Here is a 57388-nt window from a genome sequence, read left to right on the forward strand (position 1 = left end):
GTGCTGCGCGGGTAGCTGCAGCTGAGCGGCACGCCGGGCTTCTTGCGCAGGGCACGCACCTTTTCCACCTTTTTGGCCGCCGCGTCGAGCCGGGCCGTGAGCTTGTCGACCTCCGCGCGCGAATCGGCCCGGGTGTAGCGCTTTTCGATGTAGAGCACAAAGCCGTGGAAGTAGCCCTGGCACTGCGCGGGGCTGTTGCAGCCGGTTTGCTCCACCAGGTTCCAGGTCAGGGCTTCGTCTTGCAGAATGCCCGGCAGGCGGGCCTCCAGGTTGCGCAGGCGCTGTAGGTTCAGCTCACGCTGACTGAAGGCCGGGTCGAAGCGGTAGGCCGAGTACACCAGGTCGACGCGCACCAGCTGCCGCTCGCGCAGGCGCAGGGCCGCCAGCTCGGGCGCCGAAAACGTGGAAGGCAGCGTGAGCACCTGGTAGCCGCTGTCGGGGTAGTAGCGCGGCACGCGGTAGGCGTTGAGCCCGTCGTAGAGCGCCTGCAGCGCCCGGTCGCTCGGGGGCGCCTGGGCACGGGCACCGGCGGCGCAGGCCAAACAGAGCAACAGCAGGAGAAGAAAGAGGCGCACGGGCAAACGGCGGGCTGAGAGCGGCGAAGAAACATATTCAACGCGCCCCGGCTACGCTGGCGTATGCGTAAAAGCCGCGTTGTGGGTTGAGGCTCAGCCCGAAAAAAAGCCGCGGCGGCGGAAGCTGCCGGAGCTTCCGCCGCCGCGGCGGGGGGGAGGTGGCCAGTACGGGCTACTTCAGCCGGGCCTTGCCTTTGTAGTGCACGTCGCTGGCACCCGAGCGGCGCGCGGTCAGCTCCCCGTCCACGTACACGAAGGCGTCGCTGGCGCCGGAGGCCTGCACGTCGGCCTGCTGGCTCTGCAAGGCGTAGGCGCGGTAGTCGCTGGCGCCGCTGACCTGCACCTGCTGGCGCTCCACGCGGCCCGTGAGGCGAATGTCGCTGGCCCCGGAGGCGCTGGCGGTAAGGGTCTTGGCGGTGAGCTGCAGGGTCACGTCGCTGGCCCCCGACGCGCGGATGGAAAAGTCGTCGGCCGTGAAGCTGCCGGTGCTCTTCAGCTCGCTGGCCCCCGTCACGGTCACGCCCGTCAGGCGCGGGCAGGTCACGTACACGAAGATGCGCAGGTTCTGGTTGGAGGGCCAGTGCACTTTGTGGCCGCCGTCGCGGTAGATTTTCAGCGTGCCGCCGGCCACGTCCGTGTGGATGCGCGCCAGCACGGCCGGATCGGCCTGCACCGCTACCGCGGCCACGGGGCCCGGCTGCACCACCACCGTGACGGTGCCACTGGCCTCGATGCGTTCGAAAGGTGCCTCCACGGGCCGCGTCTGGGCGTTTTGGGCATCCTGGGCCCAGGCAGATGCGGCAGAAAAACCCGTGAGGGCCAGCACGGCCAGGGTGGTGCGGAGGGTTGAAGTCGTGTTCATAGCTTGCGGGAAAGGGTTCAGTGGGGCTGGATGTGGCGGTAGATGCGGCCGCCCGCCAAGCCGTTGCCCCAGTCGCAAACTTTTTCGGCATTCCCGCTACTGGGGGCGGGCCTACACGTGGCGCTGGTCGTCGAGCCAGCGCAGCATTACGTTCATAAACTCAAAGTTCAGCTCGGGATTTGCCATCTGGTCCATGCGCATGGCCTCGGGCAGGTCACGGGCGTGGTTGAAGTGGTGGTCCACATCGGGCAGCAGCACGAAGGAGGCGCTGCCGGGGTGCACCTGGTTGACAGCGTCGGCAATAATCTGGTGGTCGAGGGAGTAGGAAATGTAGTCGGAGGCGCCGCGCAGGGCCAGCACGGGCGCGTGCACCCGCTGCCAGGCGGCGGGCAGGTTCAGGTCCTGCCACTGCTGCATGTAGGTGTAGTGCTGCGGGAAGCGGAGCAGCGGGCGGGCCGCCGGGTAGCGGGCCAGCACCTGCTCGGGCGTCTGCTTTTCGGTGAGCAGCAGGTGCAAGGCGGCCGCGTAGAGCTGCATGGTCTTGTTGAGCGAGTCGTAGGGCACGCCCCGCAGCTGGCTCTGGTTGCGGGTGTTTTCCAGCAGGTACTCGATGAAGGTGCGGCTGACGGTGCCGAACACCACGATGCCGCGCAGGTTTTCGCCCTGGGCCACCAGCGGCGCCATTACCCCGCCGATGCTGAAGCCGGTGATGAACACGTTCTGCTGGTCCACGAAGTCGAGCCGGCGAATGGCGGCCAGCCCGGCCTTGTAGCCGCCGGCCTCGCTCAGCAGGTCCGATTCCAGGCACGGCGTGCCCTGACTGTCGCCCATGCCAGTTTTATCGATGCGCATGGTGGCGTAGCCGTGGCGCGAAAGCGAGTCGATGATGCGGCGGGTGGGCTCCTGGGTGGCCAGCGGGTTGTCGAGCGAAAAGCAGCCCACGCCTTGGATGAAGAGCACCATGGGCACCTTGCCCGGCCGGCCGCGCGGCCGCGTGACGATGGTACGCAGCCGGTTCGGGCCGTGCGTGACGGCGCCGTACTGCACGTCGTAGAGGGGGCTTTGCTCCTGGGGCAGGGGCATGAAGGTGACCTTCTTGCGCAGCTGCCGGCCGTCGCGCAGCAGCACGAACGTGGCCTTGTCGCCCGCGCGGTACTGCCGGAGCAGGCTTACGAATGGGGCCGCGTCCGGCCCGAGCACGGTGCCGTCGACCTGCCGCACCACGTCGCCGGCCTGCAGCCCGGCCGCCTCCGCCGACGACTGCGGCCGCACGCCCTGCACCAGGATGCCGTTGCGGTCGGGCAGCCGGTAGCGCTGCTGCAGCTCGGCGTCGATGCCGCGCAGCTCGATGCCGACGAAGGGACGCCGCGCCAAGTTCTGGGCGGCGGCACGAAGCGGGAAGAAGGTGGGTAAGCTGAGCAGTAAGAGCAGCAGCAGAGGGCGCACGCTTGTGTTCATAGGTCAGAAAGGCAGGGAGCAGAAAACCAGGAAGCCGGGGGCCGGCCTGGAAACATGGCAAAAGATGCATATAGCCCGGCGGCGTTGCATCGGGGCCGCGCTGGCGAAGCTCGGCGCTGCGTCGTAGGTTGCGCCGGCTTCTCCGTTGCCCCGGCTCCTATGAAACGTCTTCCCTGCTTCGGCGCGGCCCTACTGGCCGGTCTGCTGCCCCTCACCGGCCAGGCCCAGGCGCCCCGGCTCACGCCCGTGCAGTACCGCCAGGACGTGGAGTTCCTCTGGCAAACCGTGCGCGCCAACTACGCCTACCTCGACCAGAAGCAGACCGACTGGGCCTGCGTGCGCGCCCGCTACGCCGCGCAGGCCGATACGCTCCGCTCGCGCCGCGCCCTGGTGAGCCTGCTCGAAGCCATGCTCCGCGAGCTGTACGACCACCACGCCGCCCTCAACACCAACCGCCCCGACTCGCCCCGGCAGGTGCCCTCCGGCGCCGACCTCTACGCGGAATGGGTGGCCGGCCGGGCCCTCGTGCGCGACGTGCGCCCCGGCTTCGGCGCCGAGCTGGTCGGCATCGGGCCGGGCACCGAAATCGTGGCCGTCGACGGCGTGCCGGTGGCCGAAGCCATCCGGCCCTTCCTCGGCGCCTGCCTGCGCCCGCCCGCCGACGACGCGGCCCGCACCTACGCCCTGAACGTGCTGCTGGCCGGCCGCCACCACACGGGGCGCCGCCTGCAGGTGCGCACCGCCGCCACCGAGACCGAGGTGCGCCCCGACGAGCCCCGCGCCTTGCTGGAGCACATCCGCTACCCGGCCCGCCTCGAAAGCCGCCGCTACGGCTCCACGGGCTACATCCGCCTGCACAATTCCTTGGGCGACAACGCCCTCATTCCGGCTTTCGACAGCGCCTTGACCGCCCTGCTCGACACCCGCGGCCTCATCCTGGACCTGCGCGATACGCCCGGCGGCGGCAACAGCACCGTGGCGCGGGCCATCCTCGGGCGCTTCATCACCCGCGAGCAGCCCTATCAGCAGCACGAGCTGGTGGCCGAGGAACGCGCCTTCGGCGTGAAGCGCCGTTGGACGGAACTGGTGGCGCCGCGCCCGCGGCCCTACACCCGCCCCGTGGTGGTGCTGGCCGGGCGCTGGACGGGCAGCATGGGCGAAGGGCTTACCATTGCCTTCGACGCCATGCGGCGGGCCACGGTGGTGGGTACCCCGCTGGCCCGGCTCGCCGGGGCCATCTACAGCTACCGGCTGCCGCACTCGGGCATCGGGTTCAGCATTCCGGCCGAGAAGCTGTACCACCTCGACGGCACCCCGCGCGAAAACTACCGGCCCCGGGTGTTGGTGGAGCCGGCCGCCGCCCCGACGGATGCCGCCCTGGCCAAAGCCCTGCGCCTGCTGCGCTGAGGCGTGCGCGTGGCCGGCTGGCCGTGGGGCGGCGGGCCGGCAGATCGACCATAACCCCGCCGCGGCCCGGTGCGTTAGGCACTAGCTCACAACCAACGCTTTGGAGTTATGTCCGACAAACCCACGCTCTTTCCGCCCCAGCACCAGGACCAGCAGCCGGGCCTGGAAAGCGAAATGACGCCGCAGCCCGAGTACATCCGCCCGGGCTATAAGGGCGCCGACAAGCTGCTCGACAAAGTGGCCCTCATCACCGGCGGCGACTCCGGCATCGGGCGGGCCGTGGCCGTGCACTTCGCCCGCGAGGGCGCCGACGTGGCCATCAGCTACCTGCCCGTGGAGCAGCAAGACGCTGAAAAAGTGCGCGAGTTGGTGGTGGGCGCCGGCCGCCGCTGCCTGCTGCTGCCCGGCGACCTGCGCGACCCCGCCTTCTGCCAGCACATCGTGGAGCGCACGGTGCAGGAGCTCGGCAAGCTCAACATCGTGGTCAACAACGCCGCCGAGCAGCACTTCCACAAAGACCTGACGGAACTGCCCGACGAGGAGCTGGAATCGGTGTTTCAGGTCAACATCCTGGCTCAGTTTCGGGTGACGCGCGCGGCCCTGCCCCACCTGCAGGAGGGCGACAGCATCATCAACACGTCGTCGGTCAACGCCTTCCGCGGCAACGAGAACCTGCTCGATTACAGCTCCACGAAGGGTGCCATCACGGCCTTTACCCGCTCGCTGGCCCTGCAACTGGGCTCCAAGGGCATCCGCGTGAACTCCGTGGCGCCCGGCCCGATCTGGACGCCGTTTATTCCGAGCACGGCCGGCGCCCTGCAAACGGCCACTTTCGGCCGCGACACCACCATGGGCCGTGCCGGCCAGCCCTCCGAGGTAGCGCCGGCCTTCGTGTTTCTGGCCTCGGAAGACGGCTCGTACTTCACCGGGCAGACGCTGCACCCCAACGGCGGCTCGGTGGTGAATGCCTAAAGTTCGGCGCTTCCACCCCGGCGCGGCGGCATCCAATAGCAGGATGTTGCCGCGCCGCGTGGCGTCAGGGCCGGGGCGGCAGCAGCTCGTAGCGCTGCCACTGGCCCACCAAGCCGATCGGCCGGAAACCGTTGTGCGTCAGCACCCGCTGCGACGCCTGGTTGTAGTCGGCCGTGTCGGCCACGATGCGGCGCAGCTGCAGCGTGCCGAAGCCGAACGCGCACATCGCCCCCACGGCTTCGGTCATCAGCCCCCGGCCGCGGTGCGCGGGGTGCAGCACGTAGCCGATTTCGCCGCTCCGCCCGGCAAAGCCGCGGTAGAAGCCGCAGGTACCCACCGGCTCGTCGGTTGCGGCCAGGGCTACGGCCCAGTGCAGCAACTGGCCGGCGCGGTAATCCTGCTCGATGCGGGCCAGCATGCGCTCGGCCTCGGCCTGTGAGCCGGCCGGCTGCCCGTGGTAGTAGGTGATGGGCCACACGGTGGGCAGGTCGGCCGTGGTGAGGGCGCGCAGGCGCAGCGTGGGCGTGAGCAGCTCGGGTAAAGTCTGGAAGACCTGCGGGGGAAGTGACATGGGCGTAAGGTGGCAACGTTGCCGACAACGATTGCGCAAATAAAGGGCGCGGGAGCGGGCCGTTACGGCAAGGTATTCGGTAATATCAACCTGATACCGACCGCTCGCATTTCCACCCCTCATGTCCCTGGGATTCCCGTTTTCCGTTGCCGGCCTGGCGCTGCTGGGCTTTTCTGCTTTTACCACCCCCGCCACCGACCCGCCGCTGGCGTTTCCCGGCGCCGAGGGCGCGGGCCGCTTCACCAGCGGCGGCCGCGGCACGGCCGCCGCGCCCACCACGGTGTTTGAAGTCACCAGCCTCGCCGACGACGGCCAGCCCGGCACCCTGCGCCACGCCCTCACCCAACAGGCGCCGGCGCGCACCGTGGTCTTCCGCGTGTCGGGCACCATTCACCTGACCTCGGCGCTGAGCATCAGCCAGCCCAACACCACCATTGCCGGGCAGACCGCGCCCGGCGACGGCATCTGCCTGGCCGACTACCCTGTGAGCGTGAAAGCCGACAACGTCATCGTGCGCTTCCTGCGCTTCCGCATGGGCGACCGGCACCAGAACCAGGGCTTTGTGGAGGGGGCCGGCGGCGACGACGCGTTTGGCGGGGGCTTCGGCAAAAAGCATATCCTCATCGACCACTGCTCCATGAGCTGGAGCTCCGACGAGGTGTGCTCCGTGTACAACGGCGACTCGACCACCGTGCAGTGGTGCCTGATGAGCGAACCGCTGAACTACTCCTACCACTTCGAGAAGGGCGACAAGGACTTCGAACACCACGGCTACGGCGGCATCTGGGGCGGGCAGCGCGCCTCGTTTCACCACAACCTGGTGGCCCACTGCAACTCCCGCACCCCGCGCTTCAACGGCAGCCGCCACGCCAAGGTGGCGGGCTGGGAAAACACCGACCTGCGCAACAACGTGTTCTACAACTGGGGCGAAAACAACGTGTACGGCGGCGAGGGCGGCAACTACAACGTGGTCAGCAACTACTACAAGTACGGCCCGAGCACCAAGGCCTCGGTGCGCTTCCGCGTACTGAACCCCTACAAATCCGAAACGCTGCCCTACGGCCGCTACTACGTGGCCGGCAACTACGTGGACGGCTCCCCCGAGCGCACCGCCGACAACTGGCTGGGCGTGGACATGCAGGGCGGCGCCGACCGCGCCCAGGCCCGCGCCGCGCAGCCCTTTGCCATCGGGGGCGTGGTCACGCAGTCGGCCGCGGAAGCCTACGAAGCCGTGCTGCGCGGGGCCGGGGCCGTCCGTCCGCGCCGCGACACGCTGGATGAGCGCATCGTGCGCAACGTGCGCCAGCGCACGGGCCGCATCATTGATGTGCAGGGCGGCTACCCGCACGGCACGCCCTACACCACCTCGCAGAAGGCCTGGCCGGTGCTGAAGGCCGCCCCCGCCCCCGCCGACTCGGACCACGACGGCATGCCCGACCAGTGGGAAAAAAAGCACGGCCTGAACGCCGCGGATGCCACGGACCGCGGCAAGGCCGGCACCAACGGCTATACCATGCTGGAAATCTACCTCAACGAGCTGGCGGCCGGTCAGTAAGCAGGCAAAGGGAAGCGAGGCAACGGCCCTCGGTGCGAGCCGCCCACAAAGCCGCCGCCCCGGGTGGCGTTGGGGGGTGAAGCCGGCTGGAAGAGCATCGGGCGCGGGGCCCAGGTAACCTCGTCGGCAGCGCCCGCGTACCAACGCCCAACATAGCCGAGCGGCTATGCTGCAATTCTCCTTCCGACCCTCAATTCCCATGAAACGCACCTTCCTGTTGCTTGCCGGTGCCGCCAGCCTCGCGCTGACCACCGCCTGCAACCAAGATAAACCCGCCGCCGTGGACGCGGCCACTACCCCCGCCGCCGATACGGCCGTGGTCGTCGACGATGACGCCGACATGACCGTGTATCAGGACCAGGCCAACCGCACGGCCGACCAGGTAGCCGCCGACCTCGGCCTGGCCAACGACACGGCCCGCGTGCGCCGCCTGCGCACCACCTACTACACCCGCGCCCAGCGCTACGGTGACCTCGACGCGCAGTACGAAGCCGACACCACCGGCCGCTACACCGCCAGCCGCCAGATCAACACCGACACCGACACGGAGGTGCGCACCATCGTGAACGACGACGCGAAGTACCGCACCTACGAAACCAACCGCAGCCGCTACTACGGCGACGGCACCAGCACGACTACTACGACGACCACCACGACCACGGAAACCGCCGCGGCTCGTCCGGCCCGCCGCCGCAGCCCGCGCATCGTGAAGTATGAGAACAATGGCGGCGAGGTCAAAATCGTGTACGCCAACGGCACGACGGTGAAAATCGATAAGGACGGTGACCGGAAGGTGGAGTACGCCGACGGCACCAAGGTGAAGCGTGACGCCGACGACGGCCAGGTGAAAGTGAAAGACTAGCCCCACGCGCCGGGAGCTGGCGGACGGTTTACGCCGCCCGCTCGCGCGTGGCCACAACGCTAAAAAGCCACCGGTTCCGGGCAAATGCCCGGAACCGGTGGCTTTTTGCTTCTCGTCCCTGATGGATTTTAGTCCACGGCCCCGGGCGATGGGTGAGCCGCGCCGTCAGCGGGCCGCAGGCGGCTCACTAGCGCGTAGAGCACCAGCCCCAGCCAGGCCATCAGCCCGAAGGCCCAGCGCAGGCCGGCCGCCTCGGCCACGAAGCCCACTACCGGTGGCACCACCAGAAAGCCGAAGTAGCCCACCGTGGACACGGCCGCAATGGCCGCGCCGCTGCTCAGCGCGCTGGTGCGCCCGGCCATGCCAAACACCAGCGGCACCACGCAGGCCACGCCCAGCCCCACCAGCGCAAAGCCCAGGCCCGCCACCAAGGGCTGCGGCACGGCGGCGGCCAGCAGCAGGCCCGCCGTCATGAGCAGGCCACTGCCGCGCAGCAGCGGGCGCCCCCCGTAGCGGCTCACCAGCGCGTCGCCGAGAAAGCGCCCGGCCGTCATGGCCACCATGTACACCACGAAACCCACCGTGCCCACCTGCGCCTGCGCGGCCTTGGCAAAGTAGATGGCGCTCCAGTCGTACATCGTGCCTTCGCAGGCCATGGAGGCAAAGGCCATGATGCCGAACGGCAGCAGCGACTTATCGGGCCAGGCAAAGGCCGGGCGGCCCGGCTCCCGGGGCGTGGCCGGCAACGAAAGGCTGCCGGGAAAAAACGCCAATGCGAGTCCGGTCAGGGCCACCGCCACGGCCAGAAAATGGTAGTTCGGGCCCACGCCCGCCGCCACCAAGCCCGCGCCCAGGGCCGCCGCCCCAAACCCGGCCACGCTCCACACGCCGTGAAAGGTGGCCAGGATGGAGCGCGGGTACAGCGCCTGCACGCCCACCGACTGCGCGTTCATGGAGATGTTGAGCAGGTTGCGCGAGGAGCCGAAGCAGAACAGCAGCGCCACCAGCTGCCAGGTATGGGCCGCGAAGCCCAGCAGGGCCAGGGCCACGTTGTAGAGCACCGCCCCCAGCAGCATAATCTGCCGGCTGCTGAAGCGCTGCAACAGCAGCCCCGTAACGGGCAAGGTCAGCATCAGCCCCGCCGGCAGGGCCAGCAGCACCGAGCCCAATGCGGCCTCGCTAAGCCCCAGCTGCTGCTGAATGGTGGGAATGCGCGAGGCCCAGGTAGAAAACCCAAAGCCCGACACCAGAAAATACAGCGTAACAGCCACCCGCGCCCGCGTGGCCGCGGCCTGCTCCTTCGTCATATAGCCTTGCAAAACTGCCCGCAAAGGTAGGCCGCAGCCATTCCGCCGGCGCCGGCTCACTCTCGGTAATGGTCAGGCGTTGGGCCGCCGCGCTACTTCACGCCGTAGCGGCGCAGATCCGCTTCGATGCGCTCGTTCCAGCGCTGCTGGGCGGCCTCGTTCAGGCCGTTGTCGGTTTCCGCGTCGTATTGCTCCTGCAACTGGTTCATCTCGCGCCACGACTGCAGAAACTGGTACTGCATGCGCGCGTCATAGTTGGCCAGCGAGAGGCTGTCCGGCGTCACTTTGCGCCGGAAGCGCTCGGCCACCACCTGCACCAGGTCGAAGTGGCGCTGCTCGTGGTTGAGGGTATACGCCGTGCGGGCCGAAGGCAGCACCCAGGAGGAGGTGCGCACCACGAACACCTTGGTTTGCAGGCGCAGGTGCAGTACGCCGGCCTTCGTCTGGGCCTGTGCCGTGTAGGCGAAGCTCGGAAAGACCGAGGCCGCAAAGCGCCCCGCCGGCCGGGGCACGGCCAGGAAGTCGTCGAGGGAAAGCGGATGGGCCGGCGAGTAATACAGCGTATCCGCGTCGGGCACGAAGGGCAAGCTGCCCGTGTGCACCTGCAGGCGGGTAGCCAGTTTGGCGTTGACGGCCGCTTCGCGGTTCATCCACACGTTCAGGTACTTCAGGGCTTCCACCAGTGCCTGCTGCAGCACGGGGCCGGCCAGCGCAAACGAGCCGTTGAGCGGCCGCATATAGCGCGCCGCGCCAGTATAAGTCGTCAGCGGAATCGTCTGCCCCTCGCGCTGCCACTCGAAGGCCAGGGAAAGGGCCAGCTGCCCGTTGGCCCAGCCCGGCGCGCCGTTGGTTTCCCGGATGCGGCACTCGCGCAGCCGGATGGTGAGCGGGCGCAGGCGCGCGTTGTGCGGCACGCTTTGGGCCATAAACTGGCGGATGCTCGCCAGAGCGCCGCCCGTCAGGTCCACGGCCTGCAGGATCGTGCCGGGCTGGGCGGGCTGAGCCGGGCGGGCCAGCATCTGCGCCACGGCGCGGCGCTCGGGGCGCTCGTCGAGCACGGCGGCCACGTAGAACTCCGTGGGCGTAATGGCCGCGGGCACCGGCTGCAGCACCAGGGTAGGGGAAGGCGTTGCGGGGCGGGGCGTCTGGGCCGGCACCGGCCAGGCCGCGAGCAGCAGGCTCAGGCCGAGCAGCAGGCGCGGCCGCCCGGTGGTGGACTTCAGAAAGGCGATAAGCGAGGACAACAGCAAAGCAAAAACCGTGAGGCGGCCCAGGGCTAACGCGGCCGGCTACCGCGCAAGTTCAGCCCGCGCTTCGGGCGCGGCAACCGGCGGCCGCGGCTGGCAACGTTCCCGACATCGTTTGCGCAAATAAATCCTTGCCGCCGCCCGGTTTCGGCGGCCCGCAGGCGCTAGTATTAGTTTGTATTCAAGCGCTTTGGGCAGCGGGGCGAAGCTGCGGCGGCTGCCCGGCCCGGCGCGTCCTTCCGCCTCTTCTATTTCCCGTATGACCCCAACTTTTACGCTGCTTCGCGCGGCCGCTGCGGCGGCCCTGCTGCTACTGGCCCCCACCGTGCTGCCGGCCCAGCAGGTGGCCTTTCCGGGGGCCGAAGGCGCCGGCAAGTTTACCACCGGCGGCCGCGGCCGGGCCGCGGCGCCCACCATCGTGTTTGAAGTCACCTCGCTGTCGGATGCTCCCGGGGCGGCCACCACGCCGGGCACCCTGCGCTACGCCCTGACGCAGACGGCGGCCTCGCGCACCATCGTGTTTCGGGTGTGCGGCACCATTCGCCTCACCTCGCGGCTGAGCATCAACAAGCCCAACACCACCATTGCCGGCCAGACGGCGCCCGGCGAAGGCATCTGCCTGGCCGACCACCCGGTGAGCATCTCGGCGAATAACCTGATCATCCGCTTCCTGCGCTTCCGCCTCGGCGACCGGTTTCAGAACCTGGGCATGGTCAACGGCTCGGGCGACGGCGACTGCCTCAGCGGCACTGGCTACAAAAACATCGTCGTGGACCACTGCTCCATGAGCTGGTCCAACGACGAAGCTTTCACCGTGTACAGCGGCGACAGCACCACCCTGCAGTGGAACCTGATCAGCGAGCCGCTGAATTACTCCTACCACTTCGAAACCGGCGACACCGACTACCAGCGGCACGGCTACGGCGGCATCTGGGGCGGCGCGCACGCCTCCTTTCACCACAACCTGTTTGCCCACTGCCTCAGCCGCACGCCGCGCTTCAACGGCAGCCGCTACATCAACCAGGTGAACTGGGAAAACTGCGACTTCCGCAACAACGTGCTCTACAACTGGGGCTCCAACAACGTGTACGGCGGCGAAGGGGCCAACTACAACGTGGTGGGCAACTACTACAAGTACGGCCCGAGCACGAGCACCAGCGTCCGGTTTCGCATCCTGAACCCCTACAAGCAGGCCTCGGCGCCCGCGCTGCCCTACGGCAAGTACTACTTCACCGGCAACTACGTGGACGGCAGCCCCGCCGTCACCAACCGCAACTGGCTGGGCGCGGTGATGAACGGCGGCTCGGCGGCCGATACGGCCCAGGCCCGCGCCACCACGCCCTTCCCGCTGATTCCCATCCCAACGCAGTCGGCCCAGGATGCTTACAACGCCGTGCTGCAGGGAGTGGGCTGCGTGCTGCCTGCCCGCGACACGCTGGATCAGCGCATCATCAACAACGTGCGCCAGCGCACAGGCCGCATTATTGATGTGCAGGGCGGCTACCCGCACGGCACGCCCTACAGCACCTCGCAGAGCGCCTGGCCGGTGCTCACCTGCGGCCCCGCCCCCCTCGACACGGACCACGACGGCATGCCCGACCAGTGGGAAACCCAGAACGGCCTGAATCCTAACGATGCCGCCGACCGCAGCCGCGTGGGCCAGGGTGGCTACACCATGCTCGAAAACTACCTCAACGGCCTTACCACGGCCGTGCTGAGCACCAAAGGCCGCGCTGCCGTTGCCGAGGCCCTGGTGGCGTACCCCAACCCCGCGGCCGACCAGCTCACGCTGCGCCACCCGCTGGCCGGCCGCACCGCCCGCGTCACGGTATACAACTTCAGCGGGCAGGTGGTGGCCCGCTACACCAGCGCCGCCGGCACCGCCGAAACGCACCTGCCGCTGGCTGGCCTGCCCGCCGGCAACTACCTGCTCCTCTTCGCCGACGAGCACGCCCGCCTGACCACCAAAATCGTCAAGCAATAAGCAACTCCTGCCGCAAGCGCAACGGCGGCGTTCGGCTCATTGGCCGGGCGCCGCCGTTGCGCTTGCGGCCGGTTGCAACGCGACGTAGCGCCACGCCACCGCAGGCCGTCCGGCAGGTTCTGCTGAAACCACGAGCCTCGGAAGGAAGCAGAACTGAGAGTCCGTTGCCAGGCGTCGCCCGGACCGCGACGACGCCCCACTGATTGACACAACAATGGCTGCTAGGAAGCAAAAAAACGCGCCGCCGGACCGAAGTCCGGCGGCGCGGTGCCTGGGGCTAAAAGGCCGCCGGGTTACTGCTTCACAATGCGCGAGGTGAGACGCTGCTGCCCATCGGAGTACTCCACCAGGTAGATGCCCTGGGGCAGCCCGCTCAGGGGCAGCACCGTGGCGCTGGTGTTCGGCTGGGTGGCAAAGTGGGCTACGCGGCTGCCGGTAGCCGAGTACACGGCCACGCTGCCGGCCGCTTTGGTGGCCGGGTGCTGCAGCTGCAACTCGTTCTGCACCGGGTTCGGGAAAGCCGTGAGCGGCTTGATGGCGGCCAGCGGACGGCCGGCCGTTACCACGGCTTGGCGGCTCTTCACGATGACGTCCTTCACCAGTGCAAAGCGCGAGTTAGTGCCCGTGCTACTGCAGCTGAAGTACAGGCGCACGGTCAGCGTCTGGCCGGCCGTGAGCGTCACGCCGTTGGCACCGTTGAGAGCGAAGCGGTAGTTGTTGTTGTTGACGGTATTACCCGGGATGCGCAGCAGCGACACCGGCGTCAGGAAGCCGCCGGTGTTGGTGGCCGGCAGGGTGCCGGCCGGGCCTTTGCCCCCGGTCACGTCAGTGGAGTCCGACACGAAACCGCTCCGCGAATACACCACGGCCATGTTCGTGTTGCTGTCCGTGGTCAGGAAGCCCGCCGTCACCAGCACCGAGTCGGCGCGCACGGTTTGGCCCGCAGCTGCCGTGACGGTGAATTGCTCGTAGTAAACGCGCTTTAGCGTGCCGCCGGGGCCGCCGGCTGCCGTGCCCCAGCCCGCGCCCGGAGCTTGCGGAGCAATGGCCTGGCCGTAGAGGGCCGAGTACGGCCGGGCTGCTGCCAGCGCAGAGCCATCCGACACTACCAGGCGCCTGAGCGTGGGCGTGCTGGCCGTGACACCGGCCGAGCGCACGGCGGCGCTGTCCTGGGCGCTGGCTTTCAGGGGCCAGTGCTGGTATACTTGGGTTTGGGCTTGGGCCTGTCCGGCCAGTGCCAGACCAAATACAAGAGCCGTGGCTTGGGCAGCCGAATGCGCCGGCAAGAGGTTAGCCAGATTGGTGAGTAATGTTTTTTTCATAAAAAAGGGAGTGGGAATGACGGGCTGGCGCGGCGAAAGCGAAAAATGCGCAGTTGACGGTGCACGCCGATCTAATTTTCCTAAATCCCCGGCAGAAGCAGTGCCCGGACGCCTGGTTTATTTGCGCAAACGATGTCGGGAACGTTGCCGGCGCCGCCGCGGGCCCATTGTCGAGGGGGGCAGCGCTTCGTAAGCGGCTGTTTAAGAGACGCTGCTCAGCCAAGCGTCGGCCTCGGCTCGCTGCTGAAACCGGCCGAAGACCAGCCCGGACAGGGTGTTGCTCACGACACCCGGCGTCGAGAGCCGGTGCGCGGGTACCAGCCTCCCCCACAATGGCGCAGTAGCGCACCCCGGCCAGGGGTACGTAGCGGGCCGAGCGAAAACACGCTGCCGGCGGTGTTGCGCAAGAACAGGGTTTCCCGGTCAGGCACCAGGCAAAGGCGCCGCGCCTGGGCGTGCGGTGAAGAGGATAGGAAAAGGCCGATGAGGGCACTCGGGACGAAGCATCTATGGCCGCCAAGCCCGGTGCTGGCGCGCCTTATCGGATGGTGACATTGCACCAACGTTGGCAGACGACCGCCCCTGTTTCGCCCCCGCATTTCAAGCTAGCTGCCACCGCCCTTCGTGGCACTCCGCGTCAGGGCTGCCGCTGAGCCGGCGTGAATTAGCCGATATTATTTATAAGTGGCGAATCTTGCTGCTGATTGTCAATGATTTACTTTTTGAATGTCGGGGTAATGCACAGCTTGTGGAAAACTTGTGCAAAACTTTCAGCGGCCGGAACCAGCCTTAAGCCGGGCGCTGCCGCTCCATATGCAGCCAGCGCACCTGGTTGTGCGTGACCTCGCGGGCTAGCCGGAAGCCGGCCTTTTCGTAGGTGCGCACGGCCCGGGTATTGGAGGCCGCCGGCACGATGGTGCACAACTCCACGCCGAGTTGAGAGAAGAGGTATTCGACCAGGGTATTGAGCGCGTCGGTGCCGTAGCCACGGCTGGTATCGGGGCTCTGGGCAATCCAGATGTCCAGCTCCGCGGAGTTGTCGAGCGGGTCGATGCTGTCGTAGTTCACCTGCCCGATCAGCCGGTCGCCCACCATGATGCCAAACGACTGGCCCAGCGCGGGGTCGGAGCCATCGAAGTAGTGCGGCTGGTAATCGGTGAACAGCTCTTCCCAGGTGGGCAGGCCCGGCCCGTTGTCGACGCCGAAGATGAAGGGCGTTGCGTCGGAGCGCACGGCCCACTGGTAAAACAGGTCTTTGTCGGCTGGGGTAAGCGGGCGTAAGGTCACGAGGGTGCCCTGAAGCAGCTGAGGAGTACTGGCCATGCGCGGAATAGCGGTGCAGAAGCGTAAGCCTGCGTAAGATACGCGCCCGGCGGGCGGCAAGCGCGCCGAAGCGCGTCCTTTTCCGCGTAACTTAGGCCAAGGCCCGCGCGTTGGGCTCTTTGTGCTTATGTCTGCCCCCGTCCCTTCCGGTCCGCCGGCCGCCGCCCTCGCCGAGACCCTGCCCACCCTGTTCGCCCACCAGCAAGCCCGCAGCGCCGCCCTGCGCCGCGAAGATGCCCCGGCACGGGCCGCCCGCCTGCAGCGCCTGCACGACTGGATCGGGCGCAACCGGGAAGCCATTCAGCAGGCCCTGCACCAGGATTTTCGCAAGCCCGCCACCGAAACCGACGTGACGGAAGTGTACGCCACGCAGGCCGAAATCCGCCACGCGCTCCAGCACCTGAAGCGCTGGATGGCCCCGCGCCGCGTGGGCACGCCGCTGGCCCTGCTCGGCACGCGCTCCTGGGTGCAGTACGAGCCCAAGGGCGTGGCCCTGATCATGGCGCCCTGGAACTACCCCTTTTACCTGGCCGTGGGGCCGCTGGTCTCGGCGCTGGCGGCCGGCAACTGCTGCGTGCTCAAGCCCTCCGAGATGACGCCGGGCGTGTCGGCGCTGCTGGCGCGCATGGTCGGGGAGCTGTTTGAGCCCGCCGAGGTGTGCGTGGTGGAAGGCGACCGGGACGTGGCCACCGCCCTGATGCGCCTGCCCTTCGACCACATTTTCTTCACCGGCTCGCCGCAGGTGGGCAAGGTGGTGATGCGCGCCGCCGCCGAGCACCTGACGAGCGTCACGCTGGAGCTGGGCGGCAAGAGCCCGGCCGTGGTGGACGCCTCGGCCAACCTGCGCGACGCGGCCGAGAAAATCGTGTGGGGCAAGTGCGTCAACGCCGGCCAGACCTGCGTGGCCCCCGATTACCTGCTGGTGCACGAAAGCGTGCAGCCGGCCCTGATCCAGGAAATCCGCGGGGTGCTCAGCCGCTTTTACGACGCCGACGGCGCCGGCGTAGCGGCCTCCGACTCGTTTGCGCGCATCGTCAACGGCCACCACTTCCAGCGCCTGGCCGGGCTGCTGGAGGACGCGCAACGCCGCGGTGCCACCGTGGCCCTGGGCGGCGGCGTCGACCAAAGCCAGTGCTTTATCGAGCCGACCGTGCTGACCGACGTGCCCCCGGACAGCGGCCTGATGCAGGAGGAAATCTTCGGGCCGCTGCTGCCCCTGGTCACGTTCCGCACGCTCATGGAAGCGGCCGATTTCATCAACGCCCGGCCCCGGCCCCTGGCCTTGTACCTGTTTGCCCGCAGTGCCGAGGCCCAGCGCTACCTGCTCGGGCACGTGCCCGCTGGCGGGGCCTGCCTGAACGACACCATCGTGCACCTGGGCCACCCCGAGCTGCCCTTCGGCGGAGCCGGCAACAGCGGCATCGGCCGGGCGCACGGGCACTACGGCTTCCTGGCCTTCTCCAACGAGAAAGCCGTGCTGCGCCAGCGCGTGGGCCGCACCGGCATCAAGCTGTTTTACCCGCCCTACACCCCCAAGGTGCGCCGCATGGTAGATACATTGCTGCGCTACCTGGGCTGAAACGGCGTCGCCCCGGCAGAGGCTCCAGGCGCTGGCCGCACCCGAAGCCCTTGCCGGGGCGACGCACCATGGAAAGAACGTTAGCGCGGGCCGGAGCCGGTTTTCTGCGGCTCGGCCGGGGCTTCTACGGCCGGCGTGGCCGTTTCGGTGGGGGCGGCAGCCGGCGTGGCTGTGGGCGTTGTGGGCTCGGTGGCCGCCGGTTCAGGCGTGGGCGTGGGGTCGGCGGGCTGAGCAGCCGGCTCGGCCGGGGTGGGCTCCACGGAAGCTGGCTCCGGCGTTACGGCCGGGGTGGCAGCGGGGGCCGGCACCGGCGGGGCCGTGGGCACCACGGCCGGGCGCGGCTTGCTTTCCTTGGCGGCTTTCTTTTTCAGCTTGTGGCGGCTGTTACCGATGTTGAGCAGCGAAAACTCCACGTAGGCGCTGGCGCCGTACGGGTCGCTGGAGTCGAACAGGGCCGACAGGTCGTTGGAGCCGATCAGCAGCGGGCCCATGCGCACCGACATGCCGGTGGCAAACGTGCGGTAGTTGTTCAGCAGCGCAAATGAGGGTGCCAGCTCCAACCACTTCGTTTCCAGGCGCGGCGTGAGCGTGGCCGTGGAGAAAGTGCGCATGCCCGCGGCGTACGGGCCCGTCATGCCCTGGTTGACGGCGGCGTTTAGGTACAGCTTGCCCAGCAGGCGGTAGTCCACATCCAGGTGCAGGGCCGTGGGCAATTTGGCCTTCAGGGTGTTGTCGCGCCCGTAGCGGATGGTGCGCAGAATCCGGTTGATGCGGGTGTCGAAGTTGTCGATGTCAAGGCCTTCCACGTCGGATTCGCTCACGCTCAGGTTGGCCGTCTGGATGTCGGCGTAGTTTACCGCGTTCTGGTAGCGCACCGCCCCCATGTCCGTCACCGCCGCCGACACCCGGAAGCGGTACTTGTTGCGGGAGTGGTCTACTTGGTCGCGGCCCTTCTTGTCGATGTAGTGAAACTTGTCGTGCGTCGGCCGGAACTCGTACACCACGCCCAGGTCGAGGCCCCAGCCGCTACCGGGCGCGTTGCCGGGCTTCAGCCAGTCCAGCGCCTTCTGGGCGTCGAAGTTGTCGAACGCGTCGGGGTTGGAATAGCCGAAGCCGCCCTTCAGGCGCTTGATGCGCAGGGTAGAGTCGCCGGTGGCAGCCGTGCGCGTCACCACCTCGTAGTCGAGGGCCTGCATCTGCAGGTACGCCGAGCCGAACCCGCTCAGGCGGCGCACCGTCACGCCGGCCTTCAGGAAGTGCCGCTCCTTGTCGAGCACCACCCGGCCGTAGCCCAGGTTCCACTCCGAGGTGGCGTTCATGTTCAGGTTGAACGTCTGGTTGCGCACGTCGGCGCGCTGCTCGAAGCCGTCGACGGCGTTGCGGATAAAGTCCGGCGACGCCTGGTTGGCCTGCACCGCCACGCGCACCCGGCTGCTCACGGCCAGGGTATTGCGCGCGTTCAGGCGCAGCAGCAGGCCCGGGCCGCGCACCGTCAGGCCGGCGCCGCCCAGCCGGGCGTCGTCGCCGGCGCGCAGGCTCAGGTAGCGCTGGCTCAGGTCCAGCGAGGCGCCCGTGTTGCGCGGCGACCAGGGCCCCACGTAGCGGTAGGCGTTGTTGGTGGCGTACGCATCGAAGCCAATGAGCTGCAGCTGGAACGTGTAGCGGTTGTCGGCCAGGGTGGCCGGGTTCCAGGTCATGCCGCTCAAGCCGGCGTAGTTGCTGTGCGCCGGGCTAAACGCGTTTTGAGCTACGGCGGCGCAAGGCAATAGCAAGCCTAAGCCCGCCGTGAGCAGGCGAGGGGAGAAGTGTTTCATGCAGTAGGTGGTGCAAAAGGCGCGAAAAGCGAGAAAAAGCGAGGTGAGCAGCGCAAGCGAATTAGAATAAGCCAATAATTCGTTGCAATAATCTGCAAATCTAGGGCTGAATGCAGGGCTCCACAATACCCATTTCCAGGTATTTTCCCACCACTATGTTCCCATCGGCAGCTTGCACCCCAAGCGGGAAAAGCACGAAATAAAATACTCGGCATGCCGAGTTTATGAGCCGGAACACTTATCTTTTCTCACCACTGAATGGCGGCCGTTTATTCCCGGCCCGCCGCCTCACCCATGAACTTCACGGCCTCCCAACAACACACCCTGCTTGCCCTTGCCGATGCGTTCATCCCGGCCTTGCCCGAAACAGCGTCTGCCCAGGAGTTTTGGCAGCGCGCGGGCTCGGCCGGAGTCCGGCTGGAGCTGCTGGCCGCTGCCGTGGCCGCCCAGCCGGCCGTCGCGCAGCAGCAGTTCAGGCAGCTGCTGGCCCTGCTCGACAGCCGCCTGCTGGGGCTGAGCTGGGGCGGGCCGTTGCGGCCGTTCGGGCAACTCACGGCGGCGGAGCGCGAGCGGCTGCTGCAGCGCTGGGCTCAGAGTCCGCTGCCGCCGCTGCGGCAGGGCTTTCAGGCCCTGCGCAAGCTGCTGACGTTTTTGTACTACGCCGATTCGGCGGCCACCACGCCCAACGCTGCCTGGAGCGCGGCCGGCTACCCCGGCCCGCTGGCCCTCACCGACGGCTTGGTGGACACCCCGCGGCCGTTGCCAACGCTCCGCCCCGACCACGACGTGCACTACACCTGCGAGGTGTTGGTCATCGGCAGCGGCGCCGGAGGTGGGGTGGTGGCCGGCGAGCTGGCCGCGGCCGGCCATGATGTGCTGGTGCTCGACAAGGGGCCCTACTGCCACGGCTGCGACTTCACCCAGCACGAGGCCGACATGATCGGCAAGCTCTACGACGCGCGCGGCACGCTGGGCACCACCGACGGCGGCGTGACGCTGCTGGCGGGCTCCTGCCTGGGCGGCGGCACCACCGTCAACTGGGCCGGCTCGTTTCGCACCCCCAATTACGTGCTGGAAGAGTGGGCCCGCGACCACGCCGTGCCGCACTTCACGCAGCCCGCGTTTCAGGCCAGCCTGCAGGCCGTGACGGAAGCCCTGCACGTGAACACCGACTACGCCCGCCACAATGGGCAAAACCAGGCCCTGCTCGATGGCTCCCAGCGCCTTGGCCAGCCCACGCGCCTGATTCCGCGCAACGAGCTGGGTCTTGACGACTCCGACGCGCACTTCCGGGGGCTGGGCTTCAGCACCTTCGGCGACCGGTACGGCATCAAGCAGGGTACGCTGAACACCTACCTGAAAACCGCCGCGGCCCACGGTGCCCGCCTGCTGCCCGACACGCGCGTGGAACGCCTGACCCAGGCCGCCGGCCGCGTAATTGGCGCCGAGGCCTGGCACACCGCCGCCGACGGTCGCACCGTGCGCGTGACGGTGCAGGCCCGGCGCGTGGTGGTGGCCGGTGGCGCCATCCAGACGCCGGCCCTGCTGCTGCGCAGCGGCCTGCGCCACCCGCACCTGGGCCAGCACCTGCACCTGCACCCCACGGTGGCCGTCACGGGCATTTACCCGTGGCCCATCGAGCCCTGGTTTGGGCCCAGCATGTCGGTGGTCAACGACAGCTGCACCCGGCTGAACGGCTCCAACTTCGGCGCCAAAATCGAGACGCCGCCGGCGCACCTGGGGCTGATGGCCATGACGCTGCCCTGGACCTCAGGGGCCACGCATAAGCGCCTGATGCAGCAGGCCGCGCACCTGGGCTCCTTCATCGTGCTGACGCGCGACCGGGACGGGGGCCGCGTGCGCACCGACCGGCAGGGCCAACCCCTGATCAGCTACCGCCTCAGCGACTTCGACCGCCGCAGCATGCTCACCACCGTGCGCGCGGCCGCTGAGATTCACGCCGCCGCCGGCGCCCACACCGTGTTGCTGCCCCACGGCACGCTGCCCACGCTGCAGGTGCACGACGGCCGCATCCAGAACCCCGCGGTGCTCGACGGCTTGCCCCGACTCGACTGGTCACCGAACCGTTTCGGGCTGTACAGCGCCCACCAGATGAGTACCTGCCGCATGGGCGGGCGCCGCGCCGACCACCCCACCAGCCCCAGCGGCGAAGCCTACGAACTGCGCGGCCTGTACGTAGCCGACGGCTCGGCTTTTCCGGCCTGCAGCGGCGTCAATCCCATGCTGACCATCATGGCGCTGGCTCACCACACGGCCCAGCACCTGAAAGCCGACCTGGCCGAAACCGCTGACCACCGCCCCTTCCAGGCGGCGCCGCCGGCTGCTACCGCAATCCGTTAAGGGAGCCAGTGCGGCCGGCTTGAGCACCAAAGCTGCTTCGGGGCCGCGCGCTTTTCTGCATTTTTACGGCCCTTATGCCCCTGACTGCCGCGCCTGCCCTCCCCGAGTACCGCACCGATACCCTCATCATTGGCGCCGGCCAGGCGGGACTGGCCGCGGCGTATTACCTGCAGCGGGCGGCGGTGCCCTGCATCATACTGGATCAGGCCGCGGTCCTGGGGCAGCAGTGGGCCACGCGCTACGACTCCCTGCGGCTGTTTTCGCCGGCCTGGGCCAGCGGGCTGCCAGGCCTGCCGTGGCCCGGCTCCCGCCTGCGCTACCCCACCAAGGATGAAGCCGCGGCTTACCTGACCCGCTACGCCGCGCATTTCGACTTCGACGTGCACCTAAACCAGCGCGTGGTGCAACTGAGCGCCATCGGCCACAACGGCTTTGAGGCCATTACCCAGGCTGGCACGCGCTACGTGGCCCGGCGCGTGGTGGTGTGCACCGGCGGCTACGTGGCGCCCCGCGTGCCCGGCTGGGCGGGCGCCTTGGCGCCGTCGGTGCAGCAAGTACACAGCAGCGCCTACCGCAACCCGGCGCAACTGCCCGGCAAGGGCGCCGTGGCCGTGGTGGGCAGCGGCAACTCGGCCGTGCAGATTGCCGCCGACCTGGCCGCTACCGGCCGGCCGGTGTATGTGGCCTTCGACGCCCGCACCAAGGCTGTGCCGAATAATACGGCCACCTGGATAAGTCTCAAGGGGTTGGGCTTGCTTCGCGCCTCGCGCCACGGCGTGGTAGGCGGCTGGATGCACCGTCAGCCCGAACCCGTGGTAGCCGATGCCCTGCACGCGCTCCGGCGTTACCCCAATGTGCACTTTATTGGCCGAGGCCGGCAGGCCAATGGCTTGGTTGTGGAGGGTGAAGCGGACCGCACGCCGCCCCTGGAGGCCGTGGTATGGGCCACGGGCTTCGGGCCCGATTATCAGTGGATTGGCTTACCGGTATTAGGTGCCGATGGCTACCCCCAACACCACCGCGGCCTCAGCCCCCAGCCGGGGCTGGCGTTTCTCGGGCTGCCTTGGCTTGACAGTCGTGGTTCGGCCCTGATGGGCGGCGTGGCGCGCGACGCCCGACGCGTCATAAACCAGCTTTTGAAGCTCGGGAGTGCGGTTGAACGAAAAAAAGGAAACTAGTACTGGCCCCAGACGGTTAAACTACGTACTTTGGCATATAGGCTTTCACTTTTTTTGCACTCTTCCATGACGCTGAATTCGCTCGCCGAACAACTGGCCGCGCTGCTGAACCGCCTTCTGGGTGGCCGCAAACCTCAGCTCCAGCCCGTCCCCGTTCGCGCCCGCCGCTAGCGGCGGGATGTTTGTTTGCATCCTCCGCCCTCCCGGTTTACCGGGAGGGCTTTTTTGCGCCCTTTGGGAGGCGGCAATTGGTGCCAAAAGCAGCGCGGGCGGCCTCCCGTTCAGGAAGCCGCCCGCACCACGAGGGGAAGCGCAGCAAGCTAGCGGATGACCAGCTTACGCATAACGCTGTTGTTGTCCGCGTCGATTTTGACGTAGTACAGGCCACTGGCAAAACGACCCAGGTCGAGCGTGCGCGTGAAGCGGTTGTCAAGCTCGGTGATGGTTTCGCGGTATACCACGGTGCCGATTACGTTCAGCACGCGCAGCTCGGTTTTGCGGCCTTCGAAGCCGGTAACGGAGATATGAACCACACCCGAGCTCGGGTTGGGGTACACCAAGATGTTTTTCTCGTCGGTGCCGGCTGCGGCCGCGCGCGGGGCAATCTGATGCGGAGCGGCAGCTGCCACCGGTAGACTGCTCTGCAGACAGCACACGCTAAATGCAGTCACCAGGACACCATAAAGTAGCTGTTTGGACATAAGGAAGGGTAAGCTGTTAGGGCGTCGGAAGGGGAATGGGCAAGGCGGACGCCGCGCCGGAGCGCAAATCATCCACAAAAGTAACGGCTTATTTTGAAATAAGTTATCAAAATATAGGGCTTGTCTGGTAGCTTTCCGATACTCGTATACCAATAAACCCCGATTTTGCGTTTTCGCTGCTTCACCTGTTCCGCCGTTGGCTTCCTCCTCCCGTCCCGATTGTGATATTCTCATTGTAGGCGGCGGTCTGGCCGGCTTGGCGGCGGCCTTGGATCTATCCGGTCGGGGCTGGGCCGTGACGGTGGTGGAGCGCCGCCACTACCCATTTCACCGGGTCTGCGGCGAGTACGTATCCAATGAGGTGCTGCCGTACCTGCGGCGGCTCGGGGCCGACCCGGCCGCGCTGGGCCCGGCCCGCATCACGCAGTTTTTGCTGTCGGCCCCGGGTGGGCGCACGCTCACGGCCCCGCTCGATCTGGGTGGTTTCGGCGTGAGCCGCTACGCCCTCGACGAATTTCTCTACGAGCGGGCCAGGGCGCGGGGCGTGCGGTTTCGGCTGGGCGAAACCGTGGCCGACGTGGAGCTGGAAGCCGATCCCAACCAGTTTCGGGTGCGGCTGATGGGCGCTGAGCGGATTACGGCCCGCGTGGTGCTGGGCGCCTACGGCAAGCGCGCCTCCCTGGACCGGCAGCTCGACCGCCCTTTTTTCCGGCAACGCTCGCCCTACGTCGGCGTCAAGTACCACCTGCGGCTGGACTTCCCACCCGACCTGATTGCCCTGCACAACTTCACCGACGGCTACGCGGGCCTTTCGGCCGTGGAGGCCGGCCGCTACTGCTTCTGCTACCTCACCACCCGCGAGCAGTTGCGGCGCTACGGCAGCATTCCGGCGCTGGAGGCGGAGGGGCTGGCGCAGAATCCGCACCTGCGGCGGGTGCTGGCAGAGGCGGAGCGGCTGTACGAGGCGCCCGAGGTCATCAACGAAATTTCCTTTGCCCCCAAAACCTGCGTGGAGCGCCACATGCTCATGTGCGGCGACGCGGCCGGGCTCATCACGCCCCTGTGCGGCAACGGCATGGCCATGGCCATCCACGGCGCGGCGCTGGCCGCCGGGCACGCCGATGCGTTTCTGCGCGGGCAGTGCACGCGCGCCGGGCTGGAAGCCGCCTACACCCGCGACTGGCACCGCCTTTTTGCCGCGCGGCTGCGCGTGGGGCGCTGGGTGCAGGGCCTGTTCGGCGGGCCGCGCCTGACCGATGCCGTGGTGGGCACCGTGCGGCACGCGCCCTGGTTGGTGCGGGAGCTGATGCGCCGCACCCACGGGCAGCCGTTCTAGCGGCCGGGGCGCACGGATTTCGGTTGAGGTAGACCTACGGCGGGGGCTTTTTCCGTATACTGCTCTTGCATGACCACCAGCTACCTCAGCGCCATCGGCACGGCAACGCCGGCGCACCGACTGCCGCAGCCGCAGATTGCCGACTTCATGGCCCGGGCCCACGGAATGGACGAAGCCGGCTCGCGCAAGCTGCGGGCCATTTACCGCATGTCGGGCATCGGCTACCGCCACACCGTGCTGCCCGACTACGGCCGCGAAAACGGGGACTACACCTTCTTCCCGAATACGCCCGACCTGGAGCCCTTTCCCACAGTGGGGGCCCGCATGCGCGTGTACCGGCGCGAGGCGCTGCCCCTGGCCGCCGAGGCCGCGCTGGACTGCCTGCGCCAAGCGCCCGAAGTAGATCCGCTCACCATCACCCACCTCGTGTCGGTGAGTTGCACGGGCATGTACGCGCCGGGGCTGGACATTGAGCTGGTGCAGCACCTGGGCCTGCGCCCCGATGTGCAGCGCACCTGCGTGAACTTCATGGGCTGCTACGCGGCCTTCAACGCCCTGAAGCTGGCCGACGCCTTCTGCCGCGCCGACTCGCGCGCCCGGGTGCTGGTGGTGTGCACCGAGCTGTGCACGCTGCACTTTCAGAAGCGCACCGAGGAAGACCACTTGGTGGCCAACGCCCTGTTCGGCGACGGCGCTTCGGCGGCGCTGGTGCTGGGCCAGCCAGTGGCCGGGCGGCCCAATCTGGAGCTAGCCGCCTTTCACTGTGGCCTGGAGCCCGACGGGCAGGCCGACATGGCCTGGCACGTCAATGACTTTGGCTTCGAAATGACCCTGTCGAGCTACGTGCCGCGGCTGGTGAAGCAGGGCATCCGCAAGCTCACCGACGGGCTGCTGCGCCACCTGCCCGTGCGCCTGCCCGACGTGCGCCACTTCGCCATTCACCCCGGCGGGCGGCGCATCCTGGAGGCCATCGAGCAGGAGTTGGGCCTCACGCCCGCCGACAACCGCCACGCCTACCGCGTGCTCCACGAGGTCGGCAACCTGTCCTCCGCCACGGTGCTGTTTGTGCTGCGCGAGCTGCAGCGCCACCTGCTCACGGCCGACGACGGGGAGCCGGTGCTCAGCTTCGCCTTCGGTCCGGGGCTCACGCTGGAAGCCATGCTGCTGCGCGTTCGATACCAGTAAAACAGTCAAATGGCTGACTGCTTCAGCGTGCCGGAACCGAACCAGCCGTCAGCGCACCATGCGGCCATTCAGCCTTAAACACCCCATGCCCGACTTCGCGCGCCGCTCTGAGCAGCCGGAACTGATGGACGACCTGACGCTGGCCTCCGACGCCCTGCGCCAGAACCTCGATGAGCTGGAGGTCATCAACACCCGCCTGGGCGGCTACTCCGTGGTGACCAACGCCCTGGAGCGCCTGTGGCAGCGCCTGCCGGGCCGGCAGCAGCCCCTGCAGATCGTGGATGTAGGAAGCGGCGGCGGCGATACATTGCGCCACCTGGCCCGCTGGGCGCGGGACCGGCGGCTGCCGGTGGAGCTGATCGGGGTCGACGCCAACGCCTTCATGGTGCAGTACGCGGCCGGGCGCAGCCAGTCGTTCGGGGAAATCCGCTTTCTGCAGCAGGACATTTTCGCGCCCGATTTTGCCCAGCACCGCCCGGACGTCATCACCTGCAGCTTGTTCTGCCACCATTTTCCGGATGCCGACCTGGTGCAGATGCTGCGGCAGTGGCAGCGGCAGGCGCGGGTGGCCGTGGTCATCAACGACCTGCACCGCCACCCGCTGGCCTACCACAGCATCCGGTGGCTCACGCGGCTGCTAGGCGGCTCCCACCTGGTACAGCACGACGCCCCGCTCTCGGTGCTGCGCGCCTTCCGCCGCCACGATTGGCAGCAGCTGCTCAGGCAGGCCGGCATTGAGCGCTACGAACTGCGCTGGCGCTGGGCCTTTCGCTGGCAGCTGGTAGTGGAAGGACGGGCAGCTGAGTCATGAGCTCATCCGGAAAGCACACAAGCCTGCTATAGCCACGACGCGGCGGCCTTCAACCCCACAGGCCAGCCGCCACGCGAAACGTGTTGGCGTGGGCTTCCACGATGTCGGCCACGCGCTCGGAATAGCCGCCGCCCATGCACACCACCACGGGCAGGCCGTGGCGGTGGCACAGCCCGAGCACTTGCTCGTCGCGCTGCCGGCAGCCTGCGCGGGAGAGGGCCAGGTGACCGAGCTTGTCGGTGGCCAGCACGTCGGCCCCAGCGAGGTAAAACACGAACTCGGGCTGCACCTCGTCCAGCAGGCGCGGCAGCGTATCGGCCAGCAGGCGCAGGTAGGTGGCGTCGTCGGTGCCGTCGGGCAGGGCCACGTCCAGGTCCGACTGCTCCTTGCGGGCCGGGTAGTTGCGGCCGCCGTGTACGCTGAAGGTGAACACGCGCGGCTCGTGGCGAAACAGGGCGGCGGTACCGTTGCCCTGGTGCACGTCCAGGTCGACGATGAGGATGCGGGCTATGCCCTCGTGGCGCAGCAGGTAATTGGCCGCTACGGCCTGATCGTTGAGCAGGCAGAAGCCTTCGCCGCGGTCGGCAAAGGCGTGGTGGGTGCCGCCGGCCACGTTCAGCGCCACGCCGGTATGCAGGGCCAGCTTGGCGCACTGCACTGTGCCGCCCAGAATGGCCACCTCCCGCGCCACCAGCTGCTCCGACCACGGAAAGCCCGTGGCGCGCTCTTCCTGGCGCGTGAGCTGCCCGGCGCACAGCCGCTGGTAGTAGTCGGCCGCGTGGGTTTCGAGGATGTACTTGGGCGGCAGCGGCGTGGGGGCGAAGAAGCTTTCCTCGGGGATGGTGCCTTCGCGGATGAGCTGCTCGGGCAGCAGCTCGTACTTGAGCATGGGAAAGCGGTGACCCAGCGGCAGCGGATGCGCGTACAGCGGCGCCCACGCCACGGGTACTTGGTGCGGATGTGAGAAGGAGGGAAGCGTCACAGAGGGCAACAACCGCAAAACCCCGCGCCGGGTTGCGCGGCCGCCTGCCCGTGCGCAAGGCGTGGCCCGATCAGCGCGCCGTGCGCCGTCAACGCCCCAACTGCCAATAAAAAAACCCCTTCGCTGGTGGGCGAAGGGGTTTGTGAAGCGTACTGGACTCGAACCAGTGACCTCCACCGTGTCAGGGTGGCGCTCTGAACCAACTGAGCTAACGCTCCGGATAGGCTGTTGCCGGAAGCTGCAAACTTAACCTGGTAATATAATGCGTTGCAAGCGCTGCGTCAAGAAAATTTTTAGAGAAGCGGCCGGGAGGCGTAACCTCGGCTCACCGCGCGAAGTATAGAACCCTGCTAATGCCGCTGTAACCTGTCCGGTGAAAAACGCGGCGTAGCCTAACTTCCAAGCCTTTTCGTCATGAAAAAAATTGCACTCATTCTTTCGCTGTTCGCCCTGTGCGGTGGCAGCGCATTCGCCCAGCGCGGCGTCGAAGGTATTCGCAAATCTTCGGATTACCAGACCACCCCGGACTCCCGCAACAACGGCTTCGGCATCAAGGGCGGCTGGAACTCCTCCAACTTCCGCGGCGACGACAAGAAAAACTACGCCAACGAGGCCAACCGCCAGAACTTCCACGCCGGCGCCTACGCCCAGTTTGGCTTCTCGCCCCAAACCTCGCTGCAGGTAGAGGCCCTCTACAGCCGCCAGGGCTTCAAGGCGGCTTCTTCCTTCCGCCCCAACACCAGCACCTACGAAACGCAACTCGACTACGTGCAGGTACCGGTGATGTTCGTCTACAACTTCGTGGACAACGTGAGTGTGCACGTCGGCCCGCAGGTGTCGCTGCTGGTCAACGCGAAGGAAGACAAGCGCGCCGTGAACATCTCCAGCCGTAACTACAACTCGCTGGACTACGGGGCCGTGGGCGGCATCGAGGCCCGCGTGGGACCGGCCCGCGTGGGCGGCCGCTACGTGCTGAGCCTCGCCAACATCTACAACGACCCGAAGCTGGAAAGCGGCGTGCAGACGCCCAACGAAAACCTGAACGACATCAAGAACAGCCTGATCCAGGTGTACGTGGGCTTCGGCTTCGCGCAGTAGCCCTGGCCTAGCCTAGTAAAAACGACGCAGGAAGCCGGCTTAACCGCCGGCTTCCTTTTTTTGTGCCCCATTGTTCCGCGCTGCCATGCCCGCTTCTGCCCTTGCCCCCGTGCTCGATGCCATCAACCACCACCGCGAGCTGCTGGCCCAGCAAGGCATGGGGCTGCTCGGCACATGGGCCCTGCTGAACTTATTGCTCAGCGGCTGGCTGGTGATGCGGACCTCGCCGCTGCGGCCCCGGCATTACTTCCACCAGATGAACATCGGCTGGGGCGCCATCAACGCCGGGCTGGCGGTCTGGGGCATCATTCAGGCCCGGCCGCTGAGCGCAGCGGGCTTCTCGCTGGCGGCCAGCCTGCAGGCGCAATTCGATTTCGAAAAGCTGCTGCTCGTCAACGCGGGCCTCGACGTGGCCTACCTGGTGGTGGGCGCTTGGCTGCGGGCGCGGGCGGCCACGGCGGAGGAGCGGCCCGAGCGGCTGCTGGGCTTTGGGCAGTCCGTCACGCTGCAGGGCGCTTTCCTGCTGGCGTTCGACGCGGGCCTGTACCTGCTTTACCACCGGTTCGCGGGCGAGCTGCTGGCCCTGGTGCCGTAGGCGGCTCCTGCGCACTAGGTGCCCGGAGCTACGCTGGGCTGCGGCGCCGGCCATCCGGCCTGGGGAGGGCTGGCCTGCTCCGGGCCTGACGTTGTTGCCCGGAACCCGGATGACCGGTTGGTGCGCCACGCTGCCGCCCAACGCAAAAGCCCGGCCGCGGTGTGGCGGTCGGGCTTTCGGTAGAGTGAGGCGCTCGGGGCCGTTACCGGCCGCCGATCTTCTCGATCAGTTTCTCGTTAAACGCCGGAATGTCGTCGGGGTTGCGGCTGGTAATCAGGTTGCCGTCGACGACAACCTCGGCGTCTTCCCAGTGGCCGCCGGCGTTGCGGATGTCGGTCTTGAGGCTGGACCAGCTGGTGACTTTCTTGCCGCGCACGGCATCGGCTTCCACCAGCAGCCACGGGCCGTGGCAGATGGCGCCGACCACCTTGCCGGCCCGCACGAAGTCGGCCGCGAACTGCACCGCCTGCGGCTCCATGCGCAGGATGTCCGGGTTCATCTGGCCGCCGGGCAGCACCAGCGCGTCGTAGTCGGCGGACTTGACGTCGGCAAGGGTCTTGTCGACCTTTACCTTGTCGCCCCAGTCCTTCTGGTCCCAGCCGCGAATGGAGCCGCTTTTCAGCGACACCACGTCCACCTGGGCGCCGGCGTCGCGGAGGGCTTTCAGGGGCTTTTCCAGTTCCGATTGTTCAAATCCGTCGGTGGCCAGAAAGGCCACGTGCTTGCCTTTCAGCGGGTCGTTACCAAAGATGCTCATGTCAAGTAGGGTTTTGGTGTGGGCGGCAGAAACGAAAACCGGAACCACTCGCTGGGAGCAGTTCCGGTTCTGGCTTAACGGCAAACGCCGCGCCGGGGTTGTGGCCCGGGCGGGCTTACTCCTCGCCGTGGCCCGCGGCGCGGCGCAGCTGCTTGAAATGCGTGCGCAGCTCCCCGATGCGCTCATCGAAGCCGTCGGGGTGGTAGTCCACGTCGTCCACGTCCACCAGTTCCAGCATGTCCATCAGCGCGTCGGTGTGCTCGGCGCGCTTGCCGGTGGTCAGGCTCAGGTAGGCCATTTCCGACCACAGCAGCGACTTCAGGCGCAGGCCCTGCGCGTCCAGCATCTGCATTTCCACCACCAAGCGGGAGTTGTCGAAGTGAATGAGCTGGGTGCGGATGAGCACTTCCTCGCCGTGGTTGGCGGGCTTCAGGTAGCTGATGTGGTGCTTGGTAATCACCCAGGCCGCACGCTGCTCACGGGCCAGCTGGCCCAGGTTCAGGGCGTAGTGCTGGATGGTGTGCCCCTCGCGGGCGTTAAGGAAGTAGTCCAGGTAACGGGCGTTGTTGAGGTGGCCCAGCTGGTCGCAGTCCTGAAAGAAGATGCGGTGGCGGGACTCGGGGGTGCGCGGCAGCGGTGTGGTCATACGAATAAGGGGGAATGCGGCCGCAAAGTACGGCGCGCCGTGCGGCCGGCGCCGGCGCTACCCCTTTTGCGCGGTGCACTGGCGCCGCACCGTGCCCAAGCGGCGTACCAGTTCCGTCACGGTTTTTTCGTCAGTGGTGTACAAGGGCAACGTCAGCGCGTCGAGGCCGGCGCGCTTCTGGCCGTTGGGGGCGGGGCGCCGCAGCAGCTTCAGCTCGTAGTAGCGGCCGTGGTGCTCGTCCTGCCTGGGCTGGTAGCTCACCGCCCCGATTTCGTGCCAGTTCAGGCCCAGGTTCAGCTCCAGCTCGATCTTGTCGTTGGAGGTGAAGCCCCAGCTGCTGCCGTTTTTGCGGTTGCTCACGCTCACGTTGGTACTGCTGTGCCCGTCGGCGGCACGATACTTGCGCACGATCTGCCGCACGCCGCAGTCGGCCAAAGACACTTTGACCTCGGTTCGATCTTCCGCGTCGGGGGCGCGCATGAGCTGGTTGAGCCGCAGGGTGAGGGCCTGCACTTCGGCGGCCGGTGCCTGGGCGTGGCCCGGGGCGGCCCGTAGCAATGCGCCGCCGAGCAGCAGGGGGAGAAGTGTTTTCATGGCTGGAAAGCGGGTAAGGAGAAAAGACAAACGCCGTGCTGCTCCCCGGGTAGGCGGGGGCAGCACGGCGTCAGATGCAAGCCGGGCGGCGAGGGTTGCCTAGCGGCGCGGCAGGGCGTACAAATCGGCAGTTACCGCATCGGCGCCGGACTTGCGGGCGTCGGAAGGCGAGTCGAACACGATGAGCAGGTGGCGCCGGTCGAAGGTGGCCATGCCCTCGGCCTTGTCCTGGCCGGGGCGGTGCGGCACGTCGAACAGCCGATCCACGCGCTCGGGGTGGTGCAGCACGTGGTCGGCGTGGGCCCGCAGGGCGTTGGCCCAGCGGTACACGGCAATGGAGCCGTCCAGGTCCATGGTGGGGCCGGCCAGCAGGTACAGGTCGGGGCCCACCAGGCGTAGCTCGCGCAGGCCCATGCCGTTCAGGTCCAGGAAATGCTTGTGGTAGTAATTGGTGGTGCCGGGCAGGTAATCGAGGCGCAGGCGGTGGTGCTTGTCGGCGCGCAACTGCAGCTCCAGCACCACCGCCCAGCCGCGCAGCACCGGTCCGCGCAGGCCCACAAACAGGCGTCCGCCCGAGGCGGCAGCCAACCCCTCGATGTCGAAGCCGTTGTCCTTGCCGGGGATGCTCAGGAAGGGGGCTAGGTGCTCGTCCTGCTTGAGCAGGCGCAGCAGCTCGTTGGTATGTCCGCTGCTGCGCAGGCAGCCGGTGCGCAACGTGCGGCCCGGGTGGGCCGGGTCGGGCGCGCTGGAGAGCAGGGAATAGTCGCCGGTGGCCGCGTCCAGCACCAACGGGATGCGGGCCAGCAGGTAGCGGTTGGCCTCCGACTGCACCTGGGCCAGCTTGCCGATCTGCTTGACCTGGTCGGGGTGGTCGGGTTTGGGCTCCTTGCGCTTGCGGCTGTGCGAGCCGATAACCCAGAGGTAGCCGTCGGACTCGGCCAGGCCCTCGATGTCGATTTCCTCCGCTTCGCCGCCGGGCAGGTCGAGCATCTGCGCCAGCGAAAACGACGTGTGTTGCCCGAAGGAGCCGTCGGGCAGCAGGCGCAGGCGCTCCACGGTGGTGTGCTCGTCGCAGGCCAGCCAGAGGTTGTCGCCGGTGCGCAGCACGGCCGACAGGCCGTCGCGCACGTGCTTGCCGGCCGCGTTCAGGCTGCGGGCCGGGTCGAACTGCAGCCGGCAGGGGGTAGGCCTTTTCATCGAGGCGCGGGGGTTAGTTGGCGGCACGCTGCTCGCGCAGCTTCTGCTGAATCTGCGGCTTGCGCTGCTGGTAAAGCTGGAATTGTGCCGGCGTCATGATTTGCTTGAGCTGGCCTTCCGAGGCCGCGTTGATGCGGCGCAGGGCCCCGCCCAGCGCCGCCTTGTCGGTGCCGAACTTGGCCTGAGCCGCGTTGACCTGCTCCACGGTATTGGCCAGCACCTGGCGGATGCGCGTGGTCTGCTCGTCGCGCAGCTTCAGCTCTTCGGCCATCACCGACGCCAGGTCGCGCACGTTTTCGCGCCGGATTTCTTCCGGGCTACGGGTTTCGGTGGGCACGCTGCCGGCCGAATCGGCCTTGGCGCGGCGGCGGCGCGCGCAGCTCGAGGCCAGCGTGACTACCAGCAGCAGGGCCAGCAGCCATAATCGGGGGGAGAACATAAAGCGGGAAGGAAGAGGTTTGGGCCTGCATACGCGAAAACGCGCGGCGGGTGGCATTGCGACCGGCCGGGCCAGGGAAGTCACGGCCAACCCCGGCGGGCCGGCAGCCGCCCGGGCCGGCAACGCCTAGAGCCCCGGCATCAATCCTCCAGGTATTCGCGCCGGAGCTGATCTACGGCCTGCGTCAGCACCGTCGCCACTTCTTCCACCCGCGCTGCCAGCTGCGGGGCATCGGCGGGCGGGGCCTCGGGCTGGCCGGCCGCTTCCAGCTCCCGCAGCAGCGGCAGCAGCGTTTGCAGCCCCAGGCCGCCCACCGAGCTTTTCAGGAAGTGGGCGTCGTTGCTCAGGGCGGGCCAATCCTGCCGCGCCAAGTGGGTCTGCATCCGCGCCAACACCGGGGGGGTGGTGCGCACAAACAATTCAGCCAGCCGCCGCAGAAAACCCGGGTCGTCGGCAGCCAAGCGGCGCAGCGGGCTCAGGTCCAGCGCAGCCGGTGCGGCGGGAGCGGGCGAATCGGCCGGCGGAGCGGGCCGGCTTAGCACCTGCTGCAGCGTCAGGAGCAGCTGCTCCTCGCGAAACGGCTTGGAGATGTAGCTCGCAAAACCGGCTTGGCGGCAGCGGGCCGCTTCGCCCGGCAGGGCGTGCGCGGTGAGGGCCACCACGGGGGTGCGGGCGCGGCCGGGGTCGGGGTGGCTGAGCATCTGCTGGGCGGCCGTCACGCCGTCCATGCCCGGCATCTGAATGTCCATCAGCACCACGTCGTAACGGCGCTCATCGAAGCACTCCAGCGCCTGCAGGCCGTTGACGGCCGTGTCCACTTCAGCCCCCCAGCTGCGCAGCAGCGTCGCAGCCAGCAGCTGGTTGACGGCGTTGTCCTCGGCCAGCAGCACCCGGCACGGGGCCAGGACTGCGGTGGCAGCGCCGGCGGAGGGCAGCGGCAGCTCGGTGGGGCGTTGGGCGGGCGGCAGGGGCAGCTCCACGTGAAAAACACTGCCGCGTCCGGGGGCGCTTTCGGCCCAGATGTGGCCGCCCAGCAGCTCCACCAGCCCGCGGCTGATGCTCAGGCCCAGGCCCGAGCCGCCGAACTCGCGCGCGGTGCTGGCCGAAGCCTGCGTGAACGGCTCGAAGATGCTGGCCAGCTGGTGCGGTGCGATGCCGATGCCGGTATCCTGCACGGCCAGGTGAAAGGTGACGGCCGCGTGTCCCTCGTTTATCCAGTGGCCGCGCAGCGTGACCTCGCCCTGCGACGTGAACTTGATGGCGTTGCCGAGCAGGTTCAGCACGATCTGGCGCAGGCGGTACGGGTCGCCCAGCACCACGGGCGGCGCCTCGACCGGCGGCAGCTCCAGGTGCAGGCGGATGTGCTTTTCGGCCGCGCGCAGCTGCAGGCTGCTGAGCGTGTCGCCCAGCAGGGCGTACAGATCGAAGGGAATATACTCCAAGCGCAGCTTGCCCGAGCCCAGCTGGGCCGCCGCCAGCACATCGTTGATGACCACCAGCAGGTGGTCGGCCGACTGCTGGATCAGCGCCAGGTAATGCGCCTGCGTGTCCGTGAGCGGGCTTTTGGTGAGCAGGCCGGCCATGCCCAGGATGCCGTTCAGCGGCGTGCGCACCTCGTGGCTCATGTTGGCGAGGAATTCCTGCTTGACGCGCGCGTTTTCCTCGGCCGCTTCCTTGGCCGTGCGCAGGGCCTGCTGCACGCGTTTGAGTTCCGTGATGTTGCTGTCGACGCCGAGCACGAGCACGGAGCCGTCGCCCTGCACGAAGGGGCGCTTGATGCTGTGAAAGCAGAGCACTTCGCCGGTGGCCCGCACGAAGGTTTCTTCCTGGGCCAGCTGGGCGCCGTCGCGGATGACCGCCTGGTCTTGCGCGCGGTAGCGCGCCACATTGGTCGGGTTTTGCTCCAGTTCCTCCATGGTGCGCCCGATGATGTCCTCTGCGCGCCGGCCGTACAGGCTGGCGGTAGCTTCGTTGGCCAGTACGTAGCGGCCGGCCGCGTCCTTGAGGTACACCAGGTGCGGCAACGAGTCGATGACCTGGCGCACGAGGCGGCTTTGCTCGACGGTGCGGGCCCGCTCGCGCTGCCGCTCGGCCTCGTCGTGGCGCTGCTGGGTCACGTCCTCGGCCGAGCCGATGACTTCGCGGGGCTGGCCCTGCGCGTCGCGGGCAAATACGCTTTCGCGCAGCCGCAGCCAATACACGGCTCCGCTGCGGTGGCGCACCCGGTACTCGGTGACCAGCAGCACGCCGTCGGCGGCCGCGCGCAGCCGCTGGTGGTGGGCGGCCACCGTCGGCAGGTCGTCCGGGAGAATCAGCTGCTCAAACATGGTGGTGCCCATGGCCTGCAGGTCGCTTTCCTCGTAGCCCAGCAGGGCGACAATTTGCCGGTTGCAGTAGAGGTTACGCCCTAGTTGCAGGTCGTAGAGGTAAATCATGTTGGGCACCGTGTCGGCCACCCGGGCCAAAAAGTGCCGGCTGTGGGCCAGCGCTTCGGAGGCCAGGCGGCGCTCCGTAATGTCTTCGGCCGAGCCCACCACCTGCCGCACACGCCCCGTGTCGTCGCGGTCAAACGCCGTGAGCTTGATCTGCATCCAGCGCCACGAGCCATCCTGGTGCCGCATGCGGGCTTCGGCTTCCAGCAAGCTGCCATCGGCGAGGCTGGCGTACGGGCGAAACGCAGTCGTTACGGTAGCTATATCTGCCGGGTGAATGAGCGTGCGTATCCGGCCGGCCTCGAGGCGCTGCAGCTCGGCGGGCGCGTAGCCCAGCACGGCCTCCACCTGATCGTTGCAGTACAGCATGCGGCGCTGCCGCATGTCGTAGAGAAAAACGAGGGTGGGCAGCGTGTCGTTGATGCGGGCCAGCAGCCGCTGGCTGCGGCGCAGTTCGGCTTCGGCCCGTCGGCGCACGCTGATGTCGGTCAGGTACACGTTGGCCAGGGCCTGCGCAGGCAACGGCACCACCGTCCAGATGTAGAAGTGGCCGTCCAGGAGGTATTCCGTGGTGCGCGCGCGCTGCTGGCCGATGGCCTCGCCGATGGTGCGGCGCAGAAACGCCACGGCTTCTTGGTTGACCGGAGCCGTCAGCGCGGCCCACACCGGCGCGGCCGCGGCGTTGGCGTACTGCAGTTGGCCCTGCAGGTCGACGGTCAGGATGGGATTGGGGCTGTGCTCCGAGAGCTCCGAGAGCTGCTGAATGCGGCGCTGCGCGTGGTGCTGCTCCGTTACGTCTTCGAAATTCCAGAGGTGCAGGGCCACGTCGGGGCCCTGCTGCAGCGGCAGGTAATGGCCCTGCACCACCCGGCCGTCGCGCAGCTCGAAAACCCGGGGGGCGGGGCGCCGGGAAACATCTTCGGGCTGCGCCAGCCACGCGCGAAGGGCCGGGTCGTCGGTGGGTGGGTTGTGGGCCCCGGCCAGCACGGCTGTGGTGGGCTGGCCCAGCAGGGCCGCCGGGGCAACCGACAGCCCCAGCAGGTCGCAAAAAAGTTGGTTGGCGAGGGCCACCTCGCGCTGCGGCGTTTCGGCCAGCACGGCCGTGGGCAGCGTCTGCAGCAGCAAGCTCAGTTGGGCCGCCGTGGCCGCGTGTTGCTGCTCCGTTTGCCGCCGCAAAGCCTGCAGCTCGCACTGGGCGGCGGCTAGTTGCTGTTCGGCTTGCTGCCGGGCCTGCCGGTCGTGGGCCGCCCGCCGGGCGCGGGCTATCTGGTGACGGCTGTGGCGTGCTGCTTCGGAACCCATAAGACACATAAACACCAGGCTAACCAAGGCGCTACCTCAGCGCACGCGTACCTCGTTGCTTTGGATCATACGGTAAATGGTGGACTTCCCGATTTTGAGCAGGTGCGCCACATGCAAAATATTGCCGTTGTGGGCATCCAGGTAGCGCTGCACGATGCCGGCTACCTGCTCGCGCAGCGGCTCCTGGCCGGCGGCGGCCTCGGGCGTGGCGGGGTGCAGGGTGTTGCGCAGCGAGAGGTTTTTGGGGGGAATCGAGTCGCCTTCGGCCAGCACGGCGGCCAGTTCCACCACGGCCTTCAGCTCGCGTACGTTGCCGGGGAAAGGGTACTGCAGCAGCTTCTGCTGGGCCGCCTCCGTGAAATGCAGCGGGGGCAAGGAGTTCTGCTGGCAAAAATCGCGCAAAAACGTTTCCGCCAGCAGCAACGTGTCGGCGCCCCGCTCGCGCAGGGGCGGCAGCACGATGGGCAGGCCCAGCAGGCGGTAGTACAGGTCCTGGCGGAAGCGGCCGTCCTGCGCTTCCTGGGCCAGGTCGCGGTGGGTGGCTACGATCAGGCGCGCGTCGAACTCGATGGTTTTGGTGCCGCCTACGCGCGTCAGTTCCCGCTCCTGCAGCACGCGCAGCAGCTTGGCCTGCAGGTTGAGGTCCAGCTCGGCAATTTCGTCCAGAAACAGCGTGCCCCCGTGGGCCTGCTCGAAGTAACCGAGGCGGCGGCTGACGGCGCCCGTGAAGGCCCCTTTTTCGTGACCGAACAGTTCGCTCTCGAGTAGCTCGCGCGGAATGGCGGCCACGTTGACGGCCACGAACGGCTGGTTGCGCCGCCCCGACTGGTAGTGAATGGCTTTGGCCGCGAGTTCCTTGCCGGTGCCCGTTTCGCCGCTCAACGACACGGTGATGTTCGTGCGGGCTGCCCTCTCTATCAGGGTCAGCAGCTCCTTGATCTTGGGGCTGTTGCCCACAATGGCGCGTGAGGGGTCAAACTTCTTTTCCACCTGCTGGCGCAAGTGAGCGTTTTCGCGGCGCAAGGCCAGTTGCTCGCGCACTTTCTGGGCGCTAAACCAGAGCCGATCCGCCGTTTCATCATCCTTCACGAAGTAGTCGTAGGCGCCCTTCTTGAGCATGCTTACGGCAGTGTTCACGTTTTCCTGCGCCGAAATGATGATGATGGGCACCTCCGGCAGCCGCTCGCGCAGGCGAGCCATGATCTGGTCCCCTGAACCGTCGGGCAGAGAGTAATCCAGGGTAATCAGGTCGGGCGTCTCCTCGCTGAGGTGCTGCAGACAATCTTGCCCCGACGCAAACTGCCGCACGGTGTAATCCGCGTTTTGCGAGAGTTTGTACGCCAGTAGTTCGCTGTACCAGGCGTTGTCTTCGACGATGAAAATGGTGAGGGTAGGCAGAGGCATTAGGGGCGGCAAAAGTGCCTGCGGCCAGACCTTAGGCCAAACCGCGGGCATGGGAATGAGCTATTCCCGTGAGTTTGTTTCCGAAGGTTGCAATAGGAGTGAGGGCGCAATGGCCGCTAGTATAGGGCATTCTGACGGGTATGGCAACTATTCTCATTTTGGGAAAGGGAATCTCGTAGGGGGATAATATTGTTTTATTTATATTATGATAAGATGTTGATTTGTAGGGGTTAAGTAGCTTTTGGCACGGCGCGGCAACAGAATTGCAAAGTACGCTGCACGCCGACTAGTTCCGGTCGGCACACACCTGCGCTACTTATGAAACATCTTGTCTCACTGTCTGCTACAACCCTGCGGAGCCTGCTTTGGGGCGCCGTAACCAGCTTGGCGGGCCTCAGCTTGCCTGCCACCGGGCAAGTGGCCCCGGCTCCGTATTATTCCAGATTTGCGACACCGGCTAGCCCCGAGCAGTACAGCACTTCGGCTAATGGCCTGCTGTGCGTGGGCTGCGGCGTGGCCAACCCGCAGCGCGCCGCCGACGACGTGCTGACCAACTTCGCCACCGTGCAAAATTCGGTGGGCGCTGGCAACCGGGCCGCGCTGCGTTTGCGCCTCACGGGCAAGGCTGCACCGACGTACCGCGTAGGCGTCGTGGTCAGCCGGGGGAGCACGGCGCTGAACGCGGCCGCGCTGAGCGCCATCGTGCTGCGCACCTACGAGGGCGGCGTGCTGCAGGAAACCAAAACAGGCGACGCGGCCGGTGTGACGGCCACCACCCTGGCCGACGGCCGGACTCAGCTGGACTTCATCGCCACCAAGCCGGCCGATGAAGTGGAAGTGCAGGCCACCATCGTACTGAACGTGCTCAATACGCTGGATATCTACTACGCTTACGCCGTGCCGGCCAACGTGGTAACCACCGCCACGGGCTACCTCTCGCGCCTCAGCGCGGCCTCGGCCTCTGATTATGTAGCCTCCACTTCGGGCGGCCTGGGCTGCGTGGGGTCGGGCGTTATCAACCCGCTCAACGCCGTAACGGCCAGCCTCACCGACTACGCCACCACCCACGTAACGGGCATTGGCTGTACCTCCACGCTGCAGGTGCGGCTGGAGGGCGAAGCGCCGGCTGGCTACCAGGCCGGTTTCGTGATTGGCAACGGGGGGCTGCTGGACGCGAGCGTGCTCAACAGCCTGAAGATCAAAACCTATAAGGACGGTGTGCTGCAGGAGGTAGGGTCCGCCGCCAATCTGCTGCAGCTCACCCTGCTGGCCGACGGCCGCTATCAAGTCAGCTTCAAAACCTCCGCGCCCTTTGACCGCATCGAGCTGGAAAAAACCGGCCTGCTGGGTTTGTTGGACGATTTGAACGTGTATTACGGGTTTGGCATCGAGCCGCGCGCCTTCGAAGACCAGACGCCGGTGCTCTCCGACTTTGCTCCGGCCCAGACCAGCGGCACCTACGCGGTGGGGGGCACCTGCACCAGTAGCGCGTGCGTGAGCAACCCGGCGCAAGCTGCCGACAACGTGCTGACGGACTACGCCCAGATGAACTTCTCGCTGCTGGGCGGCTCGCGCCGGCTGCGGCTGCGCCTGAACGGCGACGCCAACGCGGGCAACCGCGCCGGGGTGGCCATGAGCTTCAACAACGGCCTGCTGAGTGCCAGCCTGCTCTCGAACGTCACCATCCGCACGTACGCCGCCGACGGCACGACGGTGCTGGAAAGCGCCAGCGGCAGCAGCCTCATCAGCACCGGCCTGCTGGGCAGCAGCGTGCAGGAAATCGGCTTCATGACCACCCAGGACTTTGAGTGGATTGAGGTGGAGGTAGACAACGGCATTGGGCTGGGCAGCAACGCGCAGATCTATTACGCCTTTGCCGACGACCCGGTGCAGGGCTTCCCGACCAACATTGTGGCCCCGACGCCCCTGCCGGTGGAGCTGACCGCCTTCGTGGCCAAAGCCAGCGGCTCGGCCGTGGCCCTGACCTGGGAAACTGCGCTCGAGAAAAACAGCGCCTACTTCGCAGTGGAGCGCGCCGCCGCCGATGCCCCATTCCGCGAAGTCCTGCGCGTATCGGCCGCCGGCAACAGCACCGGTCTGCGCCGCTACGCCGTGCGCGACGCCGAAGCCGGCGCCCTGCCCGCCGGTACGCTCTATTACCGCCTGCGCCAGGTCGACCTTGATGGTACCACCACCTATTCCGACGCGCAGGTGGTGCGCTGGCAGCCCAAAGCAGGTGTGGCGGCCCTGACAATACACCCCAACCCGGCTACCGAGGCAGCTACGGTGCAGCTGACCACGGGCCTGCCCCAAGAAGGGAGCACGCTGCTGATTTACACCACCCGCGGCGAACTGGTGCGCCGGCAGGCCCTCACCGCCAAGCCGGGCAACCTGACGCTGCACGGGCTGCCCGCCGGGCTCTACCAGGTCGTGCTTATCGACGCGCAGGGCCAGCGCTTGGCCAACGAGCGGCTGAGCGTTACGCGTTAACTCTCCGATAATCCAGCTCACATAACCAGGCCACGGCCCGGCTTCTCACGCGGAGGCCGGGCCGTGGTGGATTGGGCAAGGGGCGGGTGCGTTCCGCGCGGCCATAATTAGCCGTGGCAAAAGGCGCTGGAAAGGGTGCTAAGCGGGTTTTGAAGAAGCATAACATTCTGGTAACAACAGTATAACCGTTGCGTAACAGGCGCGCAGGCTGTAGCTGCCAATTTTGTTTCTCCATTCCCAAACCACCGTTCATGAAGGCAACGATTACCCGTTTAAGCAGCCTGCTGCTGCTGGGCCTGCTGGCCGTATCCTGCGCCAAGCAGGAGGAAGTGCTGCCCACGCGGCAGGAAATCATCAGCCAGGCCGCTGATGCCACCCGCGACAACCACCTGGCCATGGGCAACCCCAGCGGGGCCGTGACCAGCACGTCGTACCCCAGCAACTACTTGATGACCAAGTCGCAGTACGCCATGTCGTACCACCGCGACCGGGGCATTCCGAACTGGGTGTCGTGGCACCTGAGCTCGGCCTGGCTGGGCTCCACGCCGCGGCAGGATGATTTCCGGGCCGATGCCAGCCTGCCCTCGGGCTGGTACCGCCCCGGCAGCACCAGCTACTCCGGTTCGGGCTTCGACCGGGGCCACATGTGCCCCTCGGCCGACCGCACCGCGTCGGTAGCGGACAACTCGGCCACGTTCCTGATGAGCAACATGGTGCCGCAGGCGCCCAACAACAACCAGCGCACCTGGGCCAACCTGGAAAACTACTGCCGCACGCTGGTGAATGCCGGCAATGAGCTCTACATCATCGCCGGCGCGTACGGGACGGGCGGCACAGGCTCGGCCGGCTACAAAACGACGCTGGACGCGGGCCGCGTGACGGTGCCGCGGCGCTGCTGGAAAGTCATCGTGGTGCTGCCCGAGGGCGCGTCCGACGCCAGCCGCGTGAGCACCAGCACCCGCATCATTGCCATCGACACGCCCAACGACAACGCCCTGCTCACCACCTGGGGCTCCTACCGCACCTCCGTCGACGCCATCGAGTCGGCTACAGGTTACAATATCCTGTCGAGCGTATCCTCCACGGTGCAAAGCACCATCGAGGCCCGCGTCGACAACGGCCCGACGAGCTGAACAGCTTCCGCTACGGCCCAAAAAAAGGCTGCTCACGCACGTGGGCAGCCTTTTTAAGTGTTTATGTGAGCGGTATAAGCTTCTCAACGGAAGAGTTGCGGAATTAGCATGCGAAGTTGGTGCCAACTTGCCGCCAGGGAAAAGAAAGCGGACCTGCGGGCCCGCCGGTCCCCAAGCCCGCCACGCGGTGGCCGCAGCATTATCAATGTGTTACATCTGTTGTTTTGATCGTGGGCGCGAAGTGCAGCCGTGTACTTTTGTTGCGGTGAGTGAGTGAAACGCCGCCTAGTTGAGTGTCCGACCGAAAGACCGTGCCCAGGCGCGGTTTTTTGCGTTTGGGTGGGGTGGGGCAGGGGCGCGAAAAGTCAGATAGCGCGGCGTTTTCGTTTGGGCGGGGCGGGTGGCAGGCGGTACTTGGCTGCCGTTAACGATATAATAACCCGGTCGTAACGCCGGACTAACCTCTGATGCCGATGTTTGAGCAACTGCCCACTGCCGCCGCCCCCGGGCCTTTTGCGCTGCTAGATATGCTCTCCGCCAACCTTCCGCTGCCCGCCGGCTTCGGGGCCCGTTCCCGGGCTGCGCTGCGGCCCGTACTGCAGCGCTTCACACACCTGCGCGAGCTGCAACGCCTCTACGAGCAGGCCGAAACGCTGAGCGGGCTGGAGTTCGTGGCTGCCATCCTGGAGCACCTGCAGATTACGGTAACGTACGACGCGGCCGAGCTGCGCCGGGTGCCTGCCAGCGGCGCGTTCATCGCCGTGGCCAACCACCCCAGCGGCATGCTCGACGGGCTGGTGCTCCTGCACGTGCTCGGCCAGGCCCGCCCCGAGCTGCGCGCCGTGGCCAACGAGCTGCTGGCGCCACTGCTGCCCCAGCTGCACCACCAGTTTGTGCTGGTGCGCCCCGATGCCACCGATGGCCCACGCAACGTGCCGGGCCTGCGCCGCCTGCTGCAGTTTCTGCACAACGACGTGCCGCTGCTGCTGTTTCCGGCCGGCGAAGTAGCGCACCGCCCCGCGCCCTTCCGGTCCGTCACCGAATCGGCGTGGCACCCCACGGCGGGGCGGCTGATTCAGGCCGCGCGCCTGCCGGTGCTGCCCGTGTGGGTGAGCGGGCAGAACAGCAGCTCCTTCAACTGGCTGGGGCTGGTGCACCCGCTGCTGCGCACCGCCCGCCTGCCGGCCGAGCTGCTGAACAAGCGCGGCCAGACGGTGCAGGTGCGCATCGGGGTGCCCGTGCCCCACGCGGAGCTGCGCGCCCTGCCTCCCGAGGCCCAGATGCCCTACCTGCGGGCCCGCGTGCACGCGCTCAGCCCCCAAGAGGTGCGCAGCAAAACCGACCGTTTCGTGGTGCCGCTGTGGCAGCCGCCGGTAGCCGAGCCCGTGCCCGTCGTTGGCGAAACCAAAGTGGAACTCATCGAGGCCGACCTGGCGGCGCTGCGCCCTTCGCGCCGCGTGGTGCACAGCCGGCAGTGGGAGGTGTACGTGGCCCGCAAAAAGGAAATTCCCCACGTGCTGCGCGAAATCGGGCGGCTGCGTGAGCTGACGTTCCGGCGGGAAGGAGAGGGGACTCTGCAAGCCTCCGACCTCGACCCGTACGACGACTACTACCGGCACTTGTTCCTCTACGACCGGGCAGCCCGTAAGCTGGTAGCGGCCTACCGCATCGGACCGGGCCAGGCCATCCTGCGCCAGCACGGCCGGCGCGGGTTTTACCTGCACTCGTTGTTTCGGCTGCGGCGCGGGCTGAAGCCCCTGCTGCGCCAGTCCCTGGAGCTCGGCCGGGCCTTTGTGCGCGAGGAATACCAGCGCCAGCCGCTGCCGCTGGCGCTGCTGTGGACGGGCATTGCCAGCTACCTCAGCGCCCACCCCGAGTACCGCTACCTCATCGGGCCGGTCAGCATCAGCAACCGCTTCTCGCCGGCCTCCAAGGCGGCCATGCTGGAGTACGTGACCCGCCACTGCTTCGACGCGGAGCTGGCCGCGCAGGTGCGCCCGCGCAAGCGCTACCGCTACCGCCCGCTGGACGCGCACGAAATGCCCGGCGTGCTCCAAACCGGCGTCGACAGCCTGGAGGCGCTGAACCGGCTCATCGCCAGCATCGAGCCCCGCGGCCTGGGCATCCCGACGCTGCTGCGCCAATACGTGCGCCTGAACGCCCGCTTTATCGGCTTCAACCTGGACCCGGCGTTCTGCAATTCCCTCGACGGCTTCATCGTGCTCGACGCCACCGAGCTGCCCGAACGCACCCATCGCCTGCTCGACCGCGTGCAGGAGGCCGGGAAGAAATAAGCCGGCCCTTCAGGCTCCGGCATAACGCAAGCAGGCCGCCCCACCGGGGCGGCCTGCTTGCGTTTGAGGCGTAAGAGTGTTAGTTGCCGGCACCCTCGGCGGGCAGGCCCACGCTGCCGTCTTCCGAAGTTGGAATCTGGTTCATGTACGAGCGGAAGCTCAGGGCAATTTCGCTGGCCAGCGAGTTGGCCTGCGCCCGCACCCGCTTGTCGTTTTTGGTGCGGTCGTTGTTTTTTTCGGCCTGGAGCAGGGCCAGGTAGCTGCTCATGTCCACCAGCTGATCGAGCTGCTGTGGATCGGCCACGACGCGGAAGTTGGCCACCGAGTAAGTGTAGCCCTGGTCGGTGGCGGTGAAGGTGAAGTCGAAGCGGGCGGTGCGTTCCAGGTTCTGGCCTTTGGCATCCACGGGCTTTACCTTCACGGTGCCCTGCACGCTTACGGTGCCGGCCTCCGGATTCGATTGAAAATTGGTTTTCGGGCCGTAGGCAAAGTGGCGCTCGGCCCAATCGGCGGCGCGGGCCTGCAGGGTCTGTTGGCTGTAGTTCTCGGTGAGCACGCGCTCGGTGTACTCCACCGGGGCGTTGTCCTGAGCCGTTACCTGAAAATTGCTCAGGAGCATAACCAGCAGCGCGAACAAGGGTAGCATTCTTTTCATAGCGCAGAGAGGCAAGGGAGAAGCTTGGAAATGTGCTGTGCAAAGTTCCGGCGAGCAGCGGACGCAGGTATTACGAATCTGTTAGCAAAACATGATGGAATCCGCCTGCAACTGCGGCCAGCCGCCGTTTCTTTAAGGAAAGATATAAATGCGTTTTGTATTTTTCTAATCAAGTCTCATTTTCAATAAACTATCCAGTTCAATCTCTGATAAATAAAAAATGCAATCCATTGCGGCCACTAGGAGATTGGGTGCTTGTGTGCTTTGTGGCTATAACACTTTGGTCTACAAAATTATATGTGGGTATACGTGGTATGCGCGCATGTACTTTGATAATATAAGGGCTAAAGGGAGTTAACATTTCGCTAACACAAAATATATCCAGCTGCCCGCTTGCTCTGTGCGCGAACTTGGATACTTTTGCGACGTGCTTCTGAATAATCAACATCGGATGAAGCGCAGAATGGCTGCTCCGCCGGTTCTGCAACGGGGGCGAAACCTGTTTCCGTCGGTTGATTTTGTTTCGTTTTCCTGCGTTTCCCTCGTTCGCCGCCCGGTTGTTACCGGAGCGGTTTTTTTGTGTCCGCCCGGTTCGGATGCCAGGGAAAACCGCCGCTTGAATTAGCACTTCACAACCACGTAAAACCCACAGCATCCAGTAGTGGAACAAACCCTCGCACCCGCCAAAGCTCAGATCTACAACCTGAGCGTGACGCCCGAGCGCGAATTCAACGACGATAAGCTGCGCGAGAAGCTGGACAAGTCGTCGATGCTGGAAGGCCTGCTGCGCCAGGGCACGAAGCGCGAAGACTTCGACTGGAACCACGACTGCCACAATGACCACGAGGTGAAGCGGCACTTGGGCGCCGGCATCGGCCTGACTCGCGTGGCTCAGTTCATCCTGAACCGGACGGACATCCGCGCCTGCGTGCCGTCCCTGATCCACCGCGACAACGCCATCTAGCATTTTGCCCCGCAAAGGCCCGGTGCATACCGGGCCTTTTACTTTTGGGTGGAGTTCTGCTTCCGCCCGCCCTTGGCTTATTCCAGCGAACCAGCAACCCTATTTTCTCCCATGCAACTCGGACCCTCGCTGACGCTGCAAAACCCCGTGTGCCTCGCGGCTGCTCCCTGGCAGCTGCCCGACGGCCTCGGCTACGAGCGCCTCGGCGCCATTTTCACCAAAACGGTCATCATGGAGCCCCGCCCCGGCAACCGGGGCGAAGGCATCATCCGCGTGGCCGACGCCTCCCTGCTGAACACCACCGACCGCCGCACCGACGGCGCCGAGCAACTGGTGCAGGACCACCTGCCGCACCTGCGGCGCCACCAAGTGCCGGTACTGGTGAGCATCACCGCTCCTGGCATCCCCGGATTTCGAAAAATCGCCCGCTTTCTGGCCCGCGAAGCCGCGGGCCAGATTGCCGGAGTAGAAGTATACATCAGCAGCGCCAGCACCCAGAAAGGCTTTGAGCTGACGCCGCGCTTCGTGCGCGAAGCCACCGACGCGGTGCGCACCGAGCTCGGCACCGACGCGGCGCTGGTGGTGAAGCTGCCGCCCTGGCCCGACCACGTACGGGCCCTGGCTCTGGCTGCTCAGGAAGGTGGGGCCACTGCCCTGGCCGCTTCCAACACCCTGAAAGCCCTGCACCTGCCCGACGGCGGCGACCCGATTCTGGGCGGCCTGTCGGGCGAAGCGCTGCGGCCCATGGCCCTGCGCTGCGTGTACGAGCTGGCCCACGACGAAAACCTGCAGTTGCCCGTCATCGGCACCGGCGGTATCTTCACCGCCCAGCACGTGCGCGACTACCTGCGCTGCGGTGCTGCGGCCGTGCAGGTGGCTACCGGTGAGTGGCTGGAGCCCGGCCTGACCGCCCGCCTCGCCACCGAGTGGGAAAACACAGCTTCCCTGAACGAAACCCAATCCGCCGCATGGAACAGCTAACCCACCGGGCCCAAACGGCCAATTCCCTGCTCTGCGTGGGCCTCGACCCCGTTGGGGATGACGTGGAAGGCCGCCTGCAACAGGTGGTGGAGCAAACAGCCGAATACGCGGCCGGCTTCAAGCCCAACCTGGCCTTCTTCCTGGCCCGCCCCGACGGCGTAGCCCTGTTGCAGCGCCTGCGCCAGTGGATTCCGAGCGAGGTACCGATGATTCTCGACGGCAAGTTCGGCGACATTGCCAACACCGCCGAGCGTTACGCCACCTTTGCCTACGACGTCATCGGCGCCGACGGCGTGACGGTGAACCCCTACATGGGCGAGGACGCCATTCTGCCCTTCGCCCGGCCCGGTAAGGCGGTGTTTGTGCTGGCCAAGACCTCAAACCGCCCCCTGCACTCCTGGCAAGACGAGGAGCTGGTGCGCGGCGGCACCCTTAGCGAGTTCACCGCCGACGTGGTGCAGACGCTCACCCACGAGCACCCCGGCCTGGGCCTGGTGGTGGGTGCCACCAACTCAGCTGCCCTGGCCCATCTACGCCGGCGTTGCCCGGAGCTGTGGTTTCTGGTGCCCGGCGTGGGCGCGCAGGGCGGCGACCTGGCGGCCACCGTGCAGGCCGGCTGCCGCCCCTCCGACGGCCTGGGCGTGCTCATCAATACTTCCCGTAGCATCTGGCAGGCAGCCGACCCCGGTGCGGCGGCCCGCGACCTTACTTCCCAGATCAATGCCCTACGCTCCGAGCGACTTTCAGCAGCAATTTGAGCAGCAGCTGCGCGGCGAAGACGCCCTGCTCAGCGGCCACTTCCGCCTCTCCTCCGGCCTGCACTCCGACACCTACGTGCAGTGCGCCCGCTTTCTGCGCCGTCCCGACCTGGCCGCCCCGGCTCTGGGCGTGCTGGCTGGCCTCATTCGCGAAGCCGGCCTGCAGCCCGACGTGGTGGTGGGCCCGGCCATGGGCGGCGTGGTGGTCAGCTACGAGCTGGCCCGGCAGCTGGCGGTGCCCGGCATCTTCACCGAGCGCGACGCTGATACCAACATGACTCTGCGCCGCGGCTTTACGCTGGAGCTGGGCCAGAAAGTCATCATCGCCGAAGACGTGGTGACGACCGGCAAATCGACCCTGGAAGTAGCCGAAGTGCTGCGCCGGATGGGCGTGGAGGTGCTGGGGGTGGCCTGCTTGATCGACAGAACCGGGGGCCAACATGAACTAGACTTCCCGCTTTTCGCGTTGCTACCGGTTCAGGCCGCCACCTACCAGCCGGAAAATTGCCCGCTGTGCGCCAGGGGTATTCCGGCCGTGAAGCCCGGAAGTCGGCCCGATGCGGTGCCGACGCTTGTGTAAGGACGACGGTTGTCGTTCCTTTGTATCTCCTTCGCTACTCTGTGCAACGAAGTCTCTCCTATACCAACCCCTCGCTGACCCGGACGACGCTGCTGGCCGACTTCGACAGCATGTGGCGCGGCAGCGCGCTCTTCAGCGTAGCCGCGGGGCATCGCCTCGACGTGGAGCGGGGCGAAGTGGAGGAGCGAATAGCCGAGCGGCAAACGCAAGTGCGCGCGGCCGCCGCGTCGCCGCACAGCGAGTCTTCCCCCGGCATATCCGATTTACGAAAGCAGTTGCGAAAACCCGTAGCTGCCAAGTTCGGAAAGCAACTGGGAGACACCTGCGAAGACCTTTCTGCTGATTCTGCCCGGAGCCGTGCTCCGCAACCTCGTGTAAGCCGCCTCGTGGCCCGTTCGTCGGGCACGGGGCGGCTTACCGCGTTTTTGGGCTGTAGCGCGGGCTTGGCTACGCCGGCATTCGGTTTTGGCCCGCGTCCTTTTGATTGTAACTCCAATCCTCCGTGCGGCCGTCGTTCTGCGACAACCGTGCGGGCACACGCGGGCTGAAGCCCGCGCTACACGCTTTGAGTAACACCGCCTCCCATACCATCCAACTGATTCCGCGCCCCGGTCAGCACGACGGCGAAGGCGCCCGCGTGGCCGAAGCCGCCCGGCGCCACCTGCACCTGCTCACTGGCGCGGTGCAAACCAGCGCCGTGTACACCGTGCGCTACCCGCTCTCGGCCGATCAGCTGGAAAGCTTCGCCGCCCAGTGCCTGCAGGACCCGCTGCTGAACGACGCCGCGCTGGACCAGTGGGCCGTGGCCCCGGAGTTCAAGAGCTTCATCCTCGTGGCGAAGGGTCCCGGCGTGACCGACGACGAAGGCACCTCGGCCCAGAACGCGCTCCAGGATTTCCTCGGCCTGGAGCTGGACATCCGCACCCAGCACATCTTCAGCAAGCGTCTGTATTTGCTGGAAAAGGAGCTGCCGGAAGCCGACCTGCGTCACCTGGCCGAGGAGCTGCTGGGCAACAAGCTTATCAACCGCTTCGTGGTGGGCCACACGGCCCAGGGCATCCGCGACTTCACGCCCCAGCCCGGCGGCGGCGCCGATTCCACGACGCACACCATCCGCCTGGAGCACCTGACGGACGAGGAACTAGTGCAGCTGTCGAAGGAGAACGTGTACGCGCTGAACCTGGAGGAAATGCGCGCCATCCGGGACTACTACTACTCGGCCGAAACGCAGATCAGCCGCGCCGAGGCCGGCCTCACGCCCGACCCCACGGACTGCGAGCTGGAAATCCTGGCCCAGACCTGGTCGGAGCACTGCAAGCACAAGGAGTTTGCGGCCCTCATCCGCTACCGCAACGCCGTCACGGGCGAGGAAAAGGAAGTCGACGGGCTGTTCAAGACCTACATCAAAGGCGCTACGTCGGAAGTTGACCGGCTGCTGCGCGCGAACGGCAACGACTGGCTGATTAAGGTGTTTTCGGACAACGCCGGCGCGGTGCGCATCAACGAGGAGTCGTTGTTTGTCTGGAAGGTCGAAACCCACAACTCGCCCTCGGCCATCGACCCGTACGGCGGGGCCATTACCGGCATTCTGGGCAACAACCGCGACCCGCTGGCTACCGGCATCGGCGGCGCCCGGCTGCTCTTCAATACCAACGTGCTTTGCTTCGGCCCGCCGAACTGGTCGGGGCCGCTGCTGACGGGGCAGCTGCACCCGCGCCGGGTGTTCGAGGGTGTGCGCAAGGGCATCGAGGACGGCGGCAACAAGTCGGGCGTGCCGACGGTGAACGGCGCCATCGTGTTCGATGAGCGCTACCGCGGCAAACCACTGGTGTACTGCGGTACCGGCGCCGTGCTGCCCATGCAGTTGGCCGGGCAGGACGCCTGGGAAAAGAAAATCGACGCCGGCGACCGGATCATCATGGCCGGCGGCCGCGTCGGCAAGGACGGCATCCACGGCGCCACCTTCTCGAGCATCGAGCTGGACGAAGCCGCGCCGGCCACGGCCGTGCAGATCGGCTCGCCCATCACCCAGAAGCTGGCCATGGACTTTCTGCTGCTGGCTACCCGCCGCGGCCTGATCAAGTGCAGCACCGACAACGGCGCGGGCGGCTTGTCTTCCTCGGTGGGCGAGCTGGCCGGCATCAGCGGCGGGGCCACGGTGGAGCTGGAAAAAGTGCCGCTGAAGTACCCCGGCCTGCGTCCCTGGGAGATTTTTCTCTCGGAGTCGCAGGAGCGGTTTACGCTGGTGGTGGAGCCGAGCAAGCTAGATGAGCTGAACGCGCTGGCGGCCGAGATGGAAGTGGAGCTGTCGGACATCGGGCAGTTCACCGACAACGGCCGTCTCGACGTGACCTTCGACGGGCAGCTGGTGGCTTCCCTGTCGCTGGAGTTCCTGCACGAAGGCGTGCCGCGCAAGGTGATCGACGCCGAGTGGCAGCTGCCGACTTTGCACGAGCCCAAGCTGCCCGCTTCGCTGGATGCGACGGAACTCCTTATTAAGCTGCTCGGCGCGCTGAACATCTGCTCGCGCGAGGCGGTGATTCGGCAGTACGACCACGAAGTGAAAGGCCGCACCGTCGTGAAACCCCTGATGGGCCGCACGGGCCAGGCGCCGCAGGACGCGGCCGTGGTGCAGTTCAACTTCGAGTCGTGGGAAGGCGTGGCGGTGAGCAACGGCATTCTGCCGCGCTACGGCGACATCGACCCCTACCAGATGTCGGCCGGCGCCTTCGACGAGGCCGTGCGCCAGATTATTTCGGTGGGCGGCAAGCTGCCCAACCTCACGCCCGGCGACGGAATTTTCTGGTCGGTGAACGACAACTTCTGCGTGCCCGACTCGGTGTACGACCCCGTCACCAACCCCGACGGCAAGCAGAAGCTGGCGGCCCTGGTGCAGCTCTGCGAGGCCCTGCGCGACATGTGCGTGGCGTATCACATTCCGCTGACCTCGGGCAAGGACTCGATGAAAAACGACTTCAAGGCCGACGGGCAGAAGATTTCGGTGCCGCCCACGGTGCTCTACTCCATGACCGCCCTGATGCCCGACGTGCGCCGCGCCGTGACGTCGGACTTCAAAGCTGCCGGCGACGTGGTCTACCTGCTCGGCGACACCTACGACGAGCTAGGCGGTTCGGAGCTGTACCATCTCTTCGGGGAGCTGGGCCAGAACGTGCCCCGCGTGCGCCCCGAAGAAGCCAAGGACCTGTACCAGAAAGTAGGGGAGGCCAACGAGCAGAACCTGATCCTGTCCTGCCACGACCTCTCCGACGGCGGCCTAGCCGTAGCCGTGGCCGAAAGCCTGTTCGGCGACGACAACCTCGGCGCTGAGCTGACCCTGGAAGGCGAACTGCCGGCCTTGACGGAGCTGTTCTCGGAAAGCCACTCGCGCTTCGTGGCCACCGTAGCCCCGGAGGACGTGGTAGCTTTCGAGGCCCTGCTGGCCGGTCGTGCTACCCGCCTCGGCGTGGTGACGGACAACGGCCGCCTGGTAATTCGGCACCAGGACCAGACGGTGGTGGACGCCGCTACCGCGGACCTGCGCGAAGCCTGGTCGAACGGCCCGGTCAACCGCGTGATGGCCGGCGAAGAAATAACCCTGCACGCTTAGGAGGTGGAGACGATGAGCAATCAAGCAGAAAACCTGAAGACGCAGATGGCCGACAGCACCGCTGCCGAAAAACGAAAAACGAATAACGAAAAACGAGTTCACGCCCTGGTCCTGACCGGCTTCGGCATCAACTGCGAAGAAGAACTGGCCGCCGCCTACCGGCTAGCGGGCGGCCAGGCCACCATCGTGCACTTCAACCAGGTGCTCAGCGGTGAAACCAGCATCCACGACTACGACGTGCTCAACTTCCCTGGGGGCTTTTCCTTCGGCGACGATTTGGGCTCGGGCGTGGTCATGGCCAATAAGGTGCGCTTCCGCAAGCTGCCTTCGGGCCGTACGCTGCTGGAGGAAATCGGCGCCTTCATCCAGGCCGGTGGCTACGTGGTGGGCATCTGCAACGGCTTCCAGATGCTGGTGAAAATGGGCCTCTTGCCCGATTTCGCCGGTCAGCAGGAACGCGAAGTGACCCTGACCCACAACGCCTCGGGCCGCTACGAGGACCGGTGGGTGCGCCTGGCGGTGAACCCCAACAACCGCTCCCCCTTCCTCAAGGGCCTGACCTCGCTGGAAGTGCCCGTGCGCCACGGCGAAGGCCGCCTGGTCATCCGCGACGAGGCCATCCGCAGCCGCATCCTGGCCGAAGGACTGAACTGCCTGACCTACTGCGACGCCGCCGGCTGCGAGACCGAGCTGTACCCGCACAATCCCAACGGCGCTGAGCTGAACTGCGCCGGCCTGACCGACACCACCGGCCACGTTTTCGGCCTGATGCCGCACCCAGAGGCGTTTCTGTCGCTCTACAACCACCCCGACTGGGCCCGGCGCAAGCGCCTCGACCTCACGGTGTCGGAGGAAGGCGACGGGCTGAAGCTGTTCCGCAACATTGTGGAGCACATCCGCCAGACGCGCGCCGCGCAGCCCGCCGAAGCTGCTGCTAACCAAGTTTCTCTCTAGCCGCCCCGACGCTCAGCATGAACACGCTCCCGCAATTCAACACGCCCCAGCTGGAACTGCTGCACCGCGGCAAAGTCCGCGACTCGTTCCGCGTCCCCTCGGGCGGGCGGCTTATCGTCGTGACGGACCGCCTCTCGGCCTTCGATTCGGTGCTGGAAACCGCCATTCCCTACAAAGGCGCCGTGCTCAACGGCCTGGCCGACTTCTGGTTCGACAAGACTCGCGACATCGTACCCAACCACGTCATCCGGGTGGTCGACCCGAACGCCATGCTGGTAAAAGAGGCCGAGCCGATTCGGGTGGAAATGGTGGTGCGCGGCTACCTCACCGGCTCCATGCTGCGCGGCTACCTGCAGGGCCAGCGCACCTTCTCGGGCGTGTCGGTGCCCGACGGGCTGACCAAGCACCAGCGCTTCCCCGAGCCTCTGGTGACGCCGACCACCAAGGAAGAGTCGGACCGCGAAATCACGCCCGAAAACCTCGTGGCGGAGGGATGGGTATCGGCCGAGCTGTACGAGCAGATGCACGTCGTGGCGCTGAAGCTGTTCAACTTCGCTTCGGCGTGGATGGCCGAGCGCGGCATCATCCTGGTCGACACCAAGTACGAGTTTGGCCTGCTGAACGGGGTGCTGATTCTCATCGACGAAATCCACACGCCCGACTCCTCGCGCTTCTGGGACGCAGCCGACTACGCCACGAACCCTGAAGGCGCCGCCCAGATGGACAAGGAGTACATCCGCCAATGGCTGATTGCCCACAAGGTCGATGGCAACTACCCCACGGCCCTGACGCCCGAAGTAACCGCCGAAGCCAGCCGCCGCTACCTCGACATCTACCAGCGCATCACCGGCCAGCCGCTGGCCGGGGCGGGTGATGCCGACGTGAACGTGCCTGCCCGCCTGGTGCAGAACCTAGTGAAGGCAGGCTTCCTGCAAAACGCCCCGATAGAGCAGCTGAACGGATGAACCTGAGCGCGGTAGCCCGGAAGTGCGCTTTCAACGGCGGTGCAGTTCGCGCCGTTGAACTGAGCCAGCGCTACGGCGAACCGCACGCTGCCGATCAGCCAGTAGTAGAGCCCATTCTCTGACCATACGCGAAGCCTAATGCCCCAGTCCCTCTACCTCGTCGCTTCGCACCCCGACGCCCCGGAAGCCCGGCCGCTCATCGATGCTTTGTCGGCCGACCTGGACATGCGCTTCGGCAGCGACGGCCGCGACTCGTTTCAGGACTGGCAAGCGGACGATGCCAAACATGTGTTTCTGCTGGTGTGCAACGACGACGAAGCCGTGGGCTGCGGCGCGGTGCGGCCCATTTCGGAAAGTATCGGCGAGGTGAAGCGCATGTACGCCAAGTACCCTCGCCAAGGCATTGGTCGGGCGATGCTGGCTGGGCTGGAAGCAGCTGCCTGGCAAGCCGGGTACGCCGAGCTGTGGCTGGAAACCCGCGTGGCCAATGAGGCAGCGTGCCGCTTTTACCTGAAGCGCGGTTACCGGCGCATTGCCAACTACGGCCGCTACGTCGGGCGCGACAACTCGGCTTGCTTTGGCCGCTACCTGGGGCCGGTGCCGGTTTCTTCTCCTTCTGAATTACTTCCTTCCCTTGGCAACTCCTAAGACTACCATCGTACTGCTCGGCAGCGGCGCCCGCGAACATGCCCTGGCCTGGAAAATGACCCAGGACGGCGCCCAGGTGCACGTGCTGCCCGGCGGCGCCGGCATCCCCGGCTCGGTGCCCGGCATTAGCGCCACCGATTTTCCGGCCATCCAGCAGTTCTGTCAGCAGCAGCAGGTAAAGCTCATCGTGGTGGGCCCCGAGGCCCCGCTGGCCGCCGGCGTGGCCGATTACTTCGCCGACTCGGACATCCGCGTGTTCGGGCCGCGCAAGGCCGCGGCGGTGCTGGAAAGCTCCAAGGTGTGGTCGAAAGGCTTCATGCGCCGCCACGGCGTGGCCACCGGTCGCTCCTGGACGTTCCGCTCCGACCAACTGGCGCAGGCCCGCGCCGCCGCCGCCGAACAGGGCGGCCACGTGGTGCTCAAGTACGACGGCCTGGCCGCCGGCAAGGGCGTGTGGGTTTGTAGCTCGGTGGAGGAATTTGATACGGCCCTGCAGGAAATGCAGGCGCTTAATCCCGCTGGTCATGACTGGTACTCCTTCCTCGTCGAAGAGAAGCTCACCGGCCCCGAAATCAGCATTATCGGCCTGACTGACGGCAAAACCATGCGGCTGCTTGCTCCCTCGCAGGACCACAAGCAGCTGCTGGCCGGCGACCAAGGGCCCAACACGGGCGGCATGGGCGCCTACTGCCCGGTGCCCTTCGCCGACGACAACGTGCTGGCGCTGATCCGGGAAGTCATCATCGAGCCCACGCTCAACGGGCTGCGCACCGAGGCGCTGCCGTTTATGGGCTTTCTGTACTTCGGCATCATGCTCACGCCCAGTGGCCCGAAGCTGCTGGAATACAACGTGCGCCTCGGCGACCCGGAAGCCCAGGTGCTGCTGGCCGCGCTGGGCAGCAGCCTGGTCGACCTCATCACCGCCGCCCTCGATGGCCGCCTGGCCGAAGTCGGCGTGCGGCAGAAGCCCGGCGCCTTTGTGGGGGTGGTGCTGGCTTCGGGCGGTTACCCGGCCGCGCAGTTTCCGACGGGCTTTGCCATTGAAGGTCTCGATGCGTTGGCCCCGGCCACGTTGGTGTTTCAGGGCGGTACCCGGCGCAACGCGGCCGGGCAGCTGGTGACCAGCGGTGGTCGCGTGCTGACGGTGGTGGCCGGCGGCACCGACTTGGAGCTGGCCGTGGAGCGTGCCTACGCCGAAGTGCGGAAGGTCGCCTTCCAGGACGCCTATTACCGTACCGACATCGGCCAACGCCCCGCGCCGGTGCTGGTTAGCCAAGTGTACTAATGATGACGAAAACGACCCAGCGCGAAGCGTTTCACGAGAGCAGTGCTGCTGCGCCCTCGTCGTCTGGCAAAGCCCGGCTGGCCATCCTGCTCTCGGGCCGCGGCTCCAACATGCTGGCGCTGGTGCGAGCAGTGCGCGACGGTGCCCTACGGGAGCTGGCCGAGGTAGCGGTGGTGTTCAGCAACGTTCCCGAAGCCGCTGGCCTGGCGGCTGCCGCCGAGTTGGGCTACGCCACTGCCAGCATCGATTCACGCGGGCGGAAGCGGGCCGAGTTTGATGCCGAAGCGGTGGCCAGGCTGCAGGAGTTCCAGCCCGACTACATCGTGCTGGCCGGCTACATGCGTATTCTGTCGGCCACGTTCATTCGGGCCTTTGCCGGGCGCATCCTGAACATTCACCCCGCCGATACCCACCAGCACCAAGGCCTGCACGCCTACGAGTGGGCCTGGGAAAACCGCCTGCCCGAAACAAAAATCACCGTGCACCTTGTTGACGAGGGCCTCGACACCGGCCCCGTGCTGGCCCAGGCACCCGTGGATTTGCGCGGCGCTGATTCGCTCGCGGAAGTGGAGCGCCGCGGCTTGGCCGTGGAGCACCGCTTCTACGCCGACGTCCTGGCCCAGCTCATCCGGGGCGAACTGCTGCCCCAGCCACCTGCTTCCACCGCCGCTGCCGCCCCGCAGTAAGCGGTATTTCCTTCACTAGCACCCACCCCAGCATACCCGGCCTCAGAACCGGCAACTGACAACTGACAACTTGATATGTGCGGAATCGTTGGTTTTTTCGGCCCGGATGACGTCGTCGGCGACATCGTCATCGGCCTGACTGCCTTGCAGCACCGGGGGCAGGATGCCGCCGGCATTGCCTCCTTCGACGGCAACTTTCACCTGCACAAGGGCAACGGGCTGATCAACGACGTGTTCAAGCCCAAGCACCTGAAGAAGCTCACCGGCAACATCGGCATCGGGCACGTGCGCTACACCACACAGGGCTCCAACGACGCCGAGCTGGCCCAGCCCTTCACCACCAGCTACCCCTTCGGGCTGGCCATGGTGCACAACGGCAACGTCATCAACTTCCGCTCGGCCGCCAAGCGCCTGCACGAGAAATACCACGTGCTGCCCAAGACCAGCAACGACCTGGAGCTGATCATGTACACCTTCGCCTCGGAGTTGCGCCTGAAAAACCTCGATGCGTTGTCGGTGGTCGACATCTTCGACGCGGTGGAAACCACGCAGGAGCTGGTGAAGGGCGCCTACGCCACCATCACCGTCATTGCCGGGCACGGCCTGCTGGCCTTCAACGACCCACTCGGCATCCGCCCGCTCGTAATGGGCCGCCGCGACACGCCCGACGGGCCGGTTTTCGCCTTCGCCTCCGAATCGACCTGCTTCGACTACCTCGACTTCGAGCTGATCAAGGACATCGGCCCCGGCCAGGCGGTGTTTATCGACAAGGACTTCAACGTGCACTTCAAGAACCAGCCGGCCAAAACCAAGGCGTTCTGCGTGTTCGAGCACATCTACTTCGCCCGCGAGGACTCCGTGATTCACGGCCGCCTGGTAGCCCGCGAGCGGGTGCGCCTGGGCAAGATGCTGGCCCGCAAAGTCATTGAGTCGGGCATTCAGCCCGACATGGTCATCGACGTGCCGTCGTCGGGCTACTTTGCCGCCTCGGGCCTGGCCGAAGCCATTGGGGTGCCCTACCGCCGGGCCCTGGTCAAGAACAACCACATGGGCCGCTCCTTTATCGTGAGCAGCCAGGCCGGGCGCGAAGACGTGGTGAAGAAGAAGCTGAACCCCATCCGCGAGTTCGTGGAGGGCAAAAAGATTGCCGTCGTCGACGACAGCATCGTGCGCGGTACCACCTCGCGGCGCATCGTACGCATTCTGCGCGAGGCCGGCGCTACGGAGGTGTACTTCATTTCCAGCGCCCCGCCCATCATTTCGCCCTGCATCTACGGCATCGACATGGCCATGAGCACGGAGCTGATTGCGGCCAACTACACGGAGGAGGAAATCTGCCGCTACATCGAGGCCGACAAGGTCATCTACCAGTCGCTGGAAGATTTGCAGAGCCTCTTCGCCGAAGACAAAGGCCACGGCGGCAGCTGCTTCGCCTGCTTCTCGGGCCAGTACCCGACGGGCGACGTCACGAAGTACCTGCGCCACATTCAGGAGGAGCGCACCAGCCACCGCCAGAAGGAGGAGCGGCCCAC

46 protein-coding genes and 1 tRNA gene (2 of these 47 running past the window's edge) are annotated in these 57388 nt (G+C 66.6%); 27 read left to right on the forward strand and 20 right to left on the reverse strand.

Annotated elements, in window-relative coordinates; translation table 11 throughout:
* The 3 genes from ACYVKQ_RS17705 to ACYVKQ_RS17715 all read right to left on the reverse strand — a co-directional run.
* Positions 1–575 carry the 5' end (the start) of a hypothetical protein gene (locus tag ACYVKQ_RS17705; protein ID WP_460676683.1) on the reverse strand. The gene continues 1048 nt to the left of window position 1, outside the view, so only the first 575 of its 1623 coding nucleotides appear in the window; its start codon is at positions 573–575; its stop codon lies off the left edge, out of view.
* Positions 576–747: 172 nt separating this feature from the next.
* Positions 748–1437, reverse strand: a complete 690-nt coding sequence (locus tag ACYVKQ_RS17710; protein ID WP_460676684.1) for a head GIN domain-containing protein — start codon at positions 1435–1437, stop codon at positions 748–750.
* A gap of 111 nt (positions 1438–1548) precedes the next feature.
* A complete protein-coding gene (locus ACYVKQ_RS17715) occupies positions 1549–2895 on the reverse strand; it encodes an alpha/beta hydrolase family protein (protein ID WP_460676685.1) in 1347 nt (448 codons plus the stop codon).
* 159 nt (positions 2896–3054) lie between these two features.
* Here ACYVKQ_RS17715 and ACYVKQ_RS17720 point away from each other — a divergent pair, with 159 nt between their 5' ends.
* Both ACYVKQ_RS17720 and ACYVKQ_RS17725 read left to right on the forward strand, forming a co-directional pair.
* A complete protein-coding gene (locus ACYVKQ_RS17720; RefSeq protein WP_460676686.1) occupies positions 3055–4302 on the forward strand; it encodes a S41 family peptidase in 1248 nt (415 codons plus the stop codon).
* Between the two features lie 108 nt (positions 4303–4410).
* Positions 4411–5274 (forward strand): SDR family oxidoreductase, encoded by an 864-nt coding sequence (locus ACYVKQ_RS17725; RefSeq protein ID WP_460676687.1) that lies wholly within the window; start codon positions 4411–4413, stop codon positions 5272–5274.
* A 64-nt stretch (positions 5275–5338) separates the two neighbouring features.
* Here the strand turns inward: ACYVKQ_RS17725 and ACYVKQ_RS17730 are convergent, their stop codons facing one another.
* Positions 5339–5845, reverse strand: a complete 507-nt coding sequence (locus ACYVKQ_RS17730; protein WP_460676688.1) for a GNAT family N-acetyltransferase — start codon at positions 5843–5845, stop codon at positions 5339–5341.
* 121 nt (positions 5846–5966) lie between these two features.
* On the opposite strand from ACYVKQ_RS17730, the gene ACYVKQ_RS17735 reads away from it, so the two are divergent.
* Entirely contained in the window at positions 5967–7400 is a 1434-nt protein-coding gene (locus tag ACYVKQ_RS17735) for a pectate lyase family protein (RefSeq protein ID WP_460676689.1), read from the forward strand.
* A gap of 199 nt (positions 7401–7599) precedes the next feature.
* Positions 7600–8262, forward strand: a complete 663-nt coding sequence (locus ACYVKQ_RS17740) for a T-complex 10 C-terminal domain-containing protein (protein ID WP_460676690.1) — start codon at positions 7600–7602, stop codon at positions 8260–8262.
* Positions 8263–8390: 128 nt separating this feature from the next.
* Here ACYVKQ_RS17740 and ACYVKQ_RS17745 read toward each other — a convergent pair whose 3' ends face one another.
* Together ACYVKQ_RS17745 and ACYVKQ_RS17750 are read right to left on the reverse strand one after the other, a co-directional pair.
* On the reverse strand, positions 8391–9569 hold the full coding sequence (locus ACYVKQ_RS17745; RefSeq protein WP_460676691.1) for an MFS transporter: 1179 nt from the start codon (positions 9567–9569) through the stop codon (positions 8391–8393).
* Between the two features lie 92 nt (positions 9570–9661).
* On the reverse strand, positions 9662–10813 hold the full coding sequence (locus ACYVKQ_RS17750) for a hypothetical protein (protein WP_460676692.1): 1152 nt from the start codon (positions 10811–10813) through the stop codon (positions 9662–9664).
* Between the two features lie 262 nt (positions 10814–11075).
* Between ACYVKQ_RS17750 and ACYVKQ_RS17755 the strand changes: the two genes are divergently transcribed.
* A complete protein-coding gene (locus tag ACYVKQ_RS17755) occupies positions 11076–12800 on the forward strand; it encodes a T9SS type A sorting domain-containing protein (protein WP_460676693.1) in 1725 nt (574 codons plus the stop codon).
* A gap of 293 nt (positions 12801–13093) precedes the next feature.
* On the opposite strand, the gene ACYVKQ_RS17760 is transcribed toward ACYVKQ_RS17755, so the two are convergent.
* Positions 13094–14122 (reverse strand): T9SS type A sorting domain-containing protein, encoded by a 1029-nt coding sequence (locus tag ACYVKQ_RS17760; protein WP_460676694.1) that lies wholly within the window; start codon positions 14120–14122, stop codon positions 13094–13096.
* 789 nt (positions 14123–14911) lie between these two features.
* Complete coding sequence (locus ACYVKQ_RS17765; RefSeq protein WP_460676695.1) at positions 14912–15445, reverse strand: GNAT family N-acetyltransferase; 534 nt, start codon at positions 15443–15445, stop codon at positions 14912–14914.
* A gap of 127 nt (positions 15446–15572) precedes the next feature.
* Between ACYVKQ_RS17765 and ACYVKQ_RS17770 the strand changes: the two genes are divergently transcribed.
* Positions 15573–17024, forward strand: coding sequence for an aldehyde dehydrogenase family protein (locus ACYVKQ_RS17770; protein WP_460676696.1), 1452 nt, complete (start codon positions 15573–15575; stop codon positions 17022–17024).
* Between the two features lie 80 nt (positions 17025–17104).
* Here ACYVKQ_RS17770 and ACYVKQ_RS17775 read toward each other — a convergent pair whose 3' ends face one another.
* Positions 17105–18838 (reverse strand): DUF5723 family protein, encoded by a 1734-nt coding sequence (locus ACYVKQ_RS17775; protein ID WP_460676697.1) that lies wholly within the window; start codon positions 18836–18838, stop codon positions 17105–17107.
* Between the two features lie 258 nt (positions 18839–19096).
* Between ACYVKQ_RS17775 and ACYVKQ_RS17780 the strand changes: the two genes are divergently transcribed.
* Positions 19097–21199, forward strand: coding sequence for an FAD-dependent oxidoreductase (locus tag ACYVKQ_RS17780; protein ID WP_460676698.1), 2103 nt, complete (start codon positions 19097–19099; stop codon positions 21197–21199).
* 74 nt (positions 21200–21273) lie between these two features.
* Complete coding sequence (locus ACYVKQ_RS17785; protein WP_460676699.1) at positions 21274–22377, forward strand: flavin-containing monooxygenase; 1104 nt, start codon at positions 21274–21276, stop codon at positions 22375–22377.
* Positions 22378–22697: 320 nt separating this feature from the next.
* On the opposite strand, the gene ACYVKQ_RS17790 is transcribed toward ACYVKQ_RS17785, so the two are convergent.
* Complete coding sequence (locus ACYVKQ_RS17790; RefSeq protein WP_460676700.1) at positions 22698–23078, reverse strand: T9SS type A sorting domain-containing protein; 381 nt, start codon at positions 23076–23078, stop codon at positions 22698–22700.
* Positions 23079–23274: 196 nt separating this feature from the next.
* Here ACYVKQ_RS17790 and ACYVKQ_RS17795 point away from each other — a divergent pair, with 196 nt between their 5' ends.
* From ACYVKQ_RS17795 to ACYVKQ_RS17805, 3 genes are all read left to right on the forward strand, one after another.
* Positions 23275–24414 carry an NAD(P)/FAD-dependent oxidoreductase gene (locus ACYVKQ_RS17795; protein ID WP_460676701.1) on the forward strand — a complete coding sequence of 380 codons (1140 nt, stop codon included), beginning with the start codon at positions 23275–23277 and terminating at the stop codon, positions 24412–24414.
* A gap of 69 nt (positions 24415–24483) precedes the next feature.
* Positions 24484–25599 carry a type III polyketide synthase gene (locus ACYVKQ_RS17800; protein WP_460676702.1) on the forward strand — a complete coding sequence of 372 codons (1116 nt, stop codon included), beginning with the start codon at positions 24484–24486 and terminating at the stop codon, positions 25597–25599.
* An 85-nt stretch (positions 25600–25684) separates the two neighbouring features.
* A complete protein-coding gene (locus ACYVKQ_RS17805; RefSeq protein WP_460676703.1) occupies positions 25685–26410 on the forward strand; it encodes a methyltransferase domain-containing protein in 726 nt (241 codons plus the stop codon).
* A 49-nt stretch (positions 26411–26459) separates the two neighbouring features.
* Here the strand turns inward: ACYVKQ_RS17805 and ACYVKQ_RS17810 are convergent, their stop codons facing one another.
* Both ACYVKQ_RS17810 and ACYVKQ_RS17815 read right to left on the reverse strand, forming a co-directional pair.
* Positions 26460–27299 carry a histone deacetylase family protein gene (locus ACYVKQ_RS17810; protein ID WP_460676914.1) on the reverse strand — a complete coding sequence of 280 codons (840 nt, stop codon included), beginning with the start codon at positions 27297–27299 and terminating at the stop codon, positions 26460–26462.
* A 236-nt stretch (positions 27300–27535) separates the two neighbouring features.
* Positions 27536–27610, reverse strand: a tRNA-Val gene (locus ACYVKQ_RS17815).
* A 196-nt stretch (positions 27611–27806) separates the two neighbouring features.
* Here ACYVKQ_RS17815 and ACYVKQ_RS17820 point away from each other — a divergent pair.
* Both ACYVKQ_RS17820 and ACYVKQ_RS17825 read left to right on the forward strand, forming a co-directional pair.
* Positions 27807–28490: a porin family protein gene (locus tag ACYVKQ_RS17820; RefSeq protein WP_460676704.1), complete on the forward strand. Its 684-nt coding sequence runs from the start codon at positions 27807–27809 to the stop codon at positions 28488–28490.
* 85 nt (positions 28491–28575) lie between these two features.
* Positions 28576–29085: a DUF6992 family protein gene (locus tag ACYVKQ_RS17825; protein WP_460676705.1), complete on the forward strand. Its 510-nt coding sequence runs from the start codon at positions 28576–28578 to the stop codon at positions 29083–29085.
* A gap of 202 nt (positions 29086–29287) precedes the next feature.
* On the opposite strand, the gene ACYVKQ_RS17830 is transcribed toward ACYVKQ_RS17825, so the two are convergent.
* The 7 genes from ACYVKQ_RS17830 to ACYVKQ_RS17860 all read right to left on the reverse strand — a co-directional run bounded on the left by ACYVKQ_RS17830 (position 29288) and on the right by ACYVKQ_RS17860 (position 37856).
* Positions 29288–29842 (reverse strand): type 1 glutamine amidotransferase domain-containing protein, encoded by a 555-nt coding sequence (locus tag ACYVKQ_RS17830; RefSeq protein ID WP_460676706.1) that lies wholly within the window; start codon positions 29840–29842, stop codon positions 29288–29290.
* 115 nt (positions 29843–29957) lie between these two features.
* Complete coding sequence (locus ACYVKQ_RS17835; protein WP_460676707.1) at positions 29958–30488, reverse strand: acyl-CoA thioesterase; 531 nt, start codon at positions 30486–30488, stop codon at positions 29958–29960.
* 57 nt (positions 30489–30545) lie between these two features.
* Entirely contained in the window at positions 30546–31082 is a 537-nt protein-coding gene (locus ACYVKQ_RS17840) for a hypothetical protein (protein WP_460676708.1), read from the reverse strand.
* A gap of 99 nt (positions 31083–31181) precedes the next feature.
* Positions 31182–32279 carry a DUF3616 domain-containing protein gene (locus ACYVKQ_RS17845; RefSeq protein WP_460676709.1) on the reverse strand — a complete coding sequence of 366 codons (1098 nt, stop codon included), beginning with the start codon at positions 32277–32279 and terminating at the stop codon, positions 31182–31184.
* A gap of 13 nt (positions 32280–32292) precedes the next feature.
* Positions 32293–32718: a hypothetical protein gene (locus ACYVKQ_RS17850; protein WP_460676710.1), complete on the reverse strand. Its 426-nt coding sequence runs from the start codon at positions 32716–32718 to the stop codon at positions 32293–32295.
* A 140-nt stretch (positions 32719–32858) separates the two neighbouring features.
* Complete coding sequence (locus ACYVKQ_RS17855; RefSeq protein WP_460676711.1) at positions 32859–36452, reverse strand: PAS domain S-box protein; 3594 nt, start codon at positions 36450–36452, stop codon at positions 32859–32861.
* Positions 36453–36488: 36 nt separating this feature from the next.
* Positions 36489–37856 (reverse strand): sigma-54-dependent transcriptional regulator, encoded by a 1368-nt coding sequence (locus ACYVKQ_RS17860; RefSeq protein WP_460676712.1) that lies wholly within the window; start codon positions 37854–37856, stop codon positions 36489–36491.
* A 318-nt stretch (positions 37857–38174) separates the two neighbouring features.
* Between ACYVKQ_RS17860 and ACYVKQ_RS17865 the strand changes: the two genes are divergently transcribed.
* The 3 genes from ACYVKQ_RS17865 (at position 38175) to ACYVKQ_RS17875 (ending at position 43773) form a co-directional block, all read left to right on the forward strand.
* Complete coding sequence (locus tag ACYVKQ_RS17865; RefSeq protein ID WP_460676713.1) at positions 38175–40346, forward strand: hypothetical protein; 2172 nt, start codon at positions 38175–38177, stop codon at positions 40344–40346.
* Between the two features lie 251 nt (positions 40347–40597).
* A complete protein-coding gene (locus ACYVKQ_RS17870) occupies positions 40598–41479 on the forward strand; it encodes a DNA/RNA non-specific endonuclease (protein WP_460676714.1) in 882 nt (293 codons plus the stop codon).
* A gap of 527 nt (positions 41480–42006) precedes the next feature.
* Positions 42007–43773, forward strand: a complete 1767-nt coding sequence (locus ACYVKQ_RS17875) for a lysophospholipid acyltransferase family protein (RefSeq protein ID WP_460676715.1) — start codon at positions 42007–42009, stop codon at positions 43771–43773.
* A 79-nt stretch (positions 43774–43852) separates the two neighbouring features.
* On the opposite strand, the gene ACYVKQ_RS17880 is transcribed toward ACYVKQ_RS17875, so the two are convergent.
* Positions 43853–44428: a DUF4468 domain-containing protein gene (locus ACYVKQ_RS17880; protein ID WP_460676716.1), complete on the reverse strand. Its 576-nt coding sequence runs from the start codon at positions 44426–44428 to the stop codon at positions 43853–43855.
* 661 nt (positions 44429–45089) lie between these two features.
* Between ACYVKQ_RS17880 and ACYVKQ_RS17885 the strand changes: the two genes are divergently transcribed.
* The 11 genes from ACYVKQ_RS17885 to purF all read left to right on the forward strand — a co-directional run.
* Entirely contained in the window at positions 45090–45392 is a 303-nt protein-coding gene (locus tag ACYVKQ_RS17885) for a hypothetical protein (RefSeq protein ID WP_460676717.1), read from the forward strand.
* A gap of 111 nt (positions 45393–45503) precedes the next feature.
* Positions 45504–46373, forward strand: a complete 870-nt coding sequence (locus ACYVKQ_RS17890) for a dihydroorotate dehydrogenase (protein WP_460676718.1) — start codon at positions 45504–45506, stop codon at positions 46371–46373.
* A complete protein-coding gene (gene pyrF / locus ACYVKQ_RS17895; RefSeq protein ID WP_460676719.1) occupies positions 46361–47131 on the forward strand; it encodes an orotidine-5'-phosphate decarboxylase in 771 nt (256 codons plus the stop codon). The genes ACYVKQ_RS17890 and pyrF overlap by 13 nt, the downstream gene beginning before the upstream one ends.
* Positions 47094–47711 carry an orotate phosphoribosyltransferase gene (gene pyrE, locus ACYVKQ_RS17900; protein ID WP_460676720.1) on the forward strand — a complete coding sequence of 206 codons (618 nt, stop codon included), beginning with the start codon at positions 47094–47096 and terminating at the stop codon, positions 47709–47711. Before pyrF ends, pyrE begins: the two co-directional genes overlap by 38 nt.
* A gap of 565 nt (positions 47712–48276) precedes the next feature.
* Complete coding sequence (locus ACYVKQ_RS17905) at positions 48277–51318, forward strand: phosphoribosylformylglycinamidine synthase subunit PurL (protein WP_460676721.1); 3042 nt, start codon at positions 48277–48279, stop codon at positions 51316–51318.
* A gap of 12 nt (positions 51319–51330) precedes the next feature.
* Entirely contained in the window at positions 51331–52272 is a 942-nt protein-coding gene (locus ACYVKQ_RS17910) for a phosphoribosylformylglycinamidine synthase subunit PurQ (protein ID WP_460676722.1), read from the forward strand.
* 17 nt (positions 52273–52289) lie between these two features.
* The gene (locus tag ACYVKQ_RS17915; RefSeq protein ID WP_460676723.1) at positions 52290–53237 is read left to right on the forward strand and encodes a phosphoribosylaminoimidazolesuccinocarboxamide synthase; all 948 of its coding nucleotides are present in this window, start codon (positions 52290–52292) and stop codon (positions 53235–53237) included.
* A gap of 138 nt (positions 53238–53375) precedes the next feature.
* The gene (locus ACYVKQ_RS17920; RefSeq protein ID WP_460676724.1) at positions 53376–53885 is read left to right on the forward strand and encodes a GNAT family N-acetyltransferase; all 510 of its coding nucleotides are present in this window, start codon (positions 53376–53378) and stop codon (positions 53883–53885) included.
* Positions 53872–55170 carry a phosphoribosylamine--glycine ligase gene (gene purD / locus ACYVKQ_RS17925; RefSeq protein ID WP_460676725.1) on the forward strand — a complete coding sequence of 433 codons (1299 nt, stop codon included), beginning with the start codon at positions 53872–53874 and terminating at the stop codon, positions 55168–55170. Before ACYVKQ_RS17920 ends, purD begins: the two co-directional genes overlap by 14 nt.
* Complete coding sequence (purN, locus tag ACYVKQ_RS17930; protein ID WP_460676726.1) at positions 55170–55856, forward strand: phosphoribosylglycinamide formyltransferase; 687 nt, start codon at positions 55170–55172, stop codon at positions 55854–55856. Before purD ends, purN begins: the two co-directional genes overlap by 1 nt.
* 75 nt (positions 55857–55931) lie before the next feature.
* On the forward strand, positions 55932–57388 hold the 5' portion of the coding sequence (gene purF / locus ACYVKQ_RS17935) for an amidophosphoribosyltransferase (protein ID WP_460676727.1). 46 nt of this gene lie beyond the right edge of the window; 1457 of the gene's 1503 nt are visible here — the first part of the coding sequence; its start codon is at positions 55932–55934; its stop codon lies beyond the right edge, outside the window.

Source organism: Hymenobacter coalescens (assembly GCF_054783195.1).

Bases quoted from the DNA above. Each gene is read 5' to 3' on its own strand.
- ACYVKQ_RS17710 (WP_460676684.1), bottom strand. From the start codon at position 1,437: ATGAACACGACTTCAACCCTCCGCACCACCCTGGCCGTGCTGGCCCTC.
- ACYVKQ_RS17715 (WP_460676685.1), bottom strand. From the start codon at position 2,895: ATGAACACAAGCGTGCGCCCTCTGCTGCTGCTCTTACTGCTCAGCTTA.
- ACYVKQ_RS17720 (WP_460676686.1), top strand. From the start codon at position 3,055: ATGAAACGTCTTCCCTGCTTCGGCGCGGCCCTACTGGCCGGTCTGCTG.
- ACYVKQ_RS17725 (WP_460676687.1), top strand. From the start codon at position 4,411: ATGTCCGACAAACCCACGCTCTTTCCGCCCCAGCACCAGGACCAGCAG.
- ACYVKQ_RS17730 (WP_460676688.1), bottom strand. From the start codon at position 5,845: ATGTCACTTCCCCCGCAGGTCTTCCAGACTTTACCCGAGCTGCTCACG.
- ACYVKQ_RS17735 (WP_460676689.1), top strand. From the start codon at position 5,967: ATGTCCCTGGGATTCCCGTTTTCCGTTGCCGGCCTGGCGCTGCTGGGC.
- ACYVKQ_RS17740 (WP_460676690.1), top strand. From the start codon at position 7,600: ATGAAACGCACCTTCCTGTTGCTTGCCGGTGCCGCCAGCCTCGCGCTG.
- ACYVKQ_RS17745 (WP_460676691.1), bottom strand. From the start codon at position 9,569: ATGACGAAGGAGCAGGCCGCGGCCACGCGGGCGCGGGTGGCTGTTACG.
- ACYVKQ_RS17755 (WP_460676693.1), top strand. From the start codon at position 11,076: ATGACCCCAACTTTTACGCTGCTTCGCGCGGCCGCTGCGGCGGCCCTG.
- ACYVKQ_RS17760 (WP_460676694.1), bottom strand. From the start codon at position 14,122: ATGAAAAAAACATTACTCACCAATCTGGCTAACCTCTTGCCGGCGCAT.
- ACYVKQ_RS17765 (WP_460676695.1), bottom strand. From the start codon at position 15,445: ATGGCCAGTACTCCTCAGCTGCTTCAGGGCACCCTCGTGACCTTACGC.
- ACYVKQ_RS17770 (WP_460676696.1), top strand. From the start codon at position 15,573: ATGTCTGCCCCCGTCCCTTCCGGTCCGCCGGCCGCCGCCCTCGCCGAG.
- ACYVKQ_RS17775 (WP_460676697.1), bottom strand. From the start codon at position 18,838: ATGAAACACTTCTCCCCTCGCCTGCTCACGGCGGGCTTAGGCTTGCTA.
- ACYVKQ_RS17780 (WP_460676698.1), top strand. From the start codon at position 19,097: ATGGCGGCCGTTTATTCCCGGCCCGCCGCCTCACCCATGAACTTCACG.
- ACYVKQ_RS17785 (WP_460676699.1), top strand. From the start codon at position 21,274: ATGCCCCTGACTGCCGCGCCTGCCCTCCCCGAGTACCGCACCGATACC.
- ACYVKQ_RS17790 (WP_460676700.1), bottom strand. From the start codon at position 23,078: ATGTCCAAACAGCTACTTTATGGTGTCCTGGTGACTGCATTTAGCGTG.
- ACYVKQ_RS17800 (WP_460676702.1), top strand. From the start codon at position 24,484: ATGACCACCAGCTACCTCAGCGCCATCGGCACGGCAACGCCGGCGCAC.
- ACYVKQ_RS17805 (WP_460676703.1), top strand. From the start codon at position 25,685: ATGCCCGACTTCGCGCGCCGCTCTGAGCAGCCGGAACTGATGGACGAC.
- ACYVKQ_RS17810 (WP_460676914.1), bottom strand. From the start codon at position 27,299: ATGCTCAAGTACGAGCTGCTGCCCGAGCAGCTCATCCGCGAAGGCACC.
- ACYVKQ_RS17820 (WP_460676704.1), top strand. From the start codon at position 27,807: ATGAAAAAAATTGCACTCATTCTTTCGCTGTTCGCCCTGTGCGGTGGC.
- ACYVKQ_RS17825 (WP_460676705.1), top strand. From the start codon at position 28,576: ATGCCCGCTTCTGCCCTTGCCCCCGTGCTCGATGCCATCAACCACCAC.
- ACYVKQ_RS17830 (WP_460676706.1), bottom strand. From the start codon at position 29,842: ATGAGCATCTTTGGTAACGACCCGCTGAAAGGCAAGCACGTGGCCTTT.
- ACYVKQ_RS17835 (WP_460676707.1), bottom strand. From the start codon at position 30,488: ATGACCACACCGCTGCCGCGCACCCCCGAGTCCCGCCACCGCATCTTC.
- ACYVKQ_RS17840 (WP_460676708.1), bottom strand. From the start codon at position 31,082: ATGAAAACACTTCTCCCCCTGCTGCTCGGCGGCGCATTGCTACGGGCC.
- ACYVKQ_RS17845 (WP_460676709.1), bottom strand. From the start codon at position 32,279: ATGAAAAGGCCTACCCCCTGCCGGCTGCAGTTCGACCCGGCCCGCAGC.
- ACYVKQ_RS17850 (WP_460676710.1), bottom strand. From the start codon at position 32,718: ATGTTCTCCCCCCGATTATGGCTGCTGGCCCTGCTGCTGGTAGTCACG.
- ACYVKQ_RS17855 (WP_460676711.1), bottom strand. From the start codon at position 36,452: ATGGGTTCCGAAGCAGCACGCCACAGCCGTCACCAGATAGCCCGCGCC.
- ACYVKQ_RS17860 (WP_460676712.1), bottom strand. From the start codon at position 37,856: ATGCCTCTGCCTACCCTCACCATTTTCATCGTCGAAGACAACGCCTGG.
- ACYVKQ_RS17865 (WP_460676713.1), top strand. From the start codon at position 38,175: ATGAAACATCTTGTCTCACTGTCTGCTACAACCCTGCGGAGCCTGCTT.
- ACYVKQ_RS17870 (WP_460676714.1), top strand. From the start codon at position 40,598: ATGAAGGCAACGATTACCCGTTTAAGCAGCCTGCTGCTGCTGGGCCTG.
- ACYVKQ_RS17875 (WP_460676715.1), top strand. From the start codon at position 42,007: ATGCTCTCCGCCAACCTTCCGCTGCCCGCCGGCTTCGGGGCCCGTTCC.
- ACYVKQ_RS17880 (WP_460676716.1), bottom strand. From the start codon at position 44,428: ATGAAAAGAATGCTACCCTTGTTCGCGCTGCTGGTTATGCTCCTGAGC.
- ACYVKQ_RS17890 (WP_460676718.1), top strand. From the start codon at position 45,504: ATGCAACTCGGACCCTCGCTGACGCTGCAAAACCCCGTGTGCCTCGCG.
- pyrF (WP_460676719.1), top strand. From the start codon at position 46,361: ATGGAACAGCTAACCCACCGGGCCCAAACGGCCAATTCCCTGCTCTGC.
- pyrE (WP_460676720.1), top strand. From the start codon at position 47,094: ATGCCCTACGCTCCGAGCGACTTTCAGCAGCAATTTGAGCAGCAGCTG.
- ACYVKQ_RS17910 (WP_460676722.1), top strand. From the start codon at position 51,331: ATGAGCAATCAAGCAGAAAACCTGAAGACGCAGATGGCCGACAGCACC.
- ACYVKQ_RS17915 (WP_460676723.1), top strand. From the start codon at position 52,290: ATGAACACGCTCCCGCAATTCAACACGCCCCAGCTGGAACTGCTGCAC.
- ACYVKQ_RS17920 (WP_460676724.1), top strand. From the start codon at position 53,376: ATGCCCCAGTCCCTCTACCTCGTCGCTTCGCACCCCGACGCCCCGGAA.
- purN (WP_460676726.1), top strand. From the start codon at position 55,170: ATGATGACGAAAACGACCCAGCGCGAAGCGTTTCACGAGAGCAGTGCT.